Annotated in this window: 45 protein-coding genes and 1 tRNA gene (1 of these 46 running past the window's edge); 35 read left to right on the top strand and 11 right to left on the bottom strand. The window is 41.3% G+C overall.

What is annotated here, in order from left to right; all coding sequences use genetic code 11:
- The 6 genes in view from lepA to pdxJ are tightly spaced (at most 43 nt apart) and all read left to right on the top strand, a layout consistent with a single transcriptional unit that may run on beyond the window.
- On the top strand, window positions 1–908 hold the 3' portion of the coding sequence (gene lepA, locus L1272_RS01990; RefSeq protein ID WP_054554335.1) for a translation elongation factor 4. 880 nt of this gene lie to the left of the window's left edge; only the last 908 of its 1788 coding nucleotides appear in the window; the start codon falls outside the window, past its left edge; it ends in the stop codon at window positions 906–908.
- A gap of 26 nt (window positions 909–934) precedes the next feature.
- Complete coding sequence (gene lepB / locus L1272_RS01985) at window positions 935–1870, top strand: signal peptidase I (RefSeq protein WP_054554336.1); 936 nt, start codon at window positions 935–937, stop codon at window positions 1868–1870.
- Window positions 1871–1872: 2 nt separating this feature from the next.
- On the top strand, window positions 1873–2550 hold the full coding sequence (rnc, locus tag L1272_RS01980; protein ID WP_054554337.1) for a ribonuclease III: 678 nt from the start codon (window positions 1873–1875) through the stop codon (window positions 2548–2550).
- Window positions 2540–3472, top strand: coding sequence for a GTPase Era (gene era, locus L1272_RS01975; RefSeq protein WP_235372629.1), 933 nt, complete (start codon window positions 2540–2542; stop codon window positions 3470–3472). Before rnc ends, era begins: the two co-directional genes overlap by 11 nt.
- Before the next feature lie 17 nt (window positions 3473–3489).
- Window positions 3490–4176: a DNA repair protein RecO gene (recO, locus tag L1272_RS01970; RefSeq protein WP_138600276.1), complete on the top strand. Its 687-nt coding sequence runs from the start codon at window positions 3490–3492 to the stop codon at window positions 4174–4176.
- A gap of 43 nt (window positions 4177–4219) precedes the next feature.
- Entirely contained in the window at window positions 4220–4951 is a 732-nt protein-coding gene (gene pdxJ / locus L1272_RS01965) for a pyridoxine 5'-phosphate synthase (protein WP_054554340.1), read from the top strand.
- A gap of 70 nt (window positions 4952–5021) precedes the next feature.
- Here the strand turns inward: pdxJ and L1272_RS01960 are convergent, their stop codons facing one another.
- Both L1272_RS01960 and barA read right to left on the bottom strand, forming a co-directional pair.
- Window positions 5022–5348, bottom strand: a complete 327-nt coding sequence (locus L1272_RS01960) for a hypothetical protein (protein WP_138600278.1) — start codon at window positions 5346–5348, stop codon at window positions 5022–5024.
- A gap of 28 nt (window positions 5349–5376) precedes the next feature.
- On the bottom strand, window positions 5377–8145 hold the full coding sequence (barA, locus tag L1272_RS01955; protein WP_138600321.1) for a two-component sensor histidine kinase BarA: 2769 nt from the start codon (window positions 8143–8145) through the stop codon (window positions 5377–5379).
- Between the two features lie 80 nt (window positions 8146–8225).
- On the opposite strand from barA, the gene rlmD reads away from it, so the two are divergent.
- The 6 genes from rlmD to L1272_RS23175 all read left to right on the top strand — a co-directional run bounded on the left by rlmD (window position 8226) and on the right by L1272_RS23175 (window position 16833).
- On the top strand, window positions 8226–9551 hold the full coding sequence (gene rlmD, locus L1272_RS01950; RefSeq protein ID WP_138600280.1) for a 23S rRNA (uracil(1939)-C(5))-methyltransferase RlmD: 1326 nt from the start codon (window positions 8226–8228) through the stop codon (window positions 9549–9551).
- A gap of 7 nt (window positions 9552–9558) precedes the next feature.
- Entirely contained in the window at window positions 9559–11718 is a 2160-nt protein-coding gene (gene relA, locus L1272_RS01945; protein ID WP_054554344.1) for a GTP diphosphokinase, read from the top strand.
- Entirely contained in the window at window positions 11718–12518 is an 801-nt protein-coding gene (gene mazG / locus L1272_RS01940; protein ID WP_138600282.1) for a nucleoside triphosphate pyrophosphohydrolase, read from the top strand. The genes relA and mazG overlap by 1 nt, the downstream gene beginning before the upstream one ends.
- Before the next feature lie 157 nt (window positions 12519–12675).
- On the top strand, window positions 12676–14310 hold the full coding sequence (locus tag L1272_RS01935; protein WP_054554346.1) for a CTP synthase: 1635 nt from the start codon (window positions 12676–12678) through the stop codon (window positions 14308–14310).
- A gap of 100 nt (window positions 14311–14410) precedes the next feature.
- Window positions 14411–15709 carry a phosphopyruvate hydratase gene (eno, locus tag L1272_RS01930; protein ID WP_062566760.1) on the top strand — a complete coding sequence of 433 codons (1299 nt, stop codon included), beginning with the start codon at window positions 14411–14413 and terminating at the stop codon, window positions 15707–15709.
- 155 nt (window positions 15710–15864) lie between these two features.
- Window positions 15865–16833 carry a prolyl hydroxylase family protein gene (locus tag L1272_RS23175; protein ID WP_054554348.1) on the top strand — a complete coding sequence of 323 codons (969 nt, stop codon included), beginning with the start codon at window positions 15865–15867 and terminating at the stop codon, window positions 16831–16833.
- Here the strand turns inward: L1272_RS23175 and mutH are convergent.
- Window positions 16828–17499 (bottom strand): DNA mismatch repair endonuclease MutH, encoded by a 672-nt coding sequence (gene mutH, locus L1272_RS01920; protein WP_054554349.1) that lies wholly within the window; start codon window positions 17497–17499, stop codon window positions 16828–16830. The genes L1272_RS23175 and mutH overlap by 6 nt on opposite strands.
- A 540-nt stretch (window positions 17500–18039) precedes the next feature.
- On the opposite strand from mutH, the gene rppH reads away from it, so the two are divergent.
- The 18 genes from rppH (at window position 18040) to L1272_RS01830 (ending at window position 35328) form a co-directional block, all read left to right on the top strand.
- Window positions 18040–18558: an RNA pyrophosphohydrolase gene (gene rppH / locus L1272_RS01915; RefSeq protein WP_054554350.1), complete on the top strand. Its 519-nt coding sequence runs from the start codon at window positions 18040–18042 to the stop codon at window positions 18556–18558.
- Window positions 18559–18591: 33 nt separating this feature from the next.
- Window positions 18592–20868, top strand: a complete 2277-nt coding sequence (gene ptsP / locus L1272_RS01910) for a phosphoenolpyruvate--protein phosphotransferase (RefSeq protein ID WP_138600284.1) — start codon at window positions 18592–18594, stop codon at window positions 20866–20868.
- A gap of 338 nt (window positions 20869–21206) precedes the next feature.
- Window positions 21207–22016, top strand: coding sequence for a sulfite exporter TauE/SafE family protein (locus L1272_RS01905; protein ID WP_055020682.1), 810 nt, complete (start codon window positions 21207–21209; stop codon window positions 22014–22016).
- A 14-nt stretch (window positions 22017–22030) separates the two neighbouring features.
- A complete protein-coding gene (lgt, locus tag L1272_RS01900) occupies window positions 22031–22834 on the top strand; it encodes a prolipoprotein diacylglyceryl transferase (protein ID WP_054554353.1) in 804 nt (267 codons plus the stop codon).
- A 13-nt stretch (window positions 22835–22847) separates the two neighbouring features.
- Window positions 22848–23699: a thymidylate synthase gene (locus L1272_RS01895; RefSeq protein WP_138600286.1), complete on the top strand. Its 852-nt coding sequence runs from the start codon at window positions 22848–22850 to the stop codon at window positions 23697–23699.
- A 26-nt stretch (window positions 23700–23725) separates the two neighbouring features.
- On the top strand, window positions 23726–24607 hold the full coding sequence (galU, locus tag L1272_RS01890) for a UTP--glucose-1-phosphate uridylyltransferase GalU (protein ID WP_054554355.1): 882 nt from the start codon (window positions 23726–23728) through the stop codon (window positions 24605–24607).
- Window positions 24608–25077: 470 nt separating this feature from the next.
- Window positions 25078–25545 carry an SPOR domain-containing protein gene (locus tag L1272_RS01885; protein WP_187490598.1) on the top strand — a complete coding sequence of 156 codons (468 nt, stop codon included), beginning with the start codon at window positions 25078–25080 and terminating at the stop codon, window positions 25543–25545.
- A gap of 73 nt (window positions 25546–25618) precedes the next feature.
- Window positions 25619–26227 (top strand): SPOR domain-containing protein, encoded by a 609-nt coding sequence (locus L1272_RS01880; RefSeq protein ID WP_082389317.1) that lies wholly within the window; start codon window positions 25619–25621, stop codon window positions 26225–26227.
- Window positions 26228–26338: 111 nt separating this feature from the next.
- Window positions 26339–26932, top strand: coding sequence for a DUF4402 domain-containing protein (locus L1272_RS01875; RefSeq protein WP_054554358.1), 594 nt, complete (start codon window positions 26339–26341; stop codon window positions 26930–26932).
- A gap of 19 nt (window positions 26933–26951) precedes the next feature.
- On the top strand, window positions 26952–27419 hold the full coding sequence (locus L1272_RS01870; protein ID WP_054554359.1) for a DUF4402 domain-containing protein: 468 nt from the start codon (window positions 26952–26954) through the stop codon (window positions 27417–27419).
- A gap of 8 nt (window positions 27420–27427) precedes the next feature.
- Complete coding sequence (locus tag L1272_RS01865; RefSeq protein WP_235372628.1) at window positions 27428–28219, top strand: fimbria/pilus periplasmic chaperone; 792 nt, start codon at window positions 27428–27430, stop codon at window positions 28217–28219.
- A 19-nt stretch (window positions 28220–28238) separates the two neighbouring features.
- Window positions 28239–31229, top strand: coding sequence for an MSCRAMM family adhesin SdrC (locus tag L1272_RS01860; protein WP_235372627.1), 2991 nt, complete (start codon window positions 28239–28241; stop codon window positions 31227–31229).
- Window positions 31219–31821, top strand: coding sequence for an SPOR domain-containing protein (locus L1272_RS01855; RefSeq protein WP_054554362.1), 603 nt, complete (start codon window positions 31219–31221; stop codon window positions 31819–31821). Before L1272_RS01860 ends, L1272_RS01855 begins: the two co-directional genes overlap by 11 nt.
- 54 nt (window positions 31822–31875) lie before the next feature.
- A complete protein-coding gene (locus L1272_RS01850; RefSeq protein WP_054554363.1) occupies window positions 31876–32469 on the top strand; it encodes a FlgO family outer membrane protein in 594 nt (197 codons plus the stop codon).
- Window positions 32470–32483: 14 nt separating this feature from the next.
- Window positions 32484–33158: a FlgO family outer membrane protein gene (locus L1272_RS01845; RefSeq protein ID WP_235372626.1), complete on the top strand. Its 675-nt coding sequence runs from the start codon at window positions 32484–32486 to the stop codon at window positions 33156–33158.
- A gap of 3 nt (window positions 33159–33161) precedes the next feature.
- On the top strand, window positions 33162–33827 hold the full coding sequence (locus L1272_RS01840; protein WP_235372625.1) for a FlgO family outer membrane protein: 666 nt from the start codon (window positions 33162–33164) through the stop codon (window positions 33825–33827).
- 109 nt (window positions 33828–33936) lie between these two features.
- A tRNA-Arg gene (locus tag L1272_RS01835) sits at window positions 33937–34011 on the top strand.
- A 360-nt stretch (window positions 34012–34371) separates the two neighbouring features.
- Window positions 34372–35328, top strand: coding sequence for an alpha/beta hydrolase (locus L1272_RS01830; RefSeq protein WP_235372624.1), 957 nt, complete (start codon window positions 34372–34374; stop codon window positions 35326–35328).
- 42 nt (window positions 35329–35370) lie between these two features.
- Here L1272_RS01830 and L1272_RS01825 read toward each other — a convergent pair whose 3' ends face one another.
- The 3 genes from L1272_RS01825 to L1272_RS01815 all read right to left on the bottom strand — a co-directional run bounded on the left by L1272_RS01825 (window position 35371) and on the right by L1272_RS01815 (window position 39011).
- Window positions 35371–36435: a zinc-binding dehydrogenase gene (locus L1272_RS01825; RefSeq protein WP_166341772.1), complete on the bottom strand. Its 1065-nt coding sequence runs from the start codon at window positions 36433–36435 to the stop codon at window positions 35371–35373.
- 181 nt (window positions 36436–36616) lie between these two features.
- Window positions 36617–38050 (bottom strand): sodium:proton antiporter NhaD, encoded by a 1434-nt coding sequence (nhaD, locus tag L1272_RS01820; RefSeq protein ID WP_054554368.1) that lies wholly within the window; start codon window positions 38048–38050, stop codon window positions 36617–36619.
- 232 nt (window positions 38051–38282) lie between these two features.
- Window positions 38283–39011 carry a glutathione peroxidase gene (locus tag L1272_RS01815; RefSeq protein ID WP_235372623.1) on the bottom strand — a complete coding sequence of 243 codons (729 nt, stop codon included), beginning with the start codon at window positions 39009–39011 and terminating at the stop codon, window positions 38283–38285.
- A gap of 109 nt (window positions 39012–39120) precedes the next feature.
- On the opposite strand from L1272_RS01815, the gene L1272_RS01810 reads away from it, so the two are divergent.
- Window positions 39121–40020, top strand: coding sequence for a LysR substrate-binding domain-containing protein (locus tag L1272_RS01810; protein ID WP_235372622.1), 900 nt, complete (start codon window positions 39121–39123; stop codon window positions 40018–40020).
- Here L1272_RS01810 and L1272_RS01805 read toward each other — a convergent pair.
- The gene (locus tag L1272_RS01805) at window positions 40003–41193 is read right to left on the bottom strand and encodes a flagellar assembly protein FlgT (RefSeq protein ID WP_235372621.1); all 1191 of its coding nucleotides are present in this window, start codon (window positions 41191–41193) and stop codon (window positions 40003–40005) included. The genes L1272_RS01810 and L1272_RS01805 overlap by 18 nt on opposite strands.
- 110 nt (window positions 41194–41303) lie before the next feature.
- Here L1272_RS01805 and L1272_RS01800 point away from each other — a divergent pair, with 110 nt between their 5' ends.
- The 3 genes from L1272_RS01800 to L1272_RS01790 all read left to right on the top strand — a co-directional run bounded on the left by L1272_RS01800 (window position 41304) and on the right by L1272_RS01790 (window position 44542).
- Window positions 41304–41762: an LPP20 family lipoprotein gene (locus L1272_RS01800; protein ID WP_054554372.1), complete on the top strand. Its 459-nt coding sequence runs from the start codon at window positions 41304–41306 to the stop codon at window positions 41760–41762.
- A gap of 120 nt (window positions 41763–41882) precedes the next feature.
- Window positions 41883–42590: a transglutaminase-like cysteine peptidase gene (locus L1272_RS01795; protein ID WP_082389319.1), complete on the top strand. Its 708-nt coding sequence runs from the start codon at window positions 41883–41885 to the stop codon at window positions 42588–42590.
- Complete coding sequence (locus L1272_RS01790) at window positions 42584–44542, top strand: bifunctional diguanylate cyclase/phosphodiesterase (RefSeq protein WP_194442584.1); 1959 nt, start codon at window positions 42584–42586, stop codon at window positions 44540–44542. The genes L1272_RS01795 and L1272_RS01790 overlap by 7 nt, the downstream gene beginning before the upstream one ends.
- Here the strand turns inward: L1272_RS01790 and L1272_RS01785 are convergent.
- The 4 genes from L1272_RS01785 to L1272_RS01770 all read right to left on the bottom strand — a co-directional run bounded on the left by L1272_RS01785 (window position 44539) and on the right by L1272_RS01770 (window position 50790).
- A complete protein-coding gene (locus tag L1272_RS01785) occupies window positions 44539–45126 on the bottom strand; it encodes a LuxR C-terminal-related transcriptional regulator (protein ID WP_054554374.1) in 588 nt (195 codons plus the stop codon). The genes L1272_RS01790 and L1272_RS01785 overlap by 4 nt on opposite strands.
- A 22-nt stretch (window positions 45127–45148) precedes the next feature.
- Entirely contained in the window at window positions 45149–46570 is a 1422-nt protein-coding gene (locus L1272_RS01780) for an HlyD family type I secretion periplasmic adaptor subunit (RefSeq protein WP_054554375.1), read from the bottom strand.
- Window positions 46567–48705: a type I secretion system permease/ATPase gene (locus L1272_RS01775; protein ID WP_235372620.1), complete on the bottom strand. Its 2139-nt coding sequence runs from the start codon at window positions 48703–48705 to the stop codon at window positions 46567–46569. The genes L1272_RS01780 and L1272_RS01775 overlap by 4 nt, the downstream gene beginning before the upstream one ends.
- A 72-nt stretch (window positions 48706–48777) precedes the next feature.
- Complete coding sequence (locus L1272_RS01770) at window positions 48778–50790, bottom strand: TolC family outer membrane protein (RefSeq protein WP_235372619.1); 2013 nt, start codon at window positions 50788–50790, stop codon at window positions 48778–48780.
- A 244-nt stretch (window positions 50791–51034) separates the two neighbouring features.
- Between L1272_RS01770 and L1272_RS01765 the strand changes: the two genes are divergently transcribed.
- Window positions 51035–57671: Ig-like domain-containing protein (locus L1272_RS01765; RefSeq protein WP_235372618.1), on the top strand; the 6637-nt coding region annotated here is incomplete at its 3' end.

Here is a 57671-nt window from a genome sequence, read left to right as displayed (position 1 = left end):
AGGTTTATGCAGGTATGTTCCCAATTTCATCAGATGACTATGAGTCATTCCGTGATGCGCTTGATAAATTAAGCTTGAACGATGCGTCGTTATTCTTCGAGCCAGAAAACTCAACAGCACTAGGCTTTGGTTTCCGTTGTGGCTTCTTAGGTATGCTACACATGGAAATCATTCAAGAGCGTCTTGAGCGTGAATACGACATTGATCTTATTACCACTGCGCCAACAGTAATCTACGAAGTAGAGACTAAAGACGGAACTAAACAGATAGATAACCCGTCTGACTTACCGCCAGTGAATAATATTCTTGAAATCCGTGAGCCAATTGTTGAAGCTAACATATTAGTTCCGCAAGAGTTTTTAGGTAACGTAATTACGCTTTGTGTTGAAAAGCGTGGTATGCAAACTAAAATGAGCTACCATGGTAAGCAAGTTGCGGTGACGTACGAATTACCGATGGCTGAAGTAGTCATGGACTTTTTTGATAAGTTAAAATCAACAAGCCGTGGTTTTGCATCGCTTGATTATAACTTCAAGCATTTCCAAGCTTCAGACATGGTACGTGTTGACGTATTAATTAATGGTGAGCGTGTTGATGCGTTAGCGATTATTGTTCACCGTGATATTGCACAATCACGTGGTCGTCAGTTAGCTGAAGCACTGAAAGACTTAATTCCACGTCAGCAGTTTGATATTGCGATTCAAGCAGCGATTGGTCAGCATGTTATTGCCCGAACAACCGTTAAGCAATTACGTAAAAACGTAATCGCAAAATGTTACGGTGGTGACGTGAGCCGTAAGAAGAAACTGCTACAAAAACAAAAAGAAGGTAAAAAGCGAATGAAGCAACTAGGTAACGTTGAAGTACCTCAAGATGCATTCTTAGCTATCCTTAAAGTTGGTAAATAATTAGAAGTAAATAAAGGAATTAATGCATGGCGGGTTACTTTTCTATTTTCTTAGTGTTGTTAACGCTAGGCTCAGGATTAATTTGGTTAATTGACCACTTTATGTATGCGCCAAAGCGTCAGCAACGCATTGCCCTTGCTCAAAATGCAGCAGGTGGTGAACTAGACGAAGAAACCGCCGCATTAATTGCGCCTGAGCCAAGTATCACTGAAACGGCTAAGTCAATTTTTCCGATGATTGCAGCGATCACGATTTTTCGCTCTTTCATTTTTGAACCGTTTCAAATTCCATCTGGCTCAATGATGCCAACCCTATTAGTGGGTGACTTCATTTTGGTACAGAAGTACTCATATGGCATCAAAGACCCAATTTGGCGCAGCCAGTTAGTTGATGTTGATGAACCTGAACGTGGTGATATTGTGGTATTTAAATACCCATTAGACGAGCGTGTAGATTACATTAAACGTACGATTGGTTTACCGGGCGATAAAATTGTTTATCGCAATAAGCACCTTTATATTCAGCCAAAATGTGCCGAAGGTGAAACGCAGCAAGGTGATTTGCTGTGTAATGAATACAACAAAATTGATATGGAAATCCTCAATAGTGACGAGTTCAAGCAGGGTTCGATGAATTTAGTGCGCTTAGAAGAAAACCTAAGCACATTGAATCATAACATTTTAATTAACCCGCAAGCTCCTGAAATGAAAGGCCGTTATTATCAACAACCAGGTACACGCTCTGATGAGTGGGTTGTTCCTGCCGATCATTATTTCATGATGGGTGATAACCGTGATAATAGCCAAGACAGTCGCTTTTGGGGCTTTGTACCTAAAGAAAACTTGGTAGGTAAAGCCGTCTTTATATGGATGAGTTTTGAATTTGAGAATGGCCCAGATGACTTTTTACCAGGCTGGGTTCCAACTGGTGTTCGTTTTGAACGCCTAGGTAATATTCAGTAACGATGAAAAAAAACGTAACAGAGTTATACAACAAAATAGGTTATACATTTACTGATCAAGCTTTGCTTGAGCAGGCAATGACGCACCGCAGTCATAAAGGTCAACATAACGAGCGCTTAGAGTTTTTGGGCGATTCGATTTTGAGCTTTGTGATTGCGAATGCGCTTTACACTAAATTTCCAAAAGCACGCGAAGGTGATTTAAGCCGCATGCGTTCGACCCTAGTTCGTGGTCAAACGTTGGCTGAATTTGGCCTAGAGTTTGGCTTAGGCGATTACTTACGCTTAGGTCCAGGTGAGCTTAAAAGCGGTGGTTTTCGCCGTGAATCAACCCTTGCTGATGCCGTTGAGGCGATTATTGGTGCGGTGTTCTTAGACTCAAACATTGAACAATGTGGTGAGTTAATTTTAAGCTGGTACGAGTCGCGTCTTGATGCAATTTCGCCGGGCTTAAATCAAAAAGATCCGAAAACATTACTTCAAGAATACTTACAAGCGCGCAAATTATCGTTACCTGGCTACACTGTAATTGATACAAAAGGCCAAGCGCACAATCAAACATTCACGGTTGAATGTATTGTTGAAGGGATGGATAGCATTATCTCAGTAGGTAGCTCACGTCGTAAAGCTGAGCAAAAAGCCGCTGAAAAAGCCTTAAAGATACTTAAAAATGAATCTTGATGATTTAATTAGCAAAGAACCTGCAGAGCTAGACACGCACTGCGGTATGGTTGCCATTGTTGGCCGCCCAAATGTAGGTAAATCAACCTTACTTAACTATATTGTTGAGCAAAAGGTGTCTATTACCTCGCGTAAGCCACAAACCACACGACACCGTATCATGGGTATTCATACCGAAGGTAAATACCAAGCTGTTTATGTGGATACACCAGGCTTACACGTAGAAGAAAAACGCGCTATTAACCGTTTAATGAACCGTGCTGCATCAAGCTCAATTGGCGATGTAGAACTGATCATCTTTGTGGTTGAAGGCACACACTGGAACGAAGACGATGAGATGGTACTAAATAAAGTACGTCAAAGTGGTCGCCCAGTGTTATTAGTTATGAATAAAATTGACCAAGTTAAAGACCGTGATTTAGTGCTTCCGCACATGCAGTTTTTAGGTGGTAAGTATGATTTTGTGGCTATTATGCCGGTCTCTGCGAAGCAGGGTAAAAATATTGATTTAATCAAAGATGAAGTGAAAAAGCGTTTACCGCTTTGTGAGTTTTACTTCCCTGAAGACTACGTAACAGACCGTTCAATGCGCTTTATGGCAGCTGAAGTGATCCGTGAAAAGCTGATGCGCTTTATGGGTGATGAGTTACCATATTCAGTCACTGTAGAGATTGAACAGTTTAAATGGCAAGAAAACGGTGTTTGGCAAATTAATGGTTTGATCCTCGTTGAGCGTGAAACGCAAAAGCGTATGGTGATCGGCAATAAAGGCGAAAAGCTGAAAGTTATTGGCCGTGAAGCTCGTAAAGACCTTGAAGATATGCTTGATAACAAAGTGTTTTTAGAACTTTGGGTAAAAGTGAAGTCTGGCTGGGCCGACGATGAGCGTGCGCTACGTAGCCTTGGCTATGGTGAAGACTAAGTAAAGTCTTACACGCCATGGATAGCGAATTCTACACAGCATACTTGCTGCACCGACGTCCATTTAGCGACTCGCAAGTCATGCTCGATATGCTGGTAGAAGGCGTAGGTCAGCTGAGAATGCTGGCCCGTGTTAGTGGTCGCCAGGCCACTAAACATAAAGCACAATTACAACCTTTCCAATCTCTGCTCGTACAATATAACGGCAAGTCTGATTTAAAATACATTAATCGTTTTGAACCCCATGGCCGGCAAACTATGTTGCAGGGTACCGAGCTTTATTGCGGCTTCTATATGAACGAATTAACCAATCGTATCGTACCTATCAATGAGCCGATGGAAAGTGTTTATCATCTTTATAAACAGCATCTAGGTGAATTATCAACCACTAAAAACCTGCAAGCGGTGCTTCGCTCTTATGAGTTTCAGTTACTTGAAATGCTTGGTTATGGCGTTGATTTTAGTGTTGATGCCGAAGGTGATGAAATTATCGATGCAGCAAATTACCAGTACTTTGCTGAATACGGTTTTTTACTGCATGACGACCCCCATAGTGGTTTTTCAGGAAAGCAATTAAATGCCATAGCAGCTCATGACTTTAGCGCCCCTGATGTGTTATATATGGCAAAGCAATTAAGTCGATACTTACTCAAGCCTTTACTTGGTAAAAAGCCATTAAAAAGCCGTGAGTTATTTATTAAGTAGGCTGATGTTCAGCCTTGAATCGTTGTTTTAAACAGGTAAAAAAATGAAAGATATTCTTCTTGGTGTAAACGTTGATCACATTGCCACTTTACGCCAAGCGCGTGGCACGAGTTACCCAGATCCTGCGCATGCTGCAGCTGTTGCAGAGCATGCTGGTGCAGATGGTATCACCATTCATTTGCGTGAAGACCGTCGTCATATTCAAGACCGCGACGTATATGTGATGGCAAAAACGATTCAAACACGTATGAATCTTGAAATTGCAGTGACCGATGAAATGATCGACATCGCCCTTGAAGTGAAACCTGCTTATGTTTGTTTAGTGCCTGAAAAGCGTGAAGAGCTCACCACAGAGGGTGGTCTTGATGTTGTGGGTAATTTTGAAAAAGTAAAAGCAGCAACAGAAAAGCTAACAGCAGCAGGAATTAAGGTCTCGTTATTCATAGATGCCGACAACGCACAACTTGACGCTGCAAAAGCGTGTAATGCTCCATACGTTGAAATTCACACCGGTGCTTATGCTGATGCTGAAAATGACGAAGAGCTTCACACTGAGCTTGAGCGTATTCGTAGCGGTGTACAATATGCCGATAGCCTAGGTTTAATCGTTAATGCCGGTCATGGTCTTCATTACCACAATGTAAAACCCATTGCGGCAATGCCAGAAATTTATGAGTTAAACATTGGTCATGCGATTATTGCCCGTGCAGCGATTGATGGTTTAGAAAAAGCAGTCAGCGATATGAAACGTTTAATGATTGAAGCAAGACTTTAAGCTGACGCCTTTAATAAGAGCCAGCAAATTTGAATACTGAGCGCGGTGGATGTGATATCCACCGCGTTTTTTATTTACTCAGATAAACAATAAATTGTGCAAGCAATGAAGATAGCCAAGGGGAAAGGCAGAGTAGGACCACTAAATATTGATGCTTTTTCTTAAAGCTTTTTAAAACAGCGTCATCTATTGCCGACAATTCACCTTTCTTAATTGAATGAATAACCATTGAGTCAGGTTTTGTTCTCATTAATCTGGCTTGGCTTTCGTATGTTTGCCACAGCTCTGTGTAATTGGTTTTTACGTATTCGTTTGCCATCCCACTAAGCTTTTTAGAACTGAGTATGAACCAAAAGAACGATAATGATGTAAAAAACAAAAATAAAATAAAAAACATTAATCTTCCTTGATATCCTTCGTAACTTTTAACGTTGCTGCTCAAGCATTCCAGCATCGCTCAACAAATTATTTAGCTCATCAACAAGCTCAAACAATTCAGGCTCAATGTAATTTAAATCGCAATCACCTTTTAGTGCTGTCTCGAGTGTTTCGGCGAGGGATTTAAGTTTTGGCACACCAGTGTAACAACATGCGCCATGGAACTTGTGCACAATGCTAAGCACATGTTCACAATCTTCTTTTTCTATAGCTTCATTGAGCAGACGCAAGGTTTCCGGCACGCTGAGTAATAACATATTGAGCATTTCTAGTGCTAGCTCTTCTTTACCGCCAGCACGTTGTAGTGCTAACTGCCAGTCTAAGCGGGCACTTTCAAATGGAGGCTCTGAATTAATTGCCGGAACTTTGTTGCGTTCGCGGTTAATCGGTGATTGTGGACTATGATCGCTAATTATCTGCTTTAGCATATCTTCATCAATAGGTTTGGTTAAATAGCCTTTAAAACCATCCTTAAGTAGCTGTTCTTTTTCACCCGCTAGGGCGTGAGCGGTTACAGCAATGATAGGGGTATCTTCATTAAGAGATGACTCGCGAATAAGTTTACATGCGGTAATACCATCCATAATTGGCATTTGGATGTCCATGAAGATTAAGTCATATTTGTGGCTTTTACTTAAGCTGTAAGCTTGTGAACCGTTGTGTGCGGTATCTATCAGTTCTATTTGTTCATCAAGCAAGGTGCAAATAAGTTTAAGGTTGGCATCGTTATCGTCTACAACCAGTACTTTTAGCGGTAATAGTTTTTCATCGCCTTGTTCAATGTTATGTACAGGGTGATCAAGGCGATAAGGTGCAGCAAGCACTTCGCATAATTTACGGTGGTTAAGTGGTTTGCTTAAGCACGCATCTGCTCCGCTGCCAATAAAGGCTTCGCGCATATTATGCGAAACTGTATTGAGCATAAGGTAAAGATAGTCAGTGACAGGGCGAACGGCTTTTACATAACTCTTGAGCTGTTGCATATCATCAATTGCAGCTGTATGACCGATAATACAAATATCGTAACTGAAGTCTTTGTTAATCTCAGCTAAGAAACTTTCTTCATCTAAGCAGGCAGTTACTCGTGCTTGCCACTCATTGAGCAATGACAGAGTCGCTTGGTGTGTATGCTCGTGAGGTTCAAGGTAAAGAATACGTTTATTAATTAATGATTGAGTCGGTAAGTCACTGGTAATTGAGTTACTTGGCGTTCTGAATACGGCATTGAACGTAAAGCAGGTACCATTACCAGGTGCTGAGTTTAGGGTGATACGGCCATTCATCGCTTCAACAATATGCTTAGTGATGATTAGCCCAAGACCTGTGCCACCAAATTTACGGGTGATACTAGAGTCAGCCTGGCCAAATGGGGTAAATAACGCATCTTGTTTATCCATTGGGATGCCTACACCAGTGTCGGTGACAGACACTAAAATAGAGGCGCGTTCTTCATCTAATAAGCGATAGCCAACATCAACTTTGATTGAGCCTTTTTCAGTAAACTTAATGGCATTACTTAACAGGTTGATTAAAATTTGTTTAAAGCGGGTCGGGTCGCCAGTTAAGTTGTCGGGTACTTGTGGGTGGATAAATATCGATAGTTCAAGTTGTTTTTCGTGAGCACTTGGTGCCAACAAGGTCATAACTTCATTAATATTGTCACGGAGCTGGAATTGCATTGACTCAAGCTCCATGGCTCCGGCTTCTAATTTCGAAAAGTCTAAAATATCGCTGATAATGGTAAGTAAACTATTTGCCGACAGTTCAATGGTATCAAGATAATCTTTTTGATGCTTATTCAGCGGAGTCTTATAAAGCTGGCGAGTAAAACCAATTACACCGTTTAAAGGTGTGCGTAACTCATGACTCATTTTAGCTAAGAAGTCTGATTTTACTCGGTTCGCATCTTGTGCATCTTTTTTAGCAATACTTAACTGAATATTTTGGGTTTCGTATTGTTCGAGTGTTTCACGGTAATCAGAGGTTGCTTGGTCAATGTGCTTTTGCATCTCATCACGTTGCACGACCATGGTTTCTGCAATGGTATTTAAACCTGTGCGTAATAACTCAAACTCACCAAACATTTTTTGATCAAGTCCAGTGTCTACTTTACCTTCAATAAGCTTGTCGGTAGCTAGTACTAACTTATTAAGAGGCTGAATAAACATGCGAGTTAGTCTAAACGCTAATACGATAGCAAGTATGAGCGCGAGTAATATCACTACGCCACTGACCAATAATGCTCGTTGCTGGCCAATAATGGCTTGTTGTTTGTTAAGCATGATCACCACAGTACCAAGTGATGCTTGATAGCTGTGATGATTCCAAATCGTGTCTTGGCGGCTATGATTAATTATGGCAGTGGAGAATGTTAAATAGTGCTCAGAATTTTGTACTTGGATGCCATCCATGTTGTTTGCATTGCTGCTAACAATTTCTTTGAACTCACTTTGGTATTTACTAAAAATCACTAACTCATTGTTTTCATCAAAAATAGCAATTGATTGGATAGCAGGGGAGTGTTTGTTGTGCGTATGACTAACTAAGCGAGTTAATAAGGCTTTATCACGCTTTAATAGCGGTTGCTCAACAGCAATGGCGAGGGGCTCAATAATAGTCACGCCCTGTTGATACAAAATTTCATCGAGCTCAATGTAACGATTTATTGTAAAATAACCGCCCAGCAACAAGCCTATGATCACAGTCGGTATAAGTGTAAGGGTTAAGACTGAGTCACGTAAGCCAAATTTAGTCATAAAGAATGTTGTTATCATTATTATCGTTGTTTAAGAGTATATACTTACTCCCGCTTTATCAATAATTAAGGTGTTGCCCAATGGCACAGATTTTCAAAGCCAAAAAGAAATCCGTTTCGCAAAAAATGCTAACCCTGAATGTCACTGCTATGGATCACCAAGGACGGGGAGTTGCTAAGCAGGGAAATAAAGTCTGTTTTGTTAATGGTGCTTTGCCGGGTGAAGAAGTAAAAGCATTATTGATTGAAGATAAGGCACGCTTTGCCAGTGCTGATTGTAAAAAAGTGCTATCAGCCTCAGCGCATAGGGTTACTCCTTTTTGCCAGCATTATCAGGTTTGTGGTGGTTGTCAGCTACAGCACCTTGATGCAGAGCAGCAATTGGTTGAGAAGCAAGCGGCGGTGAGTCAGCTGTTTAGCAAGTTTGCCAAAGCTGATAACTTAAATTGGCAAGCACCTCTGCTTAGTGAAGAGCGCCATTATCGTCGCTCTGCGCGCATTGCCGTAATGCACGACAAAGCCGCAAAGAAAATGCGAGTAGGGTATCGGGCTCAAGGTTCTAAACAATTAGTGAGCATAGAAAACTGTGATGTGCTGAGCGGCACTTTTAAAGACGTTTTTTCAGTTTTTGATGTTCTTATCAACAGCCATTCAGGTCTGAGTAGCATTAGTCACTTACAATTATGTGAAGCTGATAACGCGGCCTTTGTGGTTATTAGGCATACCAAAGCCATTAACGCAGAGTTAAAAGCTATTGTAGTCGCAGCGTGTGATGAATATAGCTGGCGTGTTGTGTGGCAGTCACACAGTGGCGAAATTGATCACAGTGACCATCCAATGCCGTACTACCAGATACCGGCTTATGATTTACGCTTTGAGTTTGGCCTTGAAAACTTTATTCAAGTTAACCCGCAAGTAAACCAAGCTATGCTGTATCAAGCAAAACAGTGGCTTGATTTACAAGGTCATGAGCAGGTATTGGATTTGTTTTGTGGCATTGGTAACTTTTCATTATTGATTGCAAAGTATGCTAAATATGTTATTGGTGTTGAAGGGGTCGATTCTGCGGTTGCATTAGCAAAACAAAATGCGCAAACTAACTCATTGTCGAATACCGATTTTTATTGTTTTGATTTAACAAAATCACTGCAATCAGCTGCTTGGTTTAGTGCCGAACTTGACGTGTTAGTACTTGATCCATCACGTACTGGTGCAATGGCTATTTTAGAGCAGTTACCACTTACTCAGTTTAAAACGATTTTATACGTCTCTTGTGATCCTGTTACTTTAGCCCGTGACAGTGCAATTATTTTACAAGCAGGCTTTAGCATTGAAAAAATTGGGCTTATGAATATGTTCCCGCATACCGGGCATATTGAAACGATGGCGTTATTTCACAGGAGGTAAAGCGCACATGGTAGCCACTAGACAGTCACATCAGCTAACTAAGCCGAGTGATTTTGCCAGCCGTATCGAGCTGTTAGCGCTAACAGAAGACAAACATACCTTATTAGAGCAGGCTCACCAACTGTGCCTGCATTGCGATGATGCAAAACGTGAAAACACAGCCATTGAAATGGTGGAGATTTTAGCTGAGCTAAATTTAGACGCAGATTCCCTTGCTACTGCTTTTTTAACGCCTTATTTTTTAGCTGAAAAAATCTCGATAGAGACAGTCACTGAAAAGCTGGGTAACCACGTTGCATTATTACTAACTGGAGTAAGCCAAATGGCGACCATCAGTACCTTAGCCCACCAAGGGAAAGGCACTGTACAAATTGATAATATCCGCCGCATGTTATTAGCCATGGTTGAAGATGTGCGGGCTGTAGTGATTAAACTGGCGGAGCAAGTGTGCCACTTGCGTGATGTTAAAGACGCCAGTGAAGAAGAGCGCGTTATTGCCGCTAAAGAAACTCGCGACATTTTTGCCCCCCTTGCTAACCGTTTAGGGATTGGCCAGCTTAAGTGGGAACTTGAAGACCTGTCGTTCCGTTATCTGCATCCAGATACCTATAAAAATATCGCTAAACAGCTAGATGATAAGCGCCTTGCCCGTGAAGCTTACATGGAGAACATGGTTGCTTTAGTTAAAGCACGCTTGGCTGAGGCGGGTATTGAAGGTGAGGTGTATGGTCGCCCTAAGCATATCTACAGCATCTACAAAAAAATGGCACAGAAGAATTATGAGTTCGACCAGCTTTTTGACATTCGCGCTATGCGCATAGTGGTAGAGCGCCTGCAAGATTGTTACGCGGCGTTAGGTATCGTTCATACTAACTGGCGCCATTTAAATAAAGAATTTGATGATTACATCGCAACACCTAAACAAAACGGTTATCAGTCAATTCATACCGTGGTATTTGGCCCAGAGGGTAAAACCGTTGAAATTCAAATCCGTACGAGCGAAATGCACCAAGATGCTGAGCTAGGTGTTGCTGCGCACTGGATGTACAAAGAAGGTGCATTGCCAGGGCGTGGGTCGGGCTACGAGCAAAAAATTAGTTGGTTACGTAAGTTACTGCAATGGCAAGAAGAAGTTGTTGATGGTAGTGATCTTGCGGAAGAGCTTAAAAACCAAGTAGTAGAAGACCGCGTTTATGTGTTTACGCCTAAGGGTGATATTTTCGATTTACCGCTGGGTGCAACACCACTTGATTTTGCTTATTACATTCACTCAAACGTAGGGCATCGCTGTATTGGTGCAAAAGTGTTCGGCAAAATCGTACCCTTTACTCATCAATTAAGTACCGGTGATCAGGTTGAAATTTTAACTCAAAAGCAGCCTAATCCAAGCCGTGATTGGTTAAACCCATCGCTTGGTTATATTAAGTCATCACGAGCTCGTTCTAAAATCCATCATTGGTTTAAGCAGCTGGATCGCGATAAAAACTTAAGTGCCGGTAAAGAGATTCTTGAAACTGAGCTGCAAAAGCTGGATTTATCGACCAAAGATCTAGCGCCAGCAATTGAGCGTTTTAACCTTAAAGGCCTTGACGACCTTATGGTTGCGGTAGGTGCTGGGGATGTTCGCTTAAACCAGTTATTAAACTTTATTAGTGACCGTGAGCATGACGAACCACAAATTAAGTTTAAAAAACCAAAAAGTGTCACTGGCGATAAGAACGGTATTGTTGTTGATGGGGTAGGTAGCTTAATGAGCCATGTTGCTAAATGCTGCCGGCCCGTGCCGGGTGATGAAATCATCGGCTACATTACGCAAGGCCGAGGGATTGCAGTTCACCGAGAGGATTGTGATTCGTTTGAGAAACTTCGCCAGAAGCATCCTGAGCGGGTGATATCAGTAAGTTGGTCAGACGACATTAATGGCTCTTACTCATTAACGATAAAAGTTGAAGCCACTGACCGCTCAGGTCTTATTCGAGATATCAGCTCAGTGCTTGCAAACGAAAAAGTGAATGTGCTGAACATGAACGTCAACACAATTGAAGATAAGCAACTTGCGCTGTTTTCAATGCAGGTTGAAGTGCATGACCTATCGAGTACTAACCGCTTATTGTCTAAGCTACACCAAATCGAAGGTGTGCATGATGCAAAGCGTGGTCATTCGTAATGAGTGATAAACAGGCAATTGAGCAATCGCTTGCAATTATGGCCAAACTTCGGGACCCAGAATCTGGGTGCCCGTGGGATTTAAAACAAGACTTTAAATCGATTGTGCCGCATACCCTTGAAGAAGCTTATGAAGTAGCAGACTGCATTGAAAAAGGTGAATTCACTGAGCTTAAAAGTGAGCTTGGCGATTTACTTTTTCAAGTTATTTTTTATGCTCAACTTGCTAAAGAGCAGGGCTTATTTGATTTTGCCGATGTGGCTAATACGCTTAATGATAAATTAGTTCGTCGTCATCCCCATGTCTTTGCAAAGCAAAGTGAGCTGTCGGACGCTGAGCTTTCAGCGCAGTGGCAAGCTATTAAAGCACGAGAGCGAGCAGAAAAAACCGCCTCTCCACAAATGAGTTTATGGCAAGATATTCCTGATGCGATGCCGGGCTTATCAAAAGCGAAGAAGATTCAACAGCGTGTAGCAAGCCTAGGGTTTGATTGGCCAAGTTATCATGGGGCACTCGATAAAGTTGCTGAAGAAGTAGACGAAGTTAAAGAAGCACTGGCTCATGATCCTAACTCTGATCATAGTGCAGAGGAGTTGGGTGATTTACTTTTTGCAACGGTAAATGTAGCCCGTCATATTAAACGTGACCCTGAGCAATTATTACGAAGTGCCAATGCTAAGTTCGCGTCACGCTTTGAAAAAGTGGCTGCTTACTTAGGTGAACGTGGTCAAAGTTTAGAGACGGCTAGCCTCGAAGAAATGGACAACGCATGGGAAGCCATTAAAAAGCAGGCAAACTAAGTAAGTTATGATACGGCTTGGGTACAGCGTAACCAAGCTCGTTTTTTGTTCACTTATTTGCTAATTTTATCTGGATTGATAGCAGTCCCTTTGCTACAATATCGCCCCGTCTTGATTCTATATTATTCCTTTTAATTCCTGATATTCTAGGGTTCGCATGAGTACAAAATTTATCTTCGTAACTGGCGGGGTTGTTTCTTCGTTGGGTAAGGGTATTGCAGCAGCGTCATTAGCCGCTATTTTAGAAGCACGTGGTCTTAACGTGACTATTTTAAAGCTGGATCCTTACATTAACGTTGACCCAGGCACTATGAGCCCAATTCAGCACGGTGAAGTATTTGTAACTGAAGACGGTGCAGAGACTGACCTTGACTTAGGTCACTATGAGCGTTTCATCCGTACCAAGATGACTAGCCGCAACAACTTCACACAAGGTCGTGTTTATGAAGATGTATTACGACGTGAGCGTCGTGGTGAGTACCTTGGTGCAACAATTCAGGTTATTCCACACATCACAAACGACATTAAGCAACGTGTATACGACGGTGCTGAAGGTCGCGATGTAGCAATCGTTGAAATTGGCGGTACAGTTGGTGACATCGAGTCACAACCATTCTTAGAAGCAATTCGTCAGCTTGGCACTGAAATTGGCCGTGAGCGCGCATTGTTTATCCACCTAACGCTAGTGCCATTCTTAGGCCCTGCAGGTGAAGTTAAAACTAAGCCAACACAACATTCAGTAAAAGAATTACGTTCGATTGGTATCCAACCTGATATCTTGATCTGTCGTTCTGATCGTAAATTACCAAATAACGAGCGTGCGAAGATTGCACTTTTCACTAACGTTGAAGAGAAAGCCGTTATTTCATTACCAGACGTAGAAAGCATCTATAAGATCCCTGCGTTACTTAAGTCACAAGAATTAGATAACTTCGTATGTCGTCGTTTCTACCTTGAGTGCCCAGAAGCAGATTTATCTGAATGGGAACAAGTGTTATATCAAGAGTCTAACCCGACAGGTGAAGTGACAATTGGTATGGTTGGTAAGTACATAGAACTACCAGATGCATATAAATCAGTAAACGAAGCATTAAAGCATGCGGGTCTGAAAAACCGTTTAACTGTGAACATCGAATATGTTGATTCACAAGACTTAGAAAGCAAAGGTACTGAGTTACTGTCTCACCTTGATGCTATCTTAGTACCAGGTGGCTTCGGCGGCCGTGGTGTTGAAGGTAAGATCTTAGCGGCTAAATATGCACGTGAAAACAAAGTTCCTTACTTAGGCATTTGTTTAGGTATGCAAGTAGCGCTTATTGAATATGCGCGTAACGTTGCAGGCCTTGAAGATGCAAACTCAACTGAGTTTAACGCAAACTCTGCGCACCCAGTTGTTGGTTTAATCACAGAGTGGCAAGATGCTGACGGTAACGTTGAAATCCGTGATGAGCAATCTGACCTTGGTGGCACTATGCGTTTAGGTGCACAGAAGTGTCACTTAACACCAGGTTCAAAAGTAAGCGAAGTATACGGAAGTGACGAAATAGTTGAACGTCACCGTCACCGTTATGAAGTGAATAACCACTTTGTAGAGCAGCTTGAAAAAGCTGGCTTAAGTTTCACTGGTTTATCTGAAGATAAGAAACTAGTCGAAATCATCGAGAATAAAGATCACCCTTGGTTTATTGCCGCGCAATTCCATCCGGAATTTACGTCAACGCCACGTGATGGTCACCCGCTGTTTGAAGGGTTTGTTGCAGCTGCACACACTCACCAAAAAGCGTCATCGTAATTTAAATAGGCCGTGCTATATGCACGGCTTATTTGTTTTAAAAAGCCAGCAACAATAAAGCTGGCACTAACTCACCATTTTCGGGAAAAGAGGAATCAAGATGTCAGAAATCGTAAAAGTGATTGGTCGCGAAATCATGGACTCGCGTGGTAACCCAACTGTTGAAGCTGATGTACATTTAGCTGATGGTTCATGGGGCCGTGCTGCAGCACCTTCTGGTGCATCAACAGGTACTCGCGAAGCGCTTGAATTACGTGATGGTGATAAAGCACGTTACCTAGGTAAAGGTGTTTTAAAAGCAGTAGGCTATATCAATAACGAAATCGCTGAAGCGCTTAAAGGTCAAAACGCAGTTGATCAAAAAGCGGTTGACCAAGTAATGCTTGACTTAGATGGTACTGAAAACAAAGAAAAATTAGGTGCAAATGCTATCTTAGCTGTGTCTTTAGCAACAGCTAAAGCGGCTGCTAACTCTAAAGGCGTAGAGCTTTATGAGCACATTGCAGACTTAAACGGCACACCAGGTGTTTACTCAATGCCATTACCTATGATGAACATCATCAATGGTGGTGAGCACGCTGATAACTCTGTTGATATTCAAGAGTTCATGATCCAGCCAGTTGGCGCTACAAACTTCCGTGAAGCGTTGCGCATGGGCGCTGAAGTTTTCCACAGCCTAGCAAAAGTACTTAAAGCTGAAGGTCACTCTACATCAGTAGGTGATGAAGGTGGTTTTGCTCCTAACCTTGAATCAAACGAAGCGGCACTTGCTGCAATCAAGGTCGCTGTTGCAAATGCAGGTTATGAGCTTGGTAAAGATATCACTCTAGCTCTAGACTGTGCGGCATCTGAGTTCTACGACAAAGAAGCAAATATCTACGACCTTAAAGGCGAAGGTAAAAAATTCACTTCTGAAGAATTCAACCACTTCCTTAAAGGCCTTACAGAGCAATACCCAATTGTTTCAATAGAAGACGGCTTAGATGAGTCGGATTGGGATGGTTTCGCACACCAAACACAACTAATTGGCGACAAAGTACAATTAGTAGGTGATGATCTTTTCGTAACTAACACAAAGATCTTAAAGCGTGGTATTGATAACGGTATTGCTAACTCAATCCTAATCAAGTTCAACCAAATCGGTTCATTAACTGAAACGCTTGCTGCTATCAAAATGGCTAAAGACGCTGGCTTCACAGCTGTTATCTCACACCGTTCAGGTGAAACTGAAGATGCAACAATTGCTGATTTAGCAGTAGGTACTGCAGCGGGTCAAATCAAAACGGGTTCATTAAGCCGTTCTGACCGTATTGCTAAGTACAACCAATTACTTCGCATTGAAGAAGTATTAGGTGAGAAAGCACCTTACAATGGTCTTAAAGAGGTTAAAGGTCAGTAATCTGGCTTTTAGCTCATCAAGACCTTAAAAACCTCCTTCGGGAGGTTTTTTTATAGCGTAAACTTTAAGTAGTAACAGCAAGCTTTTGTAATCAATATAAAAATGATAATGTTTTAAAGATTATTGTGTTTTGTTCTATTTAATCTGAGGGTAATGTGGCTGGCAAGTTAATTTTTGAATTATTAGAAGCGCGGTTCAATGGCAAAATAGTTGAAAATTCGGCCATAATTGATTACGCGGTTAAAAATAAAGACTTTGCGAGAGCTTGGTTTTACCATGCTATATCATCTTCTTTGCTACATGATGAATTGATTAACTGCCTTCTAATTGCAAAGTATCATAATTTAAATGAACTTGAATTGTTGTTTGAGTATTGGCCTAAATTGCAGTTTCAAAAGTGTCAGCTATTGAAAGCCTCGCCTCATCTAGTTAGTAAAGTCCCTGAGATTAATGAGTTGTTAACTGAAGAGCTGACTCAACTAATTCAAATGTTGTTACCCCTTCCTGTATCGCAAAATCTTGGTGATTCTCGAGTTAACTTACTCGACAGTAAAATGAATGATGAAGCCCTACAAAAAGTGATTGGATTTGCCAAAGAAAAATTAACTGATGCTAAACTTTATTCGGAACAACAAAAGCATCAGAAAGTAGATTCAATTCGAAATAATGATCAACATATTGTTACTTTACCAGTCAATGATTTTTTCACGGCACTTATTCAAAGATATATGTGTATTAATAATATTTTTGATTTGAAGTATGCTGAACCAGCTATCATTTATCGATATAAAAAAGGACAGCAGTATAAATGGCACTATGACTTTATCACCCCGAGCAATAGTGCAGCCCAAAAAGAAATAGACTTTTTTGGGCAACGAAAAAAAACAATCATTTTAAACCTTAATGAGGGGTTTAAAGGTGGGGAGACTGCCTTTAAGTTTTGGGAATTAGAAGTATCAGCGAAAGCAGGTCAGTTAATTCAATTTAACAATATGCTTGATACTAAAGTTGATAAAAGTTCAGTACATTCTGGAAAACCAGTAATTGATGGTGAAAAATGGATTTGTACTCTATGGTTCAGAGAAAAACCATTCTGGTTAAGAGCTTCTATTTGGAATTCATAGCTGAAATTGTTGTTTTAGGATCTCGCCGGTAAAGCTGGTTTTTAGATAAAAGCCGCGAGGTAAGGTTTGTACTATCTGGCCATTCGGGCCAATTGCATCAGTCAGCGCTTTGCTATTGGCAGCTTTTGGCCTTATTTGCATTACATCGCCTAAATGACCCGAAATTTCATCTACGCGACCAAGGGCGATTAGCTCCATTTGTTCTTCCCAATCACGCTGTAAAAGGGCATCTTGCTCTGCACTTGGCTGCCATAAAAAGCCACTGCCTATGGTACGGTGAAAAGGCAGTATCTCACGTTCGCCTAAAATCGGTAGCCATAAAACATGATTCAACTTTTTACGAACCGTGCTTTGCTGCCAAGTCATTCCTGTCACATTTAATAGCGGCGTTACCGAAACAAAGGTTGTTTCGAGAGGTTTGCCTTTAAATGAAATCGGCAAGGTTTTTAGCTCAATGCCTAACTCTTCAAAATCAGGTGTTGGTTTTGAACCCGCTGTTGCGCCAAGCACATATTCGATAAGTTGCCCGGTCCAGCCTTTTTCACGAAGTAAATCGTCAGGGGTTTTAAATTGATATTGCTCAGCTAATTGCCCTAGGGTGAGGCCAGCAATAGCATCAACACGTTGCATTAATTCGTTTATAGAAGCGGGTTTTATTGGTCGCATAAGGCGTTTATTTTATTGTCTATTTATCCGGTTCATGATAGCAAATGCACGCCTTAGTGGATATCTTTGTGTTTGGGTGTTTTTTGCGCACGTTAAGTGTGGGCTAAAAATAATCAGTTTTATTTTGAGGTGTCATACCTTAACTAATTGATATTTATCTATTTTGCTGTTTTTGTAAGGTGTTTCCATTTCATTAATTAATCAGTTGTTTGTATAAATACAGATATATAAACATGTTTATCCACAGTTTCTGTGGAGAAAGTGGATATTTAAACTGTTGATTGTGGATTTGTTTGCAATTTAGGCATGATTTACAAAAGTTATGCACAAGCTGTGGGTAAGGTGATGAAAATACGGTTGTAAATAGTTATTTTAATCAAACAGCACATTTTTATGATAATTACTTCGTAACACCTTGATTAAACATGTTTGTTAAAAAATAATTTTTCAATCTAATTTAGGCTTAGGTGTAAAGTGTTTGCTGTATCGCAGGTTATGTGGAACAATCAATAAAAATCGACTTACAAATGAGGCACTAAGGTGATTGATGCCGAAGGTTTTCGTGCCAATGTCGGAATTGTAATTTGCAATAATCAGGGACAAGTATTTTGGGCTCGTCGCTATGGTCAGCACTCTTGGCAATTTCCCCAAGGTGGTGTGGATGACGGCGAAACTGCTGAGCAAACCATGTACAGAGAATTACACGAAGAAGTGGGCTTGCTTCCTGAAGACGTTGAGATCGTCGCAAGTTCTAAACATTGGTTACGCTATAAATTACCCAAGCGTTTAATTCGCAGAGACTCAAGTCCTGTGTGCATTGGGCAAAAACAAAAATGGTTTTTACTGAAACTTCGTTGTAAAGATGAAGATGTAAATTTACTTAAAACTCATCACCCCGAGTTTGATGATTGGCGATGGGTGAGTTATTGGTATCCGGTTAGGCAAGTTGTTTCGTTTAAGCGCGATGTATATCGTCGAGTAATGAAAGAGTTTGCTCCGTTTGCAATGCCGTTTAATAAACGAGAGCAACACAAAGATCATTGGCGACATAAACGATAAGGGCAACCTTATTTAAATCAAAGGAGCAGCATCATGTTAGCCACGCTCAGATCAATTGCTGAGGCAGTGTCGCAACAGGCGGACTTAAACAGTGCGCTGGGGTGTTTTGTGCAAATGGTAAAAGATGCCATGCAAACACAGTGCTGCTCGATTTATTTTGCCGATTATAGCCAAGATAACTTTGTATTGATGGCCACCCAAGGCCTCAACCCAGATGCCGTGGGTAAGTTTCGTATAGGCTTTACCGAAGGTCTCGTTGGCCTTGTTGCTCAGCGTGAAGAGCCCATTAATATAGCTTTTGCTAAATCTCACCCTCGTTTTAAACTCTCACCTGAAGTTAATGAAGAAGGCTATAACGCGTTTTTATCAGTGCCAGTCGTGCATCAGAAAAAGGTTTTAGGCGTTATTGTTGTTCAACAAAAACTAGCCCGTGTTTTTAGCCCTGACGAAGAGTCATTCTTAATTACGCTCTCGGCCCAGCTAGCTTCTCAGTTAGCGCATGCAGAAATAAAAGAAATATTACGTGTCGATGAGTTTTCACACCAAACCTCAGTATTAAAAGGGGTATCAAGTGCGCCGGGTATTGCCATAGGTGAAGCCTTTGTAGTGATCCCTAAACTTGACTTTAGCTCTATAGAACTGCAAAAAGACGACGATGTGAGCACCCAGCGCAAGCTATTTACCCAAGCTGTGGCTGCGACGCGTAACGAGTTTAATACCTTATCTATGACACTGAGTGACTCTATTCCGCAAGAGGCACTTGCTGTATTTGATGTTTATCAGCAGTTACTCGATGCCAAAAGCCTTGGTCAAAATGTTGAAGCGCAATTAAAACAAGGATGGAACGCCAAAAGTGCTCTGAAAATTGTTATTGAAAAATTGGTGACTCAATTCAATGCCATGCAAGACCCTTATATTAAAGAGCGCGCTGTTGATGTTAAAGATATTGGTTTACGGGTTTTACATCACTTAGTTAATACTGAGCATGCGGCAAAACCTTACCCTAAAGACACGATTTTAATTGCTGGTACATTAACTCCTGCGATGCTTGCTGAAGTACCTAAAGGACACCTTGCTGGGGTTGTAAGTGTTAATGGTGCAGCAAATAGCCATGCTTCAATTTTAACTCGTGCTATGGGGATCCCAGCAATTTGGGGCATTGAAGATGTGCCTTTATTGCAGTTTGAAAGCAAGCAAATGATATTAGACGCCTATGCAGGGCGTTTATATATTTCTCCTTCACAAATGCTGCAAGAGGAATACAGCCAGCTTAAATATCAAGAAGCCTTATTGAACGACCGTTTTGTTGCAGAGCAAAACCTAGATGCCGTCACTAAAGATGGCGAACACATTAGCTTGTTACTAAACGCGGGTCTTGAATTAAATACCGAGCATGACAATAAGCCATTTTGCGATGGGGTAGGTCTTTATCGCACCGAAGCCTGGTTTATGCAAAAAGGCCAATTTCCTTCACAGTCAGAACAAGAAAACTGGTATCGCGAAGTGCTAACGAGTTACCACCCTAATCCTGTGGTGATGCGTACACTCGATATTGGTGGTGATAAAGTTTTAGATTACTTCAATATAACCGAAGAAAACCCATTTTTAGGTTGGCGTGGTATTCGTGTGACCTTAGATCACCCCGAGCTATTTTTAGATCAACTCAAGGCGATGTTAAAAGCCAACATTGGTTTGGGGAATTTAAAAATTATGCTGCCGATGATCAGTGGCTCAGAAGAAGTCGATGAATCTTTAAAGCTGCTCGAACAAGCCTATTTTGAGTTAAGTGAGCAATACCCCGAACAAGCCATTGAGCGCCCTGAAATCGGGGTGATGTTAGAAGTACCTTCGAGTGTATTTATGCTTGAAGAGTGGTCGCAAAAAGTCGATTTTTGCTCTGTAGGTAGCAACGATTTAACCCAGTATATGCTGGCAGTTGACCGCTCTAATGCCCGCGTTGCTGAGCTATTTAATCCTTATCACCCAAGTGTTCTTAGAGTGTTGTTAAAAATAGCACAGGAGTGTCAGCAACATGAGCTGCCATTTAGCTTGTGTGGTGAGTTAGGCGGCGATCCAGAAGGCGCATTACTGCTTATTGCAATGGGTTATCGAAGCTTGAGTATGAACTTTGCTTCGATTAGTAAAATTAAGTTTGTGCTTAGGCGATTAAATGTCAGTGATATGGAAAAGTTACTTGCTGAGTGTTTATTACAACCCACTGCAAAACATGTACTTAGGTTAACGCGTAACTTTATGATTGAACATCAACTCGGTGAGCTATTTTACACCCCAAGCCAAGGTCAAGCATGAGGGAAAATTGTGCTGTGAAGCACTTATACCCAAGCCACCTCAAGATGTAGAATTCAGCGTTTCACAGGTGCTTAATATCAAGGCGTTACTTTGCAACAATGGCAGTCCCTTTTAAGAAGTCACAACGATGAGAGTAAGTGCCTGTGAAACGCCCAAAGGGTTGGTTTAAAAGCGATTTATACTGCGTTATTGATTTTAACAATAGAACCACTATTACTTGCAATCAATGCCTTGCCTAAATCGCTTTTAATTCCAACTGAAACTCGCATCTTGAGGTGGTTTGGGTATATATATTAGTTTAGTATATGTATATAACAAATTGAATATATGAGTGTGCTATGCATGATGTAATACTTTTAATGGTGTACTGCGCAATTTTGGGCAGCGTGGTTGGATTTTTAGCAGGCTTATTAGGCATTGGTGGCGGTCTTATAATCGTGCCAGTACTTAGTGCGCTATTAGTGTCGTTTAATGTTGCCGACCCAAGCCATGTATTAGTTATCGCGATAGCAACCTCGTTAGCATCCATTATTTTTACCTCGACGTCTTCAGCCCTTGCTCATCATCGTAATGCTAACGTGCCATGGGAAATTGCTCCTTGGGTTATGACTGGCGTTGGCCTAGGCGCATTGATCAGTGGCTTTGCAGCAAGCTTTATTCCTGAGCAGCTGCTGCGCTTTGTTTTTGCCGGTAGCGTGGTGTTTATCGCACTTAGAATGGTGTTATCGACACGAAAAAAAGCCGCCAGTGAAAAGCCGCTTCCATCAGGGCCTATTCTTGGCTTTTTATGTGCCATAATGGGGGCACTTTCAGGACTAATTGGTATTGGTGGTGGGGCGCTTATTGTGCCGCTACTGCATTATTTTTCCGTTGATATTAAAAAGGCCATTGGTTGTGCTGCTGCTTGTGGTATTGTCATTGCGCTGTTTGGCTCGGTGGGTTACGTATCTGCCGGCTGGCAATTAACATCTTTCAGTGATGGATTTGCCGGATTTGTGTATTTGCCTGCGTTAGTCGGGATTGTGGTTACCTCGTCGCTCATTGCGCCTATAGGTGCCAAAGCTACGCATTACTTGCCTGTGGCAACAATAAAAAAAGTATTCGCGCTATTACTTGTCATAATTGCGCTTAAAATGGTGTTTAGTTAAAGGTTTTTATTTTTATGGCTCTTCAATTTCCAGATATCGATCCGGTTATTTTTTCGGTAGGCCCGCTCAGCGTACGTTGGTACGGTTTAATGTATTTAATTGGTTTTGCTTTGGCGATGTGGCTTGCTAATCGCCAAGCAGCAAAGCCCAACTCTGGTTGGACAAAAGAACAAGTCAGTGACTTATTATTTTACGGCATGCTCGGGGTAATACTCGGTGGCCGTATTGGTTATGTATTGTTTTATCAGTTCAGCTACTTTATCGAAAACCCACTGTATTTATTCAGAATTGACCAAGGTGGCATGTCGTTCCATGGCGGCACCCTGGGTGTCATTACAGCTATTGCAATTTTTGCTTGGACCCGTAAAAAATCATTGTTTGAGGTTGGTGACTTTGTAGTGCCACTTGTGCCGCTTGGTTTATTAGCCGGACGTATTGGTAACTTTATTAATGGCGAACTATGGGGCCGAGTGACAGATGTACCTTGGGCATTTGTTTTTCCTACAGGTGGCCCAGAGCCACGTCATCCATCCCAATTATACGAAGCCTTTTTAGAAGGCCTAGTACTGTTCTTAATCTTACAATGGTTTATCAAAAAGCCTCGTCCAGCGGGAAGTGTTGCTGGGGTGTTCTTACTTGGCTATGGTACGTTTAGGTTTATTGTTGAATACTTCCGTGAACCAGATGCTCATTTAGGTTTATTTGCAGGCGTTATCTCTATGGGTCAAATACTGTCATTGCCGATGGTAATTGGTGGCCTTGGTTTGTTAATATGGGCCTATAAAAAGCCGCAGCAAAGCGTGGCAAGCAAAGCATAACAAGAGCAAATCAATGAAACAGTATTTAGATTTATGTCAGCGTATTGTTGACGAAGGTGTGTGGGTTGAGAACAAACGCACAGGAACCAAATGTTTAACAGTAATTAATGCCGATCTTGAATATGATGTGGCAAATAACAAGTTTCCGCTCATCACCACGCGAAAGAGCTTTTACAAAGCGGCGATAGCGGAGTTACTGGGTTATTTACGTGGTTACGACAGCGCTGCACAGTTTCGTGATATCGGCTGTATGACTTGGAATGCCAATGCGAACGAGAACAAAGCTTGGCTTGAAAATCCGCATCGTCGTGGTGAGGATGATATGGGCCGTGTGTATGGTGTTCAAGGGCGCAGTTGGCAACGCCCTGATGGTAGCCACCTTGATCAGCTTAAAAAAGTTATCGATAACTTATCGAAAGGAATTGATGATCGCGGTGAAATCGTCACTTTTTATAATCCAGGTGAATTTGAGCTAGGTTGTTTACGCCCTTGTATGCACACGCACACCTTTTCTTTGTTGGGCGATACTTTATACTTAACATCATACCAACGTAGCTGTGATGTGCCGCTGGGTCTGAACTTTAATCAAATTCAATGTTTTGTGTTACTTGCTTTAGTTGCACAAATAACCGGACATAAACCGGGTAAGGCGTATCATAAAATAGCGAATGCGCATATTTATGAAAACCAACTTGAGTTGATGCGTGATGTACAACTTAAGCGAGAGCCTTTCGCGTCGCCAGAATTAAAAATAAACCCAAATATTAAATCATTAGAAGACATTGAAAGCTGGGTTACAAAAGATGATTTTGAAGTAGTAGGTTATCAGTGTCACGATGCAATTAAGTATCCGTTTTCAGTTTAAGAACAATAAAATTTAAGGAGAAATCAATGAAAGCAGTGATCCCAGTTGCTGGCCTTGGCACGCGTATGTTACCTGCAACAAAAGCAATCCCTAAAGAAATGCTTCCTATTGTTGACCGCCCGTTGATTCAGTACGTTGTAAATGAAGCAATATCAGCAGGAATTAAAGAAATTGTTTTAGTAACGCATTCAAGTAAAAACTCAATTGAAAACCACTTTGATACCAGTTTTGAGTTAGAAGCCACACTTGAAAAGCGTGTGAAACGTCAGTTACTTGCTGAAGTACAGTCAATCTGCCCGAAAGATGTGACTATTATCCACGTTCGTCAAGGTGAAGCGAAAGGCCTTGGTCATGCGATAAATTGTGCGGCGCCTATTATAGGTAATGAACCGTTTGTTGTTATCTTACCGGATGTGATCATCGATGATGTTGCGAGCGATCTTAAAAAAGATAACTTAGCTGAAATGATCCAGCGTTTTGAAACCACCGGTGAGAGCCAAATTATGGTTGAGCCTGTGCCGCAAAACGAAGTAGACAAGTTCGGTGTAGTAGACTTAGGTGATGTAACAATCAATCAAGGTGAAAGCGCCGCAATTTTGAATATGGTTGAAAAGCCTCCTATTGATCAAGCTCCATCAAATCTTGCTGTTGTGGGTCGCTATGTACTGAGCAAAAATATTTGGCCATTACTTGCAAAAACTCCAGCTGGGGCAGGTGATGAAATTCAATTAACAGATGCCATAGCCATGCTAATGGAAAAAGAAACGGTTGATGCATACTCTATGAAAGGTAAAAGCCATGACTGTGGTAGCAAAATTGGTTATTTAAAAGCCATCGTTGAATTTGCTTTACGACGTGAGGAATTCAAAGATGAATTGAGCGACTTCATAAAGTCGTTGGTTAAATAACCAATTCTATTTACTTAGTAATAAATTATGTTAAAAAAGTGCCTATATGGCACTTTTTTGTTATTTACAAGCAGCTGACAATTGTTGATTATTAACAAATTAGGGACTTTTCTGATATACCTTTGTCTTATAGGGTTGTTAAGATGAGTATGGTGATTAATTGCTCTAATTCAGTTAGTTAACTGAGTAATGAAAAGCATTAATAATTTTGCTGCAAATTGTTTATGTTATAAAGCTACTTTTTACTAACAACATGATTTGCAGCGAATTAAAGCACTAAACTGAAATTATAATAAAAACATAATGTTAGTGTTTATTTTCAATATCTTAAATTATCTTTTAGCTTTTGATGTACAGGTAAGTACTAACAGATAGTCTTCTTCAAAGTAAGAAGCAATTTTTTAACGGTACGTTTAAGAATCCTGATTATGAAAGATTACTTCAAGCCTTTTCGCTGCAGTATATACCTAATGGTGTTATTAACTGTTTCTGGTTGCAGTAATGAGCTGCTGCTAAGCTCTACCGTTAATTCTATGCAAAGTTTTGCTCTTCGCTTAATCGATCCTATTTTTCAAATTAATGTAAAAACTAGTTCTGAGCTTCAATCAACGGCTACACAAAAAAATACCCTAGCCACTGCTGCTATATTAGCACCTACAAAACCTAATTATACTTTTGCGTTACAGTTAGCATCAGTTAGCTCTGAGACCGCAATAGAAGTCACCTTTCATAAAATGGCAAAACAAGCGCCTAGTATTTTTCAAGGTAAACCAATTTTGAATGTTGAAGTTGCAGATGTGCATGATAGAACTTTCTACCGCTTAAAGTTTGGAGGCTATAAGTATTTAAAAAATGCGAAAGCTGACTGCGCGGCTATTAAGCGACAAGGTATTGATTGTTGGGTTAGTAAATACACAGATAATCGAATTTATTTTTAGCGTCAAATATTCACTCTAAAGGTGGCATTTTTATTGCTAAGATTTAAGTCTGTTTTTTAGAATTGACGTCACCATGCATTTTTCTATTTTCTCTAAATATTTATTGTTAACCATCTGCTTAACTGCTTTAACAGCATGTATGATGAGCCAAGAACAAAGCCAGCCTGTTTATACTGAACAGCAGGTACAGCAATTTGCTGCCGAGTGGCAAAATCAACAGCCTAGCATTGAACGTCTTGCTGCAATGGAAAAAGACCTTGCGTTGTTAATCGAGGTACTTTCGGCTAATAGTGATTTAACTGCACAACCATCGGCATTTGAGCCGCAAAATGATGTGATCTATCACCAAAGTGAGCAAATACAATCTCAGCAATCATCATCAATCGACTCATTAGAAACGATTATTGCTGCAAACAAAGCAGCAGAAGCAGGTGTGCAATTAGGTTTATATTTAACGCCGAAAAAGGTCAGACATCAGGTCTTGAACCTTAAACGTGATTATCCTGCTGTTTTAAATGACCTAGATTTTCGCTTTAAAACTCGTGAGCAAAAAGGGGTAACCTTGTATGGATTACGAGCAGGTCCATTTGCAAATTATACTCAGGCGACAGCTTTTTGTGAGATAGCCAAAAGAATGGGGCAAACTTGTGTGACAGCCCCTTTTATTGGGGAGATGCTATAAGTATCTTTCCTCTTGGAAATTAGGGGATTAACCTTAAAGTATTTGTTCTAGAGGTCGATAAAGCTTAAAATACATCAAAATGGCTTAGCCATTTATTTATAAGGACTTAATATGAAATTACCTCTTTCTTTAATTGCATGCTCATTAGCATTTTCTGCTTTTTATTCTTATGCCACTACTGAATCTTTCAGTGCAACAGTAAAGGTTCAAAACTCAGTTGTTTTAACAAAAGGAAATGATCTAAATTTTGGTACTATTCGTGCCGTAGCCGATCCTTCAGGTGCTGCGCAAGCTGTTTTAACAATTAACCCAGAACCTGATGCAAGCCCTGTTTCAACAAGAACAGATGCATCTCCTGCGATTATTTCAATTATTGAGCAAGGGTCTCCTGCTTCATTTACGGTATCGGAAGCGGTGCCAAATGCGCGTTTGTCGATTACTGATCCTACTGCTAATACTTTAGCTTCTGATGGACAAGGTTTAAATGAGCCAAACTTTATTGTTGATGAATGGAAGTATTTTATTACTTCAGGCCCAAATGCAAATGCTTATTACCTTCCAGGCAGCCCAAATTTAACAGCAGATGCAGACGGCAGTGTTGAGTTTAACATTGGTGCCAATTTATCTACCTCAAATTCGGCGTCATCTGAGCCTTATCGTGATGTTGAGTATACCGGCACTTTCCAATTAGAAGTTGCTTACTAATAATACTAGGTAATTAGTCATGCGCTTTTTGCTTTTAGCTACTGTTTTATTTTGTGTGTTCTCAACACCCTTACAGGCTGCGAGCACAGAGCAACAAGCGCTTGATTTTGGTACTCTAGTTATTCTAGCTAATACAAATACCAGCTCTGTAATCGTCAAAGATGATGGCAGTATCAATACGCAGGGCTCGGTTTATGTTCTTAAAAATGGCCGCCCTGCAGAATTATTACTTACTGACTTTCCAGCTAGAACTCAGCTAACTATGAATCTAGTTGCCCCAGTTGACTTAACACATGATATCGATGGCAACTCGAGTGCTGGATTTTCTGTACGCCTTAATGGTTTTCCTAAATATGTGATTACCAATGAATTTGGTGAAGCAAAAGTATTTATTGGCGGTATTTTAACGACAGACCGTAGCGCTAAACCATACGCTGATGGTCAGTATTCTTCTACAACTTATTTAGAAATATCAGTCGATTACTAAGGATAGATATGTTCGCAAAACGTCTTTTATGTGGACTTCTTTTTGTTTTTTTCAGTCAATATGCAACGGCAAACTTACTTATTTCACCAACGCGGGTTTCATTTGATGAGCGCCAACGAAGCGCAAAAGTCACCGTCATTAATAGCTCAGAAGAGTACCGTACTTACCGCGTGGTATGGAGCGAAAAATTAGCGCTACCTGGTGGGGGCTATCAAACATTGAGTGAGCCAGTAACCACGAGCCTTTCTCCTATGGCACGCTTATCACCAAAGCAAATTCGCTTAGCACCTGGCGAAAGGCAAACGATTAAAATAGCAATTAGAAAGCCTAAGGATTTGGCTAAAGGGGAATATCGTTCCCATTTACTATTTCAAGCCTTACCAAATGAAGATAAGGCAGCTAAGGCTGGACTTAAAGTGAATATGATTTTGAGTTTTAGTATTCCAGTTGTATATCGTGAACAAGGTGAGCTGCCAAAAGTTGCATTTCAAACTGCAGAAATAGTTGAAGATTCTCTAAACAAAAAACCAAAAATTGCCGTTAAATTAACTGAACAACAAGGTTTTAGTAGTTACGGTCGACTTAGCGCGTATGTTACTAATTCTGCAGGTAAACAAGAAAAAATCGCAGAAATCGGGAATCTAAGCCTATACCCTGAAATTGAACAAGCGACTGTATTGTTAGTTTTATTCTCTGGTAAACAGATGCCAAAACAAGGGAACATTGAGCTTAAATATCAAGGTGCCGATGAGTATGAAGGCGTCGATTTTGGCTCATATTCATTGCCTATTCGACATTAGGGATTAATGCGAAAAATTTATGAATCGCTTATTTGCGTTAGGGCTTATGCTATTAAGTCCTATCAGCTTTGCTAATTCGACTGTGAGTACAGAGGATGTACTAGCTAGACTCAATGCCATAAAGGCTAAGCTAAATGGCGAACAGCTTCATGCTCCACAATCAAAGCATACACCTGCTGTCAATCATTCTGCAGACACCTTTGACACCCAGCAGCGAATTGCCACTGGGGAGTTTTTGCTATTTTCAATTTATTTAAATGAAAATTACCTCGGTGAGATTTTTGCCCTTAAGTCTGATCAAGACATATTGCTTGGCGTTTCGGGGCTAGTTGATATTTTACAGCTTGCAATTAATGTCGATATATCAGCCGAGAGTGCAGAAGGTTGGTTCATCAACACCAATAAAACCTTTCAATTAACAGCTCAAAAACAGTTGATTACAGATACAAAAAAGTGGCAGCTTACAGAACAACAAATTAGTGTTGATGATGATGTTTATATAGAGGCAGCAGTACTCGCTGAGGCTTTAGAATTTAAACATCGCTCTGACTACGCAAGCTTAGAGCTGTATATTGAAACTGAGTCTGTTTATCCGGTTGTCGCCCAAGCGCAGCGACATAAAAAACAACTACAAAGCTATAGTACTCAAAAGCAAGCAACTTTACCTTGGAAACCAAGCCCATATCAGGCCTTATCTGTCCCTGTGGCTGACTTACAATTGAATTACACCCAAGATAATGATGGCAGTCAGGCTAGTTACTCATTACTTGGCTCGCAAGATTTTGCATACCTTACTATGGAATACTTTTTATCGGGTCGTGAAAGTGATTTATTGAATAACTCAAGGCTAACTTTCTCCAAGCAAGATGTGAATAATCAATTGTTAGGTCCACTTGCTGCAAGTCTTATTGAAGTAGGTGATGTCACAGCTACGCAAGTTGGCAGCCGTTTTAACAACCAGTACGGGCGCGGAGTTAAAATTTCGAATTATCAACTTGGGCAAGCAGTTAATAATAATCGAGTGAATCTAACTGGTGCAGTACAGCCAGGTTGGGATGTTGAATTATACCGCAATGGTATTTTAATTGAGCAGCAATTGAGCTTGGCGGATGGGCGCTATGTTTTTGCTGACGTTGATTTACTGTTTGGTGAAAACAACTTTGAGTTGATTTTTTATGGTCCGCAAGGGCAAGTAGAGCGAAAAACAGAATATTACTACATTGATGGTACGCAGCTTGAACAAGGGGAAGCAGTCTATGAGTTATCTGTTTCAGAGCAAGGCAAGCAGTTATTAGGTAATTACAGTAATAGTGCAAACAAGGGCTGGGTTGCTGCAGGGCGATACCAATATGGATTGAGTGATAACGTTGCTATGTACTCAGGCTTTATGGCGCAAAAGCGAGAGCAAGATGAGTTATACCATGTTGCTCTAGGAACGAATCTCAGCTTGTTAGATAGGTTATTAGTTAATCTGGAATATGAAGAAAACAATCAACAACAAAGAGAATTTGAATTAACAACAAGAACTAAACTGGCTGATCAGTCCTTGTTGTTCAGCGCTACGAACCGTACAGATAACCTGAATGGTCGAGATATAACGCTGAAAAGCTATCAATTTGATATGTCTGGTGAGCTGATGCAAAACAACTTTGGGCGGCTTAATTATCAAAACAACTTTTTAGTTCAACACGCACAAAGTGGTGATTTAAAGCAAATTTATAACCGTTTAAATTACAGCTATGCAAACGTCTCAATAAATAATTTATTGCAATGGCAAGACCCAAGCGCCGGGCAAGAAAGTGTAGATGGTATGACGCGTTTACAAACACGACTAGGCAGAGTGTACAGTCGGTTTGGTGTTAATTATCGACTTTCTCCAGTGAGTGAGATAGCAAGTTATGAAGCTGAATTTAGCCGAAGTTTAGGCCCGAGTCTCCAAGCAGAGTTAACTTTAAGGGACTCTCTAGATTACGATGTTCAGTCTGCAGAATTAGGACTAACGTGGCAAAATGACAGGATTAACTTAAGCAGTAATGTTAATTACGATAGTAATGACCAATGGCAAATTCGCTTAAATAGCCGATTTAGCTTTGGTTTTGATAGCCAATATAATCAACCATTTATGAGCAACAGAACATTGACCAATACAGGTAGTTTAATGGTTAATGTGTTTTTAGATGAAAATGATAATGGTATTAAAGACAGTAATGAGAAGGGCTTGGCGGGTGTTAAAGTAAAAGGCTTACAAAATTATCGCCAAGCGATTACTGATGAACAAGGGATCGCGATTCTTTCTGCTATGCCAGCTAACCGCACAACAGATATAGTGCTCGATCGTGACAGTTTTGCTGACCCTTTTATGATCCCCGCCCACGATGGTTTCTCCATAACACCACGAGCAGGCTTTGTTGAGTACATGGATTACCCAGTAAATAATGCCAGCGAAATAGAAGGCACTGTTTATCAGCAGACAGAGCAAGGAGCTAATGTTCAACCTTATGCCCAAATTACTTTAGTGGATGAGCAAGGTAATGATGTAGCAACTACGCAAGCGGCTTATGATGGCTATTACTTGTTTACTGATATTAAGCCCGGTAAGTATCAGGCGATTGTAGATAAGCAGTACCAAGGACAAAAATCACTGACTAGTACTCAAACACATAAAATACAGTTATCGCCCAAAGGTGATGTGCTGGTGGGAGTTGACATTACTTTGCGGCCACTCGAAAAGCGCCAGGGATATATAGCGAGTATTGGCAAGTTTAATTCACTGAAAATATTAAAGGTGTATTACTCATTGGTGAAACAGCGTTTGTTACAGCAAGGGTTAAAAAACGCTTTTTATATTCACGATAAAGCAAATGCGCACTACACGCTTGCGGTTGGCTTTGACGCACAATCTGCAAACGAGCTTGAGCAGCAATGTGTGCAGCTAATATCACAAGCAATTAAATGCCATGTAACAGAACAGCATGTCCAACACTTGCAAGGAGCAAATTATGGTTTTTAGTATTTTTCAAAATCTGAAGAAAGTATGGTTAGTTTTACTGGTTACTCCTATCTTTGGTTGCCAAAGCGTATCAGAGCCACAAGTGAGTGAAGAAAACTTAGTGAAAATTAGCAAACAAGAGCTTATGGAGCTAAGGCAGTCGCATCAGCAATTCCAAGCAATGAAGCCAGAGCTTGAGCGCTTGCTGACAATTGAAAGTGAGTTAACCTTACTCACTGAACAACTTACTTTGTTAAATACGCAGCAAGCTGAGCCTGTAAATACTAAAAAGTCATCAGTAACCGCCCCTCAGTTTATTGCGGAGCCTGAAGCTAAGTTTGCACTACAGCTTGCTTCCGTAACAGAATTACCTCGACTAACAGCTCGCCTTGCTGAAATTAAAAAACAAGCGCCGGCACTATTTCATGGTCAGTTTATTGCTAATGTAGAGTCAGTAACTGTAAATGGCAGCACTTTCCATCGCTTGAAAATTGGTGCATATCAACAAAAGCAGCAAGCTGCTAATGATTGTAAAAAGTTAGCATCTGTCGGGGTGGCATGCTTGGTATCGCACTATGTGCAAAATCCGCTTGATTTATCCCATCAACAATAATACTTAGGCATAATTATTGCTTTATACTTACTAAGTTTAGTGAGGATGGCAATTATGCGCCTGTTATTTTATTCAGTTTTTTTAGTGTTGGTGGGTTGTAGCTTAACTGAAAAGCCACAAAAAGCGCCCCCTAGAGAAACCCCAAAATCGCCGATGGCACCTTATACGGTGCATCAATACGTTGCTGATCTAAGTAGTCAGCTGAGCCGTATTCAAGGCCCTTACAAAGGCAATGCACGTATTGCTGTGACTAGTTTCTATATGGCTGATGGCTTAGGTACTGATTTAGCAGAAGATCAGGGCAGTGGCTTGAGTCAGCAAATTCAAGAAAGTTTATTAACGCAATTTACTCAGCTTGGTTTTCATACCATAGAGTATCGATTAGAAAAGACTTTAAATTTGCAGCAATCGGCCGATAGTGTACTTAGTCGTGATGTAAATACCTTGCGTCAACGTCAGAATATTGACTTTGTTATTACCGGCACACTGACGCGGCAACAACATGCCTACATAGTTAACGCCCGATTGGTAAATACCAAAGATCTGCGAATAGTGTCAGCAGCAAGCACCGAGATCCCTATCAATGTGATGTGGGGCGCTGAAAAAGTTCAGCAACGTGATGGCCAGTTGTATCGAAGCGAATATTAAGAGGAACTCATTTAATGAAACGTTTAATTTTAACTTTATGTTTGCCTTTTGGCTTTGGTTGCTCGTCAATGTTAACTGGTGATACAACTCAGCAAGATAATGAGCCTCAATTAGCTGCGCAAAGAGAAGTTGCCGCGCCGCATAGTAACTACAGTGTGTTTCAAACCAATCAGGCGGTGATGAATAACAGCACCTTTACCGCTGCACCAACGCGCAAAAATATTAATCACTATGTGCGTGGCATCATGCAGGACTTAGTTGAAAACTTGCAATATGTTAGCGATAGTACGCCGGTTGCTGTTTCAAGCTTTGTATACCTTGATGCAGATTACAACTCAACGAATTTGCTAGGTAATCAAATTGCCGAAAGTTTCATTCATGAGCTTCACGCATTTGGTGTACCTGTCATTGATTTTAAAACCACTGATTATATGCGTGTCACGCCAAGTGGTGACTATGTTTTCAGTCGTGATTATTTAGAGCTAAGCCAAGATCAAAACTTCAATTATGTATTGGCGGGTACTTTGGTTAATCATCAAAGTGGTGTGCTCGTTAATGCCCGCATTGTTGGTTTAGCAAGCAAAGCAGTTGTAGGGTCAGCGCAAGGCTTTATACCACAATCAGTGGTTGATGCCCTTGATAGCACCAACCGTAGTGATGGTATTACACTTAAACAAGCAAGTGAGTAAGCTATGAAAGGTTTTATCTTCGCATCGTTAACGCTCGCGATTTCTGGCTGCCAATTGCTGCCAGAGCAATCAGCAGAGCCGCAAAATACCGCTCAAAGTGCACCTGCATCAGCAAGTACTCAAGTCGATTATGTTGCTATGCTGCAAGCGCTTGAGCAAAAAGATATGCAGCAGGATAACGCTAACCATCGTTTATTTGTGCCTTATCAACATCATAAAACCGTTGTTAATTATGTCGAGCAAATGGCCCTTGAATTAGTGGATACCATGCAACAAGAAAGCGAGTTAGGAATAGCCATTACTAGCTTTGTTGATTTAGATGCGAGCCTAAAAAACAGCTCTCAACTTGGTAATCAACTCTCTGAAACAATGATGCACCAGCTGCAAAAATTCGGCTTTGGCGTTGTTGATTTTAAAGCGATGGATATCATTAGTGTGACTTCACGTGGTGATTTTGTGATGTCGCGTGATGTAGAAGAGCTAGCCGAGCGTCGCATCGCCAGCCATGTACTTACAGGCACGCTGATATATCGCCCTAATGGTGTTGAAGTGAATGCGCGAGTAATTAATTTAAACTCAAAGCTGGTTATTGCCAGCGCACAAAAAGTGATCCCTTATTTTGTGCTAAAGAATGAGTCAATCAAATCAGCAACTGCTCGCTTTAACTAGCCTCATTATTTTACCGATCGGCTTGCTCTAAAGCCGGTTGGATTAATTTCTTGATTACCAAAGCCTTAGACCGTTATAATTTTCTGTAGCTTTACCTCAGCTTTTGAGTGGCCTCTTAGTTAAATGGATATAACGGCCCCCTCCTAAGGGGCAGTTACAGGTTCGATTCCTGTAGGGGCTACCAATTAAATCAATAGTTAGTCATGTTCTTCTTTGAAGCAAATTTGTAGCATTAAAGTTCCAAATCGATTGCCAAAATCAATATCCGATAAATTTGAGTGTTCTATTAAATAATACAGATTTCTTCATTCGAACAGTCTTCTTATCAAGTCGTTTTTTAGTGCTGCCAGCATTTCACTTACTCAACACTATGTCTATTTTCAATATTAAAAAACAATACGTTTGTCGTGTTCTTTACTGTTTTTCTTGCTGTTTGATTGAAATCTAAACTAATCATTATTTTGCAGATTAGTTTTAACCCCGCCTATAAAAATGACAGGTTCTAACTACTTCCTATGGCTAAAAACAGAATAAGGATATTGATATGTTGATTATTACGAATAGAAACATAAATAAATCAAACTTTAAAAATGGCGTAGGCGATCACAATGCTTTTGGTGACTACGCAAACGCTAAAGGACCTAATGAAGTTAGGCTCGCTTATGCAGATAAAGTAGAGGGAGTATGGCAAGTGCGACTAGTCACTGAGCCATCTAAAATCACAGAGAATAATATTCCCTCTAAAAAAGCATTTGCAGAAGTTCGTGAACGGCTCACTTCTTCAGGTAAAAACTGCGTTTTTTTTGTACATGGCTTTAATCAAAGCTTTTATAAGAACTTAGAAAAGTCATTAGCATTAGAAAAAGAGCATGGGGTTGAGGTTGTTGTTTTTTCTTGGCCCTCTAATCCTGGAGGTTTTAAGACAAAAGAATACCGAAGCGCTAAGAGAAATGCACAGGCGTCAGTTGGTGCTTTGGATGCTACGTTGGAAAAGCTAGGTCATTACATGAAAGAGCCGTTCAATAAAGAGGCCCTTGAGGCATGTGATATTAAATTTACCTTTATGACATACAGTTTGGGGAATTATTTGTTTCAGAATTACGTTATCAACGCTTTATACGAAGCTGAAACAAGAATGTTTGATAACGTTGTATTGTGCCAAGCTGATGTTGATAACGCAGGTCATCAACATTGGGTAAATAACATAGAAGCTGGAAAACGAGTTTATATTACGATCAATGAAAATGATTGGGTCCTAAAATGGTCTGATGCGAATTTTCAAAAAGATCGGTTAGGAAGAACTGCTAGGAATTTGGTCGCTTCAAATGCTTTTTATTTTGACTTTACTGGCGGCCCAAATGTAGGGAAAACCCATGGCCTGTTCTATGAAAAGACAAATGATGTAGTTAAATCATTTTTTACAACTGTTTTAAATGGCGGTAGAGGTGAGGAGACTGATGGCTTAGTTTTTGATAGTAAGTTGAACGCTTATAGATTTTAGCTCTAAAATGAGGCTATTAATTTTTTAATAGCCTCATTAAAATTAACCCGTTACTTTTTCAAGCTCACCTGTGCGCCATGGTTCAATGATGATTTTTATATGGTCGTTTGGTTTAAATAACGTATCAAACGCACCTTGTACGCCGTCGATGCCGACTTTACCAGTACGCATTTTTTGCCATGCAATTTTGCCTGACGCGATGTTCTCAAGTGATTGTGCAAACTCTTCTGGTTGGTAGTAATAAGAGAAAATAAGGTCGAGCTCTTTCACTGTGGCATAAGCAAAGTTAACGTTTAGTGGCGCGGTATGTACACCAGTTACAATGATTTTTGCTTTTGCTGGCGCACGTAAAATGTAATCGTTTAATAAGCGGCTTACACCAGCACATTCAAAAATAACCACCTTGTTGTTACCCGCAAGTGCTGCGGCTGTAGCAACTTCATCATCCGCCATAGGGTTAACATATACTGTGGCGCCAAATTCAAGGGCAATTTGTTTTTTACTTTCTTGTGGATCAGAGGCAACGATGTGTTTTACGCCTTGAAGCTTTAACGCGGCAATCGCGGCAAGGCCAATTGGGCCACAGCCAACCACAATAGCAACATCGTCATTATTCATTTGTGCACGGTTCACTGCGTGCAGGCCAACGGCAAGTGGTTCTGTAATGGCTGCTGCTTCTGATGGAACAGCATCAGGAATAGGTAATAGCAAGGCTTCATCAACAATAAAGTATTCAGAGTAGGCACCATATAGCCCAGGGGTTACACCTACGCCAGCGCCGCCCGCAGAAAGTAAAATTGGCACTGAGGTTACGCGGGTGCCTTTAGCTAATTCGCCTTTAGTATTTGGGCCGTAGCTAACGATTTCTGCCGCGTACTCATGGCCTAATAATACTTCTTGGTCATTGCCTGCCTCTTTAGCCATGATGCCAAGGTTTTTATAGATATCGAATACATCGCTTGTGTGGCGGGTTATATGAATATCAGAACCGCAAATACCGCAAGCTAGGCTTTTTACAAGTACTTGGCCGGGTCCGGGAGTAGGAATATCAATTTTTTTTACATGCAACTTGCCATTTTGCATGGCAACAGAATTCATTTGGCTCATATGTGTGTCCTCAACTCACCTTATTTGTGAATTATTAGACTAAAGTAAAGTGCCTGCCTTAATCTTGACTTTTTACGACAAAAACACAGCTTATTACGACGCTGTTGTTTATAAACTGCTCATTGTGAAATATTTAAAGTAAAAACCCTCAAAGTGATAAGGGTTTTTACTTTATTAAGTCTTAGCCGAAGTAGGCTGTATTGAGGTATAAATGAGTTAATACTCCAGCAAAGTAACCGAGTAAAATGACCGGCGACCATTTTAAGTGGCTATTAAAGGTGTAGATCCCTCGCGCTTGACCCATTAGTGCAACCCCTGCCGCGGAGCCAATTGATAACAGGCTACCACCAATTCCGGCTGTTAGCGTGATAAGCAACCATTGACCGTGCGACATATCAGGCATCATTTGCAGCACTGCAAACATCACTGGAATGTTATCTACTACCGCTGACATTAAACCAAGAATAATGTTCGCACCGGTGGCAGACCAGTTGTTATAAAGTAAATCAGAAAGTAGCGCTAAGTAGCCGATAAACCCTAAGCCACCAACACAAATAACGATGCCATAGAAGAACAAGAGCGTGTCCCACTCGGCTCTCGATACACGGCTAAATACATCAAAAGGAACAACGTTACCTAAGCGAGATAAGCGCTCTTTATCACCTTCACGCTCTGCCATCGCACGCTTTCTGGCAAGAGAGCCGGGGAGTGTCACGCGTAAGAAGTAACCAAAAAACTGTAAATAGCCAAGGCCCATCATCATGCCCACAACCGGCGGTAGACCAAAGGCGGTTTTTAGCACCACGGCGGTTAAAATTGTCAGTAAGAATAAGCACAATATGCGAAGCGCACCGCGTTTAAGTTCAATATCTTCATCGGCCGTATCCGGGTGACGGTTATTGATAAATAAAGACATAACAAAGGCAGGAATAATATAGCTGACTAAAGCTGGCAGAAATAAAACAAAGAACTCGGTAAAGGCAACAACATCGGCTTGCCAAACCATCAGTGTCGTGATGTCACCAAATGGGCTGAATGCGCCGCCGGCATTAGCGGCAATCACTATATTTACGCATGACATAGCAATAAAGCGGTTATCATTTGCTGCAACTTTCATTACCACAGCACATAAAAGTAGGGCGGTTGTTAAGTTATCGGCTACAGGTGAAATACAAAATGCCAGTACACCGCTTATCCAAAATAATTGTTTGTAACTAAAGCCCCTCGCAACTAGCCAGCTTCTTAGACCATCAAATAAACGGCGTTCTTCTAGGGCGTTAATGTAGGTCATCGCAACGAGCAAAAATAGCATTAACTCCGAAAATTCTAACAAGGCATGACGAAATGCGTCGGTGCTAAGATCAGATAAGTTTTGTGCACTGTATTGCCAAGCAATAAGGGTCCAAATAATCCCGGCTGCAACTAATACGGGTTTTGATTTGCGTAAGTGAATTTTTTCTTCGAGTATGACGAGCACATAAGCAAAGATAAAAATAACAAGGCAGATAATGCCAACAGGATGGGTGAGTAAATCGATAGTACCAGTTGACGCAGCATGAGCTTGGCCACCGAAACATAGCAAGGATAGGATCAGTCCTTGTAATAGTTTTTTCATTGTATATTCCACTTAATTCATCTTAAATTCGTTACGGTTTGAGTAAATGTAGCTGCAGACATTTTAAGTTTATTCTTGGCTTTATGTAACAATTTGGTAACTAAGGTGTTGGTATTTTGAATATAAATATGGGTGATGGCGAGAGCAGACCAGTTATATAATTTATAATTGAATCAATGGGTTGAGGTTTTAAAATAATAAAGGGCTGCAACGAGCAGCCCCAACTTGAAAATTATGCAAAGTGTTTATCTAAATCGTCAGAGCCACCAATGTGCTCACCGCCTATAAATACTTGCGGCACTGTCTCACGACCTGAAATTGCTTTTAAACTCGTTAGTGAAGCGTGTTGACCTAATACAATTTCTTCGTACACATAACCTTTTGCGTCTAGTAGCGCTTTAGCTTTGGTACAGAACGGGCAGTTAGGTTTAGTAATAATGCTCACTGATTCTGGTTTTACCTGTGCTGGGTTAATGTATTCAAGCATGGTATCTGCATCAGATACTTCAAACGGGTCACCTGGCTTTTGTGGCTCAATAAACATTTTTTCGATAACGCCATCTTTTACCAGCATAGAATAACGCCAGCTGCGTTTACCAAAACCTAAGTCGTTTTTATCAACGAGCATACCCATACCGTCGGTAAACTCACCGTTACCATCTGGTAATAGAGTAATGTTTTGCGCTTCTTGGTTTTGAGCCCATGCATTCATTACGAATGTATCGTTTACAGAAATACAAACAATGTCATCAACGCCGTTTTGTTTAAATACAGCTGCAAGCTCGTTATAACGTGGTAAGTGAGTTGATGAGCATGTTGGTGTAAATGCACCAGGTAATGCAAAGAGCACAACCGTTTTACCTTTAAAAATTTCGTCAGTGGTTATTGATTTCCACTGCTCGTCTACACGTGTTGCGAATGTAACGTTTGGTACTCTTTGGCCTTCGATATTGTTTAACATTGTTTTGATTCCTCTTGATTTGTTGAGTGCCATTATGCAATTTAATATATGATAGCTCCAATCGTTTGTTTGTATTAGTATGATAGGTAAAAACTATTGGTGGTGTGATATGAATTTAAAAGACTTCGAATATGTAAAAGCAGTTGCTCGATATAAGCACTTTAGAAAAGCAGCTGATGCGTGCTATGTCAGCCAGCCTACATTGAGTGGTCAGGTCAAAAAGCTTGAGCAAGAGTTGGGTGTTGTTATTTTTGACCGTTCAACTAAGCAGGTTACGTTGACTGTGCAAGGTGAGCAACTACTTAAACAGATCACAGTTATTTTAGAGCAAACACAGGTACTTAAAGAAATAGCTACCAGCTCACACGACCCACTAAAAGGTAAAATAAATGTCGGTATTATTCCTACCATTGCGCCTTATTTATTGCCAACGCTGCTAACGTCGATGAAGCAAGCCTTTAGTGAAACTCAGTTTTCATTTATAGAAATGCAAACAGCACAAACGCTTGTAGCGCTTGGTAATGGTGAGATTGATATTGCCATTGTTGCTGATGTGGCTGATTTAGCGCCTTATCATGTGTCACCGCTTTATAAAGAAGATTTTTTAGTAGCGGTTTCTGAACAACATGCATTAGCAAAATACCCTGAGGTTGCGCTGGCTCAATTACAAGGTTGTGATTTATTGATGCTAAATGAAGGGCATTGCTTTAAAGATCAAGCAGAACAATTTTGCTTTTCAGCAGGGGTTGAAGTGTCAAATCAATATAAAGGCAATAGTATTGAAACCTTACTCGCGCTGGTGGCAATGGATGATGGGTTAACTTTTGTTCCTAAGCTTGCTTGTACACCACGTGAAGGAGTAAAGTACTTAGCAATTACACCAAATCAGCAGCGCCAAGTTGTTATTGCAACCCGTAAGCATTACCCACATATAGCAGGCGTTGAGCAATTAGCCGACTGGCTAAATGCTCATAAGGGACTACAAGCTCATTTACTCGCTAGTAGCTAATTCAACAATATCGTTTATTTGAATGTTTGGTAGTGGTTGCTGATCAATACTTATGGCTACCGCTGATTGCTGATAAAGCTGAGTTACTTTTATCTGGTTAAGTGTGGTGATTTTATGCGGAAGCTTATTACCCTGTGCATCCGTTAGGTAATTATGATGGGCAATATTTAAAATTTGCCCTTGCTCAATCCCGTGCGCCTTACCCAAGTTGATGATTAGCCTATCGTTTTCGATATGCAGTATTTTTCCTTGCGTGGGTAAGCAGGCCATGGCTGCTTGTAAGTCATAGGTTAGGGTTTGGTTTATATCGCTGATAGCTTGGCCATAGTCAGTTGCCCAAAATCGGTCGCTATATACATCGATGATCTCAGTCTTTTTATACGGCCAAATGCCTTCTGTTTGGTAGCTTTTTTGCCAGAGCTTTTCGTAAGTGGTGCCATCAAATAATACGTAATCTACTTTGTATGCACGCTTGAAACTATCATCCTGCCAAAACGCATAATCGTTGTTGATCTTATGGTTAACCGATAAGTCACGGATACGGCTCAGTAATACATATTGCGAGTTACTGCGGCTAGTGATCTCTTCAAGTAGCGCATTACTGTAATCGTATTGCTGAGTGAAAAAATGATCTACTCGCAGTGGGATATTGTAATAGGCTGTTGGCTTTGCAGCCATTTGCGTACTGTTTAAGCTGGCATAGAGGTGTTCGCTAATAGCTTTGTTTACGTCAAAAATTTGGCCCATGCGCGCTTGCTCGCGGTTGGCCAGTTGGCTTTGTGTCACGGCAATAAATTTAGTGTATTGGTTTGCTGGGCATTCTTCTGCTTGAGCAAAAATATCTAAGCGCAGCGTTATAGCATAGGTGTCGTTATGGCGGTCTTCGCTGATCAGTTCTATTTTTTGGATTTCACCGTGGCTGCTTATTTTTAGCTGATCTTGCGTCAAAACCCCGTCAACGAGGGTTTGTACTGAGCTAACTCGAGCGCCAGAAAACACTAACGCCTGAGTTATGGCGTCTTTAATAGCGGCAGATTTGGCTTGGCTCGTATCGCCATTTTTTATAACAGCATGACCTGTAGATTCAAACCACTGCGCTAAGCTATTGTTAGAAAACAAAATTGTAAAGGCTAAAGCGAACCACTTAAAGTTGGCTCTTGTTTTATTTTTCATGCTGACACCTAGCATTAAAACCAATGAATAACCTTAACGAGCAAGGACTGTACCACAGTGGCATTAAACGTGCATATTTGTAGCCAAAGAGTTTTAAGCGGAAATAAATCATGCGAGCATTATTATTCGGCGGGCTGGTTGCCTGCGCAGCATTAACCGGCTGCAGTAGTATTTTTGATAAACATGTAGAATACACTTACATTGAGCCAGATAGCTACCCAGTGCTAAAAGCCGTGGGTTATGCGCCTATTAGTGCTCAACCTGGTAATAATGAATCGCAGCGTACCCTTCTTGCGATTAAAGCCTCAAAGCTTGAAGCGTATCGAGAGCTTGCTGAGCAAGTTTACGGGCAAAAAATTTCCGCAGGTACCACAGTGCAAAACAGTATCGCCCATAATGATCAATTACAAAGCCAAGTACAAGGTGTGATCAAAGGTGCACAGGTGATCAAGACTTATGCAGTAGGCGATACCTATGCAACTGAATTGCAGCTCGATATGAAGCGTGTCCACGATTTATACATCGGCGAAGTAAAACCTCGACAGGTAAAAAAAGTAACGTATTATTAGCGCTTAAATTCTCATAGTTTCAGCTTGGGTGCTATGCTTTAAAAATCATATTTTTTTATTAAAGCATAATGGGTAACACACACGATTACATTCAAGCTGAATATCTTCAAGGCATGCCTTATGTTATCTAAGGCTTGTATCTTTGCTTGTCGTTTTATTGGGCGTTACCGCTTTTTATCTTCTTCAATTGTCATTCTATTTTGCGTCACTAGCGGTGCTTTAGCTGAGCGCTTAGTGATCGAGTTCTCAACCTTTATTCAACAAATGCAGCAACGCTACGGTGCCACGCGAGTTACTGTCGCAAGGCAATGGCAAGGCATGTTGCAGCATGCTCAAAATCTTCCTGAACAACAGCAAATTTTAGTCGTTAATGATTTTTTTGCGCGTAGTTTACGTTATCAAACTGATATCCAGCTATGGAAACAAAATGATTATTGGGCAACCCCACTAGAAACAATGGGAACAGGGCTTGGTGATTGTGAAGATTATGCTATTGCTAAGTACGTCAGCTTACGCGCTTTGGGTATAAGCGACACCAAGCTTCGATTGATTTATGTTAAAGCGCAATTACCTGGAACTAGGAAGACCCAAGCCCACATGGTGTTGGGTTATTACAGTCAACCCAATGCACAACCACTTATTTTAGACAGCTTAATCGTAAAAGTGTTGCCTGCTGCAAAGCGCACCGATCTTAGTCCTGTTTTCAGCTTTAACAGTAAGGGCCTTTGGGCTAACAATTCAGCACAAAGCGTAGCCGATCCGACAGCGAGGCTATCACGTTGGCGACATATTTTAGAGCAAACTCGTAAAGAAGGAGTTAAATGGTGAATATAATTAAAGCGTTTAAACGCAAAAAAACCATTACTTTGAAACAAGAGTTATGGATTGCCATTTTAGTGGTGATCATTATTGGCTTTATTAGCAGTTTGCTGATTAGTACAAGTTCGGCAAAAGACTATTTTACAGCCGAACTTAAAATGAAAAATGTAGATAATGCAAATTCATTAGCGCTAATGTTGAGTCAAATGGATAAGGACCCGGTGGAAATCGAACTGCTTCTTTCGGCGTCGTTTGATACAGGTTATTACCAACGTATTGAATTAAAAGATCCGAATGGTGAGACTATTATAAAACGTGCATTTAAGGGCGAGTTAGTGCTTGATGCACCGAGCTGGTTCCGCCATTTATATTCTCTTGAAGTAGCACCCGGCATTGCGCTTGTCAGTGATGGTTGGCAGCAATATGGTACTTTATATGTTGAAAGTCATAGTCAACATACACAAGATGCGCTTTGGCAAAGTTCGGTGCATTTGTTTTTTAGCTTTCTTGCTGTTGCAGTTGTTGCTTGTATAGCGAGCGCTTACTTCTTATCGAAAATTTTAAGCCCTTTGAGCGATGTAATGCGCCAAGCAATAGCGTTAGGAGAAAAGCGCTTTATTAAATCAAAGGTGCCTAGAACATACGAGTTTGCCAAATTAGTTTCTTCAATGAACTTACTATCTACACGTTTTAGCCGCATTGTGAAAGAAGACCGTCAAAGGCTTGAAGAAATGCGTTTTAAGAGCCAGCACGATGACCTGACTGGGCTTGCAAATCGTGAGTATTTTAATGCGACCTTAGATACCTTTTTAGATAATACACAAGGGCATGGCGCATTATTCCTTTTTAGGGTGGTTAATCTTGACGAGCTAACAGAGCAAGTTGGACGTGTAGAGATGGTCGAGTTTTTACGTCTTTTCTCGCAGTCGTTAGTTGCATTTCTAGAGTCTAATGAAGATAGCTTTAGAGAGAGCCATATTGCGCGAATGTCGCATGTCGACTTTTTGGTGTTGTTTTCTGATGTGAGTGATCTAACACTGTTGAGTGACAATATTTTGCAGTCTCATCAGCAATTAGTTGCTCAGTACGCACAGGTGGATCTTGCTGTATCTCATAGTTGCAGTTTAGTTACTACCAACGATACGCGAGGAGCGCTGTTAAAACGGGTTGATAGCTTATTAAAAGTGGCGATTTCAAAGCCTGGTTGTAATGCCCACTTTACTGTAGATGGTACTGCTGAGCTTAGAAATGATGACCTTAATTTTTGGCGAGAAACGATAGAATTAGCATTAAAAGAAAACCAACTAGAAATTGCATTATATCCCGTTACTTCGTTCAGCGACGTTCTTCTACAACAACAAATTTCACTGAGTTTATTGCTCAAAGGAGAGAAGTACGGAATAGGATTTTACTATCAATGGGCGCACAAACTTCAATTACTAGCGCGGCTTGATTGGAGCCTAATGAAATTGATGATTAAGCAATATGGTGAGTTAACAGACGGTGCCTTGCTGGGGATGGAGCTCTCAGCAGGTACCTTACATGATGATATGGCCGTAGCGTCAATTTTGACAGGATTGTGTGCTTACCCTGAACTTGCTAAGCGAATTTGCTTTGAGGTACGAGCAAACACTGCCATTAAAGATTTACCGTTATTCAGGCGTTTTTGCAGTCAGGTGCATAGCATAGGTGCAAAAGTTGCGTTAAAACGCGTTGGGGCTGAGTTTACAAAATTAACTAAAATCCAAGAGCTTGGCCTTGAGATGATAAAGGTAGACAGCGTTTATTGTCATAACATTAGTTTTAATGACTCAAACCAAAGCTTTTTGAGAGGGGTATGCTCATTAGCTCACTCGCTAGGGATTAAGGTTGTTGCTGAAGGGGTTAAAAACCCAAGTGATCAATCAACCTTAAAAGGGCTTGGTTTTGATGGTGTTGTTGCGGTTGAAGAGTCAGTTTAATGACCCTTCACAGCAAGCATTAATTGCATTCGATCGCGTACCTTTAATTTATGAAAAATTGAGCTCATGTGCTCTTTGACAGTGCGCTCAGTAATATTTAAAACTTGCGCGACTTGTTTGTTGGTTGCACCTTTTATAACTTCATCAACAACCTGTTTTTCACGCTTGGTGAGAGAACTCAGATCACATTGATGCGGATAGTTAATTGCTTGTCCTGATAACACGCCAACCAAGTTTGAAAGTAATTGCCCAGGAAGCCAAATTCCACCGGCGTTAACGGTTTCAGCAACTTGTTCGATGACAGTTTTGTTTGCAAATGCTTCAATGTATCCGCGTGCACCAAGTTGCAGTGCATCACACAGTTGTTGAATATCCAGCTGAGTTGTCATCACAATCACGGGTAGTCGTTGTGCGGTTAATTTTTGTAGCTGCACTTGCCAATCCGCAGAGTCTGCAAGTAACCAGACTAATGTGTCTGCTAATAATTTCTTAGGGCAGGCTGTCTGAATTACGCAATTTGGAAATGCACTTAACCAGTGAGGCGATTGCAAGTCATCTTGTGTAATAAAAATACTGCGACGCATGATTACTCCATTAAAAAGCCCGCTAGCGTTCACTCATTGCCAGCGACGTTGCACGCAAAATTGGTTTGAATAAATACTCAAGAACCGTTTTTTTACCGGTAATAATATCGACTTGTGTAGTCATTCCCGGAATGATGGTTAGGTTGTCTGCAAAGTGATTACGATTTGTTTTAAGCTGCACTAAGTAAAATGTATTGTCTCTGTCATCTGTAATCGTATCAGCGCTGATATGAGTAACTTCAGCCTCTAAGCCGCCATAGATCGCAAAATCATAAGCACTAAATTTAATCATTGCAGCTTGACCTGGGCGTAAAAAAGCAATGTCTTTAGGTAGAATTTTAGCTTCAACAACCAATTGATCATCGAGTGGAATAATTTCAATTGCGTCGCTGCCAGGTTGGAGTACTCCGCCAACTGTGTTGACTAATAGGCGTTGAACCGTTCCATTGACGGGGGAGCGGATCTCCGTTTGTGCAACTTTATCAGCAAGTCCAGACTCAGTTTCTTTCATTGCATCAAGCCTGAGTAAGGCTTCTGATAGCTCATTACTCCAGCGATTTATCATGGCAAGCTCAACTTCGGTGACTTTGTTTTTTGCTTCATTTATAGCTGATAGGCTACGATTTATTGCCGCTTTTGTTCGATTTATTTCACCTGTATGTTCAACAATTTGGCGCTCTAAGCGAATTATATCTATGTCTGATACCGCACCTGTGCGAAGTAGGGGGCGAGTTACTGCTAACTCTCGGTTAGCTAAACTCAATGAATTCGTGTGTTGCTGTAATGCAGCCCTAGCTTCGGCATAATCTTGTCGACGCTGCTCTAATTGGCGTTTATGAATGGTAACCTGTTGCTCAAGTTCTTTGTTACTGCTTTCAAAAATAGCTTGTTCATGTAGAACCGCGTCCGGTGCTTGCTCTATCAAGCTGGCAGCAAATAGCAGAGGTTTTTTTTGCGTAAGAGCTTTTAATCGCTCAACTTTAGCAGTCAAAGACAGTACCTTAGCTTGGTTTTCTCTAAATGAAGAAATAAACCGTGTGGGATCTATTTTTATTAAAACATCACCTGCATTAACAACTTGTCCTTCACGTACAAATATCTGCTCGACCATACCACCATCGTACGACTGCACTATTTGCAATTTGTGAGATGGGATTACACGGCCTTCTCCTCTGGCTACTTCATCAAGGTGAGCAAATCCCGACCAAACAATAAGCGCAACAATACTGATACAGATAATGTAAAGCAGTAATCGGGCACTTGCTGGTTGTTGCTGCATTTTTTCCCATTGTGCGTCAACGACCCAGTCTTGACTATTTGGCGGTGATAACCAACCGGAAAAAAGCTTAGAGAAAATAGAGGGACGTTTTGCTTTTTGCTTTTCCAGCACCTTGTTTAGATGCTCAAATGAGCGCTGTTCAATAGGTAAGTTTTTATTACTCATGATACTTTTCCTACTGTATGGTTATTTAAAGCCGATAACACCTGTGCCTTGGGGCCATCAGCAACCACTTTGCCGTTATCAAGTACAATGATGCGGTCTACCAGCTCGAGTAATGAGGTTCTGTGAGTGACGACAATTAGGGTCTTCTCTTGGCTGTTGCGCTTAATATTGTTAATAATTTTACTTTCGCTATTGTGATCAAGTGCTGATGTGGGTTCATCCATCAGTAAGATGGGCGGATTGTTCAGAAGCGCACGTGCAATCCCAACAGCTTGGCGCTGCCCGCCAGAAAGTAGCCGGCCTTGTTCACCCACTTGTAGGTCAAAACCATCTGGGTGTGAGTTTATTAACTCAAATAATTGGCTTTGTTGACACGCAGATAAAATTTGCTCGTCTTCAGCATGCCATGCACTAAGGGTGATATTGTCTTTAAGGGTGCCAAAAAATAAAGAAATTGTTTGTGGTACGTAGCCAATGTTATGTCGTAACTCGGCAGGATCGATCTGATGGATATCATTATTATCTATTAAGATACTGCCAGAAGTTGGTTCATACAGGCCGAGAATTAATTTTTCAATTGTGCTTTTACCAGAGCCATTGCGACCAAGAATCGCTACTTTTTCACCAGACTTTATTTTAAAGCTAACACCACTTAATGCTTCATTGCTTTCTTGAGAGTACTTAAACCGAACATCATTAAATTCAATATCACCCAGTAGTACTGGGTGACTTAGCCAGTGCTTGCCGGCTGGGCGTTCAACTTCATTATCCATAATTTCATTGAGTGAATGCATTGCAATCGCGGCATGATGAAACTGAGCTAGCACAGCAGCAGATTGGGTAATTGGAGCCATAGTACGCGACGAAAGTAAGTAGGCTGCAATGAGCCCTCCTTGAGTGAGGTCTCCGGAAATAATGAGATGTACGCCAACCATCATAATTATGACCCCAACACATTGCTGAACCCATGAACCTGCATTGCTGATAGAAGATGAAATTAAGCGGCTTTGCGCGTTAACGCGAGCAATGTAAATTGTTGATTTCTCCCAATTGGACTGAGTTTTACACTCACTATGAAAGCTTTTTACATCTTCAATATTAGTTAAGCTTTCAACTAAAATTGCATTGCGCATAGAGCTTGCTTTCATTGTTTGCTCTGAGAGGCTTTCAAGCTTTCGGTGGGCTGCTAATGCGTAACAGAGCAATATCAAAGCCCCGACGATTATTGGTAAGCTTAATTCGACGCCAATGATCGCGATTACGATTAAATAGAGTAAAACAAAAGGTAAATCGACAAGCGCAATAAGGGTCATAGAGCTAAAGAAGCCTCTGACCGCTTCAAATGATTGAATATTACTTGCAAACGAACCTGCAGAAGCGGGGCGGTTTTTTAGTTTCATGCCAAGTACGCGTTCCATAATGACAGCTGAAACTTTGACATCAATACGACTTGCTGCCAGCTCCACAAAGTAACTTCGAACTAACCGTAAAATAAAATCTGCGGTGAGTGCAATTAAAACACCGCTTGCCAGCACCCATAGGGTTTCTACTGCATGATTGGGTACAACACGGTCATACACATTCATAACAAAAAGCGGCATCGCAATTGATAATACGCCTAATGCAATGGCAGAAACGACTACATCTTTGTATAAACTTCGGCACTCTTTGATGACTCCCCAAAACCAGCCATCTTTGGCTAATTTTTGTAGTACAGGGGAGCGTGCGTCAAAAGCGAATTCGGGCTGTGCATAAATAACCATTGCTGTGCTGCTATCAGCAAGTTTTGTAATACTGATTTTAACGGCGGAGTCATTTAATTCAGGGTAGATGACCTCAGCGCTGTCGTTTTCGATATCAAGCTCAGTAATTACACAGGCTTTATTACCTTTTAGGATTAACACCGCAGGTAACAAAGCTGTATTAAGGTCGCATAGGGGTTTGTGAACAATTTTAGTTTTAAAGCCTATACGTTTAGCGGCACGTGAAAAACCTGACGGAGTCAATAAGCCGTTCTCAAGGGGTAAACCGCTTAATAATGTTTCACGAGAAAATTCTCGATCATGATAGCGGCATAGGGTTTCTAGACAGTCAACAAGGCTGCCACCATGATCTTGAGCATCAGTTTCTTGCATACAATATCCATACTTATACCAATGCGCAAAAATACTAAATTAAGCGAATTGGTATTAAATTCACCATGAGCTTTACGACCAGCCATCTTTCATGACTGCTGGGCGGCTACCTGCGTCGGTTATCACTGCTTCAATGCGACGATTTGCAGCATTTGCTCTAACTGAAATCTCATTTATTCTTGGTTGATCAACACCATAACCAAGCGATTTCACTCTGTTTGGGGCAATACCGTATTGCTGGATTAATATCTCAGCAACCGAAGATGCGCGTTCTTCAGAGAGCTTTCTATTGTGAAGGGCTGGTCCTTCAAGGGAAGCATGCCCTTGAATTTCAACATTTTTGTTGGGGTGTTCTTTTAAGAAATCAGCAAGTCGAGCTATTTCCTGCATATACTGAGGGCGCACAACACTTGAGTCTGCGAGAAAAGGAATGCCAATCTCTACATTACTCGTGTTGCTTCGATACTTTGTGCAGCCTTTTTCATCAACCTCCGTAAATGCAGGCGTAGATGGGCATTCATCTTGCGCATTTGCGATACTATCATTATCATCATCGGCAAATGTCGTAGCTGTTTCGACAGGAGTTGCCGGCATAGTTAAGTAGCTAGGCATAGCGGTTACTGTCATATATGCATTATCTTGCTGTTTTTTTTTCTGCAAGAATGCTTGTCTGCCAATCGTTGCAGCTACATCAAATTTTGGACAAATACTGTCTGCATTTAATGCAATTGGGTCATCAGTTAACTCTGTAATTTTTGGAAACTTGTCGGATGTAACGTTGAGCGTGTCGAGTAATTTCCCCATCTCCGCAAGCATAGTTAAAATAGCTGACTGTCTGTCATATAGAGCCGCGATATAAGAACGATTTGATTGAAATGCTTCATTTTCAGCGTCAAGCACATCAAGTAACGTTCTTTGGCCAATATCAAACTGGTCTTTATAGGCATATTTTACTTTATTAGATGACTCTTTATGGCTAGCAAGAGAAGGGATCTTATTTTGTAAAACCTGCACATTGTTATAAGCAACTTGAAGGTTTTGTCTAATTTCAATACAGGTTTGGTCGCGCTGATATTTAGCAACATTAATCTCTTGATAGGCTTGATCAAGATTCGCACTGTCTAAGCCACCATTGTATAAATTGTAGCGAATATCTATACCAACTCTTGCCTCAGAGCGAGTTTCATTTAAACCTAACTCATCTCTATCTTGCATTCCGTAGCGTGCAGATAAATCTACATTAGGATGAAATGCGGAGCGTTGTGAATCAGCATTCGCTTTTTGCGCTTCGATATTATACAGAGACGCGTAAAAGTTAGGGCTGCTTTTGTAAGCTATATCAAGTGCTTGATTGATGGTAATGGGAATTGCATCATCGCTTAGTCTTGCTTTTGCTGTTCCTTTTGTTGGCAGCTCTCCAACAATGCGTAAATAGCGAGCACTTACATCATGCAAGTTTGCATACTCTGTCATAACATTCGATTGCGCAAGCGAGAGGCGACCATTAATTTGTTCAAGATCTGCTGCTCTAGCAACACCAGCACCAACGCTTTGCTCTATTTGCTGATAGACAGCCTCGTGCTCTTTTAAGTTATTTTCAGCAAGCTCAACTAACTCAGTGAACTTTTGCACATCTAGGTAAGCAATACTTGCCTGAAGTGCAATTTTTTCAGCTTGATCAAGTAGTTCAAAATAACGTATCAGTTGAATTCGTTCAAAGCGCTTAACTGTGTTCGATGTTCTAAAACCATCGTATAGCATTTGCCCTAATGTGAGCTCTGCGGTATTGCGGTTGTATTCATCTTCAATACCGTAGTTACGTTTTTCATAACCTGCACTCGCTGATACATCGACGGTTGGTAAATAACCTGAACGAGCAGCATCAATGCCATACATTGATGCTTTAAATGCATGCCAAGCTTGTTGTACTTCTGGGTTAGATGAAATTGCTTTATCAGATACATAATGCAAAGGCATTACAGAGGTTTGTTCTGCTTGTGCGTCGAATACACTTCCATTCGCTGCAAACATTAAAATAAGTAAAGCGCTGAGCTTTTTGCTAGTGAACTGCTTGCTTATAGCCATATGATCCTCTTTTTAGACTAAATTTTATTCACGCTAAGTTAAGGTTTAGCCAACAATTTCAAATACTGCAAATGATACTTTTGTGTTGCTTTTAGTTTTTTATTAATTGTTTTGTTTATTCGAATATTAGTGAAATAGTGCTGTTTTTTGGTGTTCACCTGTACCATGGTCCAGTAACAAAGTGTTACTTGCTGGCTAAGCTTAAGTTATACAAATGTATTACTCATAGTTTGAGGAAAAGCAAATGGACGCAAATCAATTACTGGTTATTGATGTACAAGGTTCTGCAGGCTTAGTGCAAGCGGATGGTTCTATAAAAGCCCTCTCAGTTGGCGATGTGATAACGGTAGGAGATACTGTTGTTACCGCAGATAACTCGACCATATTAATTGATGTACAAGGAGAGTCGTTGGCGATCCCTGCCAATAAATCAGTGACTATAACCCCTGACTTGCTAGCAAAAGAGACGCAAGATAACTCAGAGAATACCCTTTTCGATGATAGTATCGACGAAGCCATTGCAAGTTTAAATCAACCCAATCAACCAACCCCAGAGCAACAAACAGGCACTGATATCAGTGATTTTTTAGATGCGCTTGAAGGGGGGGGAGACATTTTAGATAATTTAGAGGCGACGGCTGCTGGTGGAGGCGGTGGTGCTGCATCTGGCGGAGGCACCTCGTTTGTAGAGCTAGCACGTATCGCTGAAGGTATCGACCCATCTAGTTTAGCATTTGATGACAGCTTTAACGCTGATAACACTGGCATTTTCTCTCCTAGAGATACAACCGATGGTGTTGTGCCTGGTGATGAGTTAATTGCAACATTGAGTGTCAATGAATTAGGTCTTACTAATAATCCACAACCAGTTATATCAGGTACATCTGAAAACCTAGTAGGACAAACGGTCACGGTGACAGTAACCGACGCGAATGGTAATACCCAAGTTGTGACTGTTGTAGTCCAACCAGATGGTACTTTTGTAACCCCACCACTTGACCCATTACCTGATGGTCCAATCACTGTCGATGTGGTTGCTCTTGATCCAAATGGTGACCCCGTATCAGATAATATTGGCGCAAGTATTGATACTGTCGCGCCAGTTGTAACGATTGATACACTTACTGATTCAGCGATTCAAAATGTACTAATTACTGGCACAGTGTCTGGTATTAGCAGTGGTGATACTGTCACTATCACTGTTACAGACAGCGCAGGACAAGTGCAGGTAATAGCGACGCAAGTAGATGATCAAGGAAATTGGAGTATTACGACTGAAGCACTTGCTGAGGGGCTTTATACGGTCGTTGCATCGGCAGTTGATGAGGCTGGCAATGAAGGCAGTGATAGTGAAAATGGTCTAGTCGATCTGACTGCTCCCGTTATAAGTATTGACACCATCGGCGAAACAAATGATACCACGCCAACTATTTCAGGAACGGTAAGTGGAGTCACTGTTGGTAGTGAAATCACTGTCGTGATCACTGGCGCAGATAATACAGTGCAGACCGTAACTGCAATTGTTGCCGAAGATGGTAGTTGGATCGTTGATGTGCCTGATGCACTTGTTGAAGGTGAGTTTACTGTAACTGCAACAGCCGTTGATATTGCTGGAAATGAGGCGCAAGCAACGACCACTGGTGTTATTGATAATACAGCGCCTGTGATTAGTATCACCCCAATTGATGATACGCAGGACACGACGCCAAATATCAGTGGTAATGTTGTTGGTGTTCAACAAGGCACACTTGTTACCGTTGTTGTCACTGATATTAATGGTCAAGTTCAAACATTAACAACGGTAACCGATGCTGATGGGAATTGGAGTTTAGATGTTGTCGCAGATCTTGCAGAAGGGATTTTTGACGTAAGTGCATCCGTAACTGATGCAGCCGGAAATACAGCTCAAGCTGACACCCAAGGGGTTGTTGACTTGACGGCTCCTGACATAACGTTAACAGCTATTGCTAATACAAATGATACAACGCCAACCTTTGTCGGGCGAGTTGAAGGGGTGTCAGAGGGCACCGAAGTTACAATACAAGTTGTTGATAGTAATGGTCAGTCGCAAACGTTAACGGCGCTTGTTCTCGCTGATGGCAGTTATAGTGTTGATGCAATAAGCCCTTTGCCTGAAGGCAGTTTTACGGCAATTGCTACCGTTAGTGATGCTGCGGGTAACTCAGCATCTGCAAATACGACAGGTACTGTCGCATTTTCTCCTATTTCAATCACAATTGATTCTATTGCTGATAGTAATGACACAACACCATTGCTGAGTGGGCAAACCGATGGCGTAGCTACTGGAACGACAATTTCGCTGACAATTACAGCAAGTGATGGGCGGGTTATTAATTTACTCGCAATCACTCAAGCTGATGGAAGTTGGTCTATTCAATTGACAGAGCCTTTACCTGAAGGAGATTTTACAGTCGTCGCATCGGTATTAGATCCTCAAGGTAATGAAGCACAAGCAACCGCGATTGGTAATGTAGATTTAACAGTCAGTATTAATTTCATTATTGATACTAATGACACGACTCCAAGTGTATCTGGTTCAACACAAGATGTTGAACCAGGCGCAGTCGTTACTGTTACATTTACAGGAAGTGATGGAGCGACTGAAACTTTACAAGTTATTACCGATGCAAACGGTAATTGGACTGTTGAAGCAAGTACTGCATTGGCTGAAGGTCAATTCACAGTCACCGCGACAGTAACCGATGAAGTGGGTAATACAGCGACAGCAACAGAAATAGGGGTCATTGATTTAACCGATCCTACTATTTCAATCAATCCTTTAAATGATACTAATGACACAACTCCACTAATTTCAGGATCTGTTGCAGATGTACCAGTAGGAACGACAGTTACGTTAGTCATTACAGATAGTAATGGTGTTGTGCAAACGATAACAACCACCACAAATGCACAAGGTGTATGGCAAGTCGAAACTTTAAATGAGCTTGCTGAGGGAGATTATACTGTCACTGCAAGCGCAAGCGACGAAGCGGGTAACACCAGTTCAGCAACAGCGACTGGCACAATAGATTTAACTGCACCAATTATTAATATTAATGCAATTGCTGATAGTAATGACACCACGCCGACAATATCTGGCACAACACAAGGGTTAAATGCTGGTAGCACAGTTACAGTCACGGTTACCGACAGTAATGGGAGTGCACAAGTATTTGCAACTGTTACAAATGCCGATGGCAGCTGGTCGATTAATATTGATCAAGAGCTAGCTGAAGGCGAGTTCACTGTTGTTGCGCAAACTCAAGATGAAGCAGGAAATAGCGCACAAGACATTGAAACGGGTGTGATTGATTTAACAGCACCTACCATCACAATTGATGAGTTTAACGATTCTAATGATGTTACACCCATTATTTCAGGTGTTGTATCAGGGGTTGATGCTGGCTCGGTTGTTACGATCATACTCGTTGATAGTAATGGAAATCAGCAAATACTGACGACCACAGTTAACGCAGATAGCAGCTGGCAAGTTGGTGCAAATCAAGTGTTGGCTGAGGGTGAGTTTACAATTACCGCAACAGTGAGTGATCCTGCTGGTAATCAAGCTCAAGATACGACGACAGGGATCATTGATCTAACCGCGCCAATTATAAGCCTTGATAACTTAGGAAGTAGTGCTGACAACACACCTACAATTTCAGGCACAGTGCAAGGCGTTGCAGCAGGCACACCGGTCACTTTAGTTGTCACAGATGCAAATGGCAATAGTCAGACGTTTACTGCAATCACTAATGATAATGGTGTATTTAGTGCAGACGTACCAGGCAGCCTTGCTGATGGGCAATACACGGTTACCGCTACGGTATCTGACTTAGCTGGTAATCAAGCCTCGGATTCAGAAACGGGTACGGTGGATAGTTCATCTTTAACTATCTTAATTGATGCGTTAGGCGAAACAAACGACACAACACCCAGTATTTCAGGTTCAACATTAAATGCAACAGCAGGTGATGTGGTCACGGTGGTGATTATTCCTGCTTCGGGTCCAAGCCAAACATTTACAACAACAGTTGATGCAAATGGAGATTGGAGTATCAATGTATCAGATGAACTTGCAGAGGGTGAGTTTACGATTGATGCCACTGTTACCGACCAATTTGGTAATACCGCAAATGATTCGATCACCGCAGTGGTTGATACGACTGCACCGCTTATTAGCATAGATACCATAGGCGCTATCAATGACAGTACGCCTCTAATTTCAGGCAGCTCACAAGGAGCGACGGCAGGTAATACAGTAACAGTTACTGTTGTCGACTCTCAAAATAATAGCCAAACCTATACGACAACTGTTGATGCTGATGGAAATTGGGCAGTGCCTGTTACAAGTGCAGTGTCGCAGGGGGAATTTACTGTAACAGCCAGCATCACTGATAATGCAGGTAATACAGGCACGGATACTGAAGTTGGTACGTTCGATGGAATTAATCCTTTATTAACGTTAGATTTTGATCCTTTAACTAATGACAGTACGCCGTTGATCACAGGCACAACTGATGTCACTGCAGGCAGTATTGTTACTGTCAACGTTACTGACAGCGATGGCGTGGTACAAACGCTTTCTGCGGTTGTGGCTGCGGACGGAAGCTGGTCAATCAGCCCTAATACGCCTCTAGCTGAAGGGGCGTTCACGGTGACAGCAAGTGTAGAGGATGAATCTGGCAATCAAACGCAAATCACTCAAAACGGTGTTGTTGATCTCACTGCTCCAATTATTACGATTGACAATTTGGGAACGGTCAACGATACAACGCCTACAATTAGCGGACAAACGAATGAGCCTGCGGGTAGTATCGTTACGGTTGTTGTCTCAGATGGTATTAACAGCTATGAATTTAGCGCAACCGTTAATGCTGATGGCAGTTGGTCTGGGGATGTGCCTGCAGAATTAGACGATGGCAACATCAATGTTACAGCGTCAATAACTGATGCTGCAGGCAATCAGGCCCAAGCAACGAATAGCTTTATTTTAAATAGTGCTGCGCCTAGCATTGCAATAGATGCAATCAACGAAACCAATGACACAACACCAACTATAAGTGGCACCTCAGATGCCCCTAATGGCAGCGTCATAACTATAATTGTTGAAGACAGTAATAACAACAGCCAACAGCTTACTGCAACAGTGCAGAATGGTCAGTGGAGTGTAGAGATACAGCAAGCTTTAAGTGAAGGCACATTTACTGTTAATGCGTCAGTAACAGTTGATGGCTTGACCAGTGATGCTGCTGCTCAAGGCGTAATTGATGTAACAGCGCCGACAGTCAGTATTGATGCCTTAGTAGATAGCAACGATGTTACTCCGATCATTACGGGTCAGACGTCAGGTTTGGCGGCTGGTAGTGTCGTAACACTCACAATTACTGACAGTGCAGGAGCCGTTCAGACAGCATCTGTTGTTATCTCGCAAGATGGTTCATGGTCAGCAGAAGTTAGCAATGCGCTGGCTGAAGGACAGTATTCTGTATTAGCTGAGGTGGTAGATAATGCAGGCAATGAAGCGAGCGACTCTCAATTAGGTATCATCGATTTATCTGCGCCTACAATTAGCATTGATGCTATTGCTGATACAAATGACGTTACACCTACTCTAACGGGTCAAACAACAGGTGTACCGCAAGGCACGCAGGTAACTTTATTAATAACAGATAGTTCGGGTAATACCCAAACTTTAACTACTACCACATTAGCTGATGGATCATGGTCTGTTGATGCTGAGGTTATTATTGCTGAAGGAAGCTTCACTGTCGAAGCATCTGTGAGTGATGTTGCTGGAAACTCTGCTTCAACCTCGGCAACCGGTTTAATTGATTTAACAGCCCCTACTATTAGTGTTGATCCATTGTCAGATAGTGCTGATGTAACACCGCTGATCAGTGGTGTAGCGAATGGTGTTGAAACAGGTACACTTGTTAATTTAGAAATCACCGATAGTGCTGGTAATGTTCAAACAGCGACAGCGATTGTTCAAGCGGACGGCAGCTGGTCTGTTGAGCCTAGCGTAGCAATTGCTGAAGGAGAATTTACTGTTGTTGCTACAGTACAAGATACTGCAGGAAATCAAGGATCTGACACCGCAACGGGTAATATCGATACCACAGCACCAAGTGTATTCATCGATCCTCAAAATATCACAAATGATACAACCCCAGTATTCTCAGGACAAAGCTCAGGCGTTCCTGCAGGTACTGAGGTTAGACTAACGGTTACCGACAGTGCTGGTAATATTCAAACTTTAATTGCTATTACTAGTGCTGACGGAAGCTGGTCAGTTGCTGCAACTGAAGTACTTGCCGAGGGTAATTACACTATTGAAGCAGAAGTTTCAGATGCGGCAGGTAATACTGGTACCGATAGTGCCACTGGTGAAATCGACATTACCGCACCGACGATTAGCCTTGATACCTTGGCCGATAGTAATGATGTGACACCGCTCATCAGTGGGCAAACCACCGGAGCGGCTGTGGGCAGCTTAGTGCTGCTTACTATCACTGACAGTGCCGGTAATGTACAAAGTGCGACAGCGACGGTGCAAGCGGATGGCAGTTGGTCTGTTGAGCCAAGTTCGGCATTAGCCGAAGGTGATTATACCGTGGTGGCCACCGTGAGTGACGCGGCGGGTAACGAAGGCAGCGATACTGAAACAGGCACCATCGATGTGACGGCACCAACGATTAGCATTGATGCGCCAGCACTGACCAACGACAATACACCGACGGTCACTGGCACCTCAGACTTAGCCAATACCTCACTCGCCGTGACCTTTACCGATGCTGATGGTATCAGCCATACCGTGACAGTCACCACTGATGCTTCAGGCAATTGGAGCGCCGAAGCAG

The sequence above is a fragment of the Pseudoalteromonas sp. PAST1 genome, assembly GCF_021532515.1.
Taxonomy (GTDB): domain Bacteria; phylum Pseudomonadota; class Gammaproteobacteria; order Enterobacterales; family Alteromonadaceae; genus Pseudoalteromonas; species Pseudoalteromonas simplex.
Note: the sequence above shows the minus strand (reverse complement) of the source record. Positions and strands in the feature narration are given on the sequence as shown.

What these genes read in the sequence shown, in the direction of transcription:
- lepB (WP_054554336.1), top strand. Translation starts at nt 935, where the DNA reads ATGGCGGGTTACTTTTCTATTTTCTTAGTGTTGTTAACGCTAGGCTCA.
- rnc (WP_054554337.1), top strand. Translation starts at nt 1,873, where the DNA reads ATGAAAAAAAACGTAACAGAGTTATACAACAAAATAGGTTATACATTT.
- era (WP_235372629.1), top strand. Translation starts at nt 2,540, where the DNA reads ATGAATCTTGATGATTTAATTAGCAAAGAACCTGCAGAGCTAGACACG.
- recO (WP_138600276.1), top strand. Translation starts at nt 3,490, where the DNA reads ATGGATAGCGAATTCTACACAGCATACTTGCTGCACCGACGTCCATTT.
- pdxJ (WP_054554340.1), top strand. Translation starts at nt 4,220, where the DNA reads ATGAAAGATATTCTTCTTGGTGTAAACGTTGATCACATTGCCACTTTA.
- L1272_RS01960 (WP_138600278.1), bottom strand. Translation starts at nt 5,348, where the DNA reads ATGTTTTTTATTTTATTTTTGTTTTTTACATCATTATCGTTCTTTTGG.
- barA (WP_138600321.1), bottom strand. Translation starts at nt 8,145, where the DNA reads ATGACTAAATTTGGCTTACGTGACTCAGTCTTAACCCTTACACTTATA.
- rlmD (WP_138600280.1), top strand. Translation starts at nt 8,226, where the DNA reads ATGGCACAGATTTTCAAAGCCAAAAAGAAATCCGTTTCGCAAAAAATG.
- relA (WP_054554344.1), top strand. Translation starts at nt 9,559, where the DNA reads ATGGTAGCCACTAGACAGTCACATCAGCTAACTAAGCCGAGTGATTTT.
- mazG (WP_138600282.1), top strand. Translation starts at nt 11,718, where the DNA reads ATGAGTGATAAACAGGCAATTGAGCAATCGCTTGCAATTATGGCCAAA.
- L1272_RS01935 (WP_054554346.1), top strand. Translation starts at nt 12,676, where the DNA reads ATGAGTACAAAATTTATCTTCGTAACTGGCGGGGTTGTTTCTTCGTTG.
- eno (WP_062566760.1), top strand. Translation starts at nt 14,411, where the DNA reads ATGTCAGAAATCGTAAAAGTGATTGGTCGCGAAATCATGGACTCGCGT.
- mutH (WP_054554349.1), bottom strand. Translation starts at nt 17,499, where the DNA reads ATGCGACCAATAAAACCCGCTTCTATAAACGAATTAATGCAACGTGTT.
- ptsP (WP_138600284.1), top strand. Translation starts at nt 18,592, where the DNA reads ATGTTAGCCACGCTCAGATCAATTGCTGAGGCAGTGTCGCAACAGGCG.
- L1272_RS01905 (WP_055020682.1), top strand. Translation starts at nt 21,207, where the DNA reads ATGCATGATGTAATACTTTTAATGGTGTACTGCGCAATTTTGGGCAGC.
- lgt (WP_054554353.1), top strand. Translation starts at nt 22,031, where the DNA reads ATGGCTCTTCAATTTCCAGATATCGATCCGGTTATTTTTTCGGTAGGC.
- L1272_RS01895 (WP_138600286.1), top strand. Translation starts at nt 22,848, where the DNA reads ATGAAACAGTATTTAGATTTATGTCAGCGTATTGTTGACGAAGGTGTG.
- galU (WP_054554355.1), top strand. Translation starts at nt 23,726, where the DNA reads ATGAAAGCAGTGATCCCAGTTGCTGGCCTTGGCACGCGTATGTTACCT.
- L1272_RS01885 (WP_187490598.1), top strand. Translation starts at nt 25,078, where the DNA reads ATGGTGTTATTAACTGTTTCTGGTTGCAGTAATGAGCTGCTGCTAAGC.
- L1272_RS01880 (WP_082389317.1), top strand. Translation starts at nt 25,619, where the DNA reads ATGCATTTTTCTATTTTCTCTAAATATTTATTGTTAACCATCTGCTTA.
- L1272_RS01875 (WP_054554358.1), top strand. Translation starts at nt 26,339, where the DNA reads ATGAAATTACCTCTTTCTTTAATTGCATGCTCATTAGCATTTTCTGCT.
- L1272_RS01870 (WP_054554359.1), top strand. Translation starts at nt 26,952, where the DNA reads ATGCGCTTTTTGCTTTTAGCTACTGTTTTATTTTGTGTGTTCTCAACA.
- L1272_RS01865 (WP_235372628.1), top strand. Translation starts at nt 27,428, where the DNA reads ATGTTCGCAAAACGTCTTTTATGTGGACTTCTTTTTGTTTTTTTCAGT.
- L1272_RS01860 (WP_235372627.1), top strand. Translation starts at nt 28,239, where the DNA reads ATGAATCGCTTATTTGCGTTAGGGCTTATGCTATTAAGTCCTATCAGC.
- L1272_RS01855 (WP_054554362.1), top strand. Translation starts at nt 31,219, where the DNA reads ATGGTTTTTAGTATTTTTCAAAATCTGAAGAAAGTATGGTTAGTTTTA.
- L1272_RS01850 (WP_054554363.1), top strand. Translation starts at nt 31,876, where the DNA reads ATGCGCCTGTTATTTTATTCAGTTTTTTTAGTGTTGGTGGGTTGTAGC.
- L1272_RS01845 (WP_235372626.1), top strand. Translation starts at nt 32,484, where the DNA reads ATGAAACGTTTAATTTTAACTTTATGTTTGCCTTTTGGCTTTGGTTGC.
- L1272_RS01840 (WP_235372625.1), top strand. Translation starts at nt 33,162, where the DNA reads ATGAAAGGTTTTATCTTCGCATCGTTAACGCTCGCGATTTCTGGCTGC.
- L1272_RS01830 (WP_235372624.1), top strand. Translation starts at nt 34,372, where the DNA reads ATGTTGATTATTACGAATAGAAACATAAATAAATCAAACTTTAAAAAT.
- L1272_RS01825 (WP_166341772.1), bottom strand. Translation starts at nt 36,435, where the DNA reads ATGAGCCAAATGAATTCTGTTGCCATGCAAAATGGCAAGTTGCATGTA.
- nhaD (WP_054554368.1), bottom strand. Translation starts at nt 38,050, where the DNA reads ATGAAAAAACTATTACAAGGACTGATCCTATCCTTGCTATGTTTCGGT.
- L1272_RS01815 (WP_235372623.1), bottom strand. Translation starts at nt 39,011, where the DNA reads ATGTTAAACAATATCGAAGGCCAAAGAGTACCAAACGTTACATTCGCA.
- L1272_RS01810 (WP_235372622.1), top strand. Translation starts at nt 39,121, where the DNA reads ATGAATTTAAAAGACTTCGAATATGTAAAAGCAGTTGCTCGATATAAG.
- L1272_RS01805 (WP_235372621.1), bottom strand. Translation starts at nt 41,193, where the DNA reads ATGAAAAATAAAACAAGAGCCAACTTTAAGTGGTTCGCTTTAGCCTTT.
- L1272_RS01800 (WP_054554372.1), top strand. Translation starts at nt 41,304, where the DNA reads ATGCGAGCATTATTATTCGGCGGGCTGGTTGCCTGCGCAGCATTAACC.
- L1272_RS01795 (WP_082389319.1), top strand. Translation starts at nt 41,883, where the DNA reads ATGTTATCTAAGGCTTGTATCTTTGCTTGTCGTTTTATTGGGCGTTAC.
- L1272_RS01790 (WP_194442584.1), top strand. Translation starts at nt 42,584, where the DNA reads ATGGTGAATATAATTAAAGCGTTTAAACGCAAAAAAACCATTACTTTG.
- L1272_RS01785 (WP_054554374.1), bottom strand. Translation starts at nt 45,126, where the DNA reads ATGCGTCGCAGTATTTTTATTACACAAGATGACTTGCAATCGCCTCAC.
- L1272_RS01780 (WP_054554375.1), bottom strand. Translation starts at nt 46,570, where the DNA reads ATGAGTAATAAAAACTTACCTATTGAACAGCGCTCATTTGAGCATCTA.
- L1272_RS01775 (WP_235372620.1), bottom strand. Translation starts at nt 48,705, where the DNA reads ATGCAAGAAACTGATGCTCAAGATCATGGTGGCAGCCTTGTTGACTGT.
- L1272_RS01770 (WP_235372619.1), bottom strand. Translation starts at nt 50,790, where the DNA reads ATGGCTATAAGCAAGCAGTTCACTAGCAAAAAGCTCAGCGCTTTACTT.